The 40590-nt window shown below is 41.5% G+C and carries 34 protein-coding genes, 1 other RNA gene and 1 pseudogene; 27 read left to right on the top strand and 9 right to left on the bottom strand.

Translation table 11 applies throughout. The features are described 5' to 3' along the window. On the top strand, window positions 1–854 hold an 854-nt coding region (locus tag H5187_RS16750), incomplete at its 5' end, for a hypothetical protein (protein WP_182798070.1). Between the two features lie 381 nt (window positions 855–1235). On the opposite strand, the gene map is transcribed toward H5187_RS16750, so the two are convergent. Next, window positions 1236–2024, bottom strand: a complete 789-nt coding sequence (gene map / locus H5187_RS16755) for a type I methionyl aminopeptidase (RefSeq protein WP_182740508.1) — start codon at window positions 2022–2024, stop codon at window positions 1236–1238. Between the two features lie 271 nt (window positions 2025–2295). On the opposite strand from map, the gene rpsB reads away from it, so the two are divergent. The 14 genes from rpsB (at window position 2296) to H5187_RS16825 (ending at window position 15656) form a co-directional block, all read left to right on the top strand. Then, window positions 2296–3024: a 30S ribosomal protein S2 gene (rpsB, locus tag H5187_RS16760; protein WP_145240470.1), complete on the top strand. Its 729-nt coding sequence runs from the start codon at window positions 2296–2298 to the stop codon at window positions 3022–3024. A 105-nt stretch (window positions 3025–3129) separates the two neighbouring features. Beyond that, window positions 3130–3981, top strand: a complete 852-nt coding sequence (gene tsf, locus H5187_RS16765; protein ID WP_145240472.1) for a translation elongation factor Ts — start codon at window positions 3130–3132, stop codon at window positions 3979–3981. Between the two features lie 159 nt (window positions 3982–4140). Further along, on the top strand, window positions 4141–4890 hold the full coding sequence (pyrH, locus tag H5187_RS16770; RefSeq protein WP_145240474.1) for a UMP kinase: 750 nt from the start codon (window positions 4141–4143) through the stop codon (window positions 4888–4890). 50 nt (window positions 4891–4940) lie between these two features. After that, window positions 4941–5462 carry a ribosome recycling factor gene (gene frr, locus H5187_RS16775; RefSeq protein WP_215909106.1) on the top strand — a complete coding sequence of 174 codons (522 nt, stop codon included), beginning with the start codon at window positions 4941–4943 and terminating at the stop codon, window positions 5460–5462. A gap of 58 nt (window positions 5463–5520) precedes the next feature. Beyond that, the gene (locus H5187_RS16780) at window positions 5521–6300 is read left to right on the top strand and encodes an isoprenyl transferase (RefSeq protein WP_149982995.1); all 780 of its coding nucleotides are present in this window, start codon (window positions 5521–5523) and stop codon (window positions 6298–6300) included. A 17-nt stretch (window positions 6301–6317) separates the two neighbouring features. Next, entirely contained in the window at window positions 6318–7184 is an 867-nt protein-coding gene (locus H5187_RS16785; RefSeq protein WP_145240480.1) for a phosphatidate cytidylyltransferase, read from the top strand. Further along, a complete protein-coding gene (ispC, locus tag H5187_RS16790; protein WP_145240482.1) occupies window positions 7181–8386 on the top strand; it encodes a 1-deoxy-D-xylulose-5-phosphate reductoisomerase in 1206 nt (401 codons plus the stop codon). The genes H5187_RS16785 and ispC overlap by 4 nt, the downstream gene beginning before the upstream one ends. Window position 8387: 1 nt before the next feature. Next, entirely contained in the window at window positions 8388–9740 is a 1353-nt protein-coding gene (gene rseP, locus H5187_RS16795) for a sigma E protease regulator RseP (RefSeq protein WP_182718687.1), read from the top strand. Window positions 9741–9844: 104 nt separating this feature from the next. After that, on the top strand, window positions 9845–12316 hold the full coding sequence (bamA, locus tag H5187_RS16800) for an outer membrane protein assembly factor BamA (RefSeq protein ID WP_182718686.1): 2472 nt from the start codon (window positions 9845–9847) through the stop codon (window positions 12314–12316). A gap of 11 nt (window positions 12317–12327) precedes the next feature. After that, window positions 12328–12846 (top strand): OmpH family outer membrane protein, encoded by a 519-nt coding sequence (locus tag H5187_RS16805; protein WP_149982990.1) that lies wholly within the window; start codon window positions 12328–12330, stop codon window positions 12844–12846. 9 nt (window positions 12847–12855) lie between these two features. Continuing rightward, complete coding sequence (gene lpxD / locus H5187_RS16810; RefSeq protein WP_182740510.1) at window positions 12856–13893, top strand: UDP-3-O-(3-hydroxymyristoyl)glucosamine N-acyltransferase; 1038 nt, start codon at window positions 12856–12858, stop codon at window positions 13891–13893. Between the two features lie 13 nt (window positions 13894–13906). After that, entirely contained in the window at window positions 13907–14359 is a 453-nt protein-coding gene (gene fabZ, locus H5187_RS16815) for a 3-hydroxyacyl-ACP dehydratase FabZ (RefSeq protein ID WP_145240491.1), read from the top strand. Between the two features lie 2 nt (window positions 14360–14361). Continuing rightward, a complete protein-coding gene (gene lpxA, locus H5187_RS16820; RefSeq protein WP_149982988.1) occupies window positions 14362–15132 on the top strand; it encodes an acyl-ACP--UDP-N-acetylglucosamine O-acyltransferase in 771 nt (256 codons plus the stop codon). 140 nt (window positions 15133–15272) lie between these two features. Continuing rightward, a complete protein-coding gene (locus H5187_RS16825; protein WP_310737469.1) occupies window positions 15273–15656 on the top strand; it encodes a septal ring lytic transglycosylase RlpA family protein in 384 nt (127 codons plus the stop codon). Here the strand turns inward: H5187_RS16825 and cydC are convergent. The 5 genes from cydC to H5187_RS16850 are packed head-to-tail and all read right to left on the bottom strand — an operon-like array spanning window position 15653 to window position 22056. Continuing rightward, window positions 15653–17386, bottom strand: a complete 1734-nt coding sequence (cydC, locus tag H5187_RS16830; protein ID WP_182798072.1) for a thiol reductant ABC exporter subunit CydC — start codon at window positions 17384–17386, stop codon at window positions 15653–15655. The two genes, H5187_RS16825 and cydC, sit on opposite strands and share 4 nt — an antisense overlap. Beyond that, complete coding sequence (gene cydD / locus H5187_RS16835) at window positions 17379–19163, bottom strand: thiol reductant ABC exporter subunit CydD (RefSeq protein ID WP_182767942.1); 1785 nt, start codon at window positions 19161–19163, stop codon at window positions 17379–17381. The genes cydC and cydD overlap by 8 nt, the downstream gene beginning before the upstream one ends. Continuing rightward, the gene (gene cydX / locus H5187_RS16840) at window positions 19153–19305 is read right to left on the bottom strand and encodes a cytochrome bd-I oxidase subunit CydX (protein ID WP_064667585.1); all 153 of its coding nucleotides are present in this window, start codon (window positions 19303–19305) and stop codon (window positions 19153–19155) included. Before cydX ends, cydD begins: the two co-directional genes overlap by 11 nt. A 13-nt stretch (window positions 19306–19318) precedes the next feature. Continuing rightward, window positions 19319–20458 (bottom strand): cytochrome d ubiquinol oxidase subunit II, encoded by a 1140-nt coding sequence (gene cydB / locus H5187_RS16845; protein ID WP_145240499.1) that lies wholly within the window; start codon window positions 20456–20458, stop codon window positions 19319–19321. Then, window positions 20455–22056: a cytochrome ubiquinol oxidase subunit I gene (locus H5187_RS16850; protein ID WP_182718679.1), complete on the bottom strand. Its 1602-nt coding sequence runs from the start codon at window positions 22054–22056 to the stop codon at window positions 20455–20457. Before H5187_RS16850 ends, cydB begins: the two co-directional genes overlap by 4 nt. Window positions 22057–22434: 378 nt before the next feature. On the opposite strand from H5187_RS16850, the gene lpxB reads away from it, so the two are divergent. The 6 genes from lpxB (at window position 22435) to H5187_RS16880 (ending at window position 30422) form a co-directional block, all read left to right on the top strand. After that, a complete protein-coding gene (lpxB, locus tag H5187_RS16855; protein ID WP_145240502.1) occupies window positions 22435–23592 on the top strand; it encodes a lipid-A-disaccharide synthase in 1158 nt (385 codons plus the stop codon). Further along, entirely contained in the window at window positions 23582–24178 is a 597-nt protein-coding gene (rnhB, locus tag H5187_RS16860) for a ribonuclease HII (RefSeq protein WP_182798073.1), read from the top strand. The genes lpxB and rnhB overlap by 11 nt, the downstream gene beginning before the upstream one ends. Continuing rightward, window positions 24178–27669, top strand: a complete 3492-nt coding sequence (gene dnaE, locus H5187_RS16865; protein WP_182718677.1) for a DNA polymerase III subunit alpha — start codon at window positions 24178–24180, stop codon at window positions 27667–27669. The genes rnhB and dnaE overlap by 1 nt, the downstream gene beginning before the upstream one ends. A gap of 16 nt (window positions 27670–27685) precedes the next feature. Further along, window positions 27686–28642, top strand: a complete 957-nt coding sequence (gene accA, locus H5187_RS16870; protein WP_145240508.1) for an acetyl-CoA carboxylase carboxyl transferase subunit alpha — start codon at window positions 27686–27688, stop codon at window positions 28640–28642. 128 nt (window positions 28643–28770) lie between these two features. After that, window positions 28771–30078, top strand: coding sequence for a tRNA lysidine(34) synthetase TilS (tilS, locus tag H5187_RS16875; protein WP_182798074.1), 1308 nt, complete (start codon window positions 28771–28773; stop codon window positions 30076–30078). After that, complete coding sequence (locus H5187_RS16880) at window positions 30075–30422, top strand: hypothetical protein (RefSeq protein WP_182761951.1); 348 nt, start codon at window positions 30075–30077, stop codon at window positions 30420–30422. The genes tilS and H5187_RS16880 overlap by 4 nt, the downstream gene beginning before the upstream one ends. A 48-nt stretch (window positions 30423–30470) precedes the next feature. Here H5187_RS16880 and H5187_RS16885 read toward each other — a convergent pair whose 3' ends face one another. Then, window positions 30471–31367 (bottom strand): diguanylate cyclase, encoded by an 897-nt coding sequence (locus H5187_RS16885; protein ID WP_149982978.1) that lies wholly within the window; start codon window positions 31365–31367, stop codon window positions 30471–30473. Between the two features lie 150 nt (window positions 31368–31517). Here H5187_RS16885 and H5187_RS16890 point away from each other — a divergent pair, with 150 nt between their 5' ends. Beyond that, the gene (locus H5187_RS16890; RefSeq protein ID WP_182798075.1) at window positions 31518–33494 is read left to right on the top strand and encodes a cation:proton antiporter; all 1977 of its coding nucleotides are present in this window, start codon (window positions 31518–31520) and stop codon (window positions 33492–33494) included. Between the two features lie 14 nt (window positions 33495–33508). On the opposite strand, the gene H5187_RS16895 is transcribed toward H5187_RS16890, so the two are convergent. Then, window positions 33509–34654: a patatin-like phospholipase family protein gene (locus H5187_RS16895; RefSeq protein ID WP_149982976.1), complete on the bottom strand. Its 1146-nt coding sequence runs from the start codon at window positions 34652–34654 to the stop codon at window positions 33509–33511. A 184-nt stretch (window positions 34655–34838) separates the two neighbouring features. Here H5187_RS16895 and H5187_RS16900 point away from each other — a divergent pair, with 184 nt between their 5' ends. From H5187_RS16900 to H5187_RS16920, 5 genes are all read left to right on the top strand, one after another. After that, window positions 34839–35714 carry a DUF3014 domain-containing protein gene (locus H5187_RS16900; RefSeq protein ID WP_182761945.1) on the top strand — a complete coding sequence of 292 codons (876 nt, stop codon included), beginning with the start codon at window positions 34839–34841 and terminating at the stop codon, window positions 35712–35714. Between the two features lie 140 nt (window positions 35715–35854). Further along, an RNA gene (gene ffs, locus H5187_RS16905) (signal recognition particle sRNA small type) lies at window positions 35855–35951 on the top strand. Window positions 35952–36084: 133 nt separating this feature from the next. Then, entirely contained in the window at window positions 36085–36714 is a 630-nt protein-coding gene (locus H5187_RS16910; RefSeq protein ID WP_182798076.1) for a TnsA endonuclease N-terminal domain-containing protein, read from the top strand. Continuing rightward, entirely contained in the window at window positions 36707–38527 is a 1821-nt protein-coding gene (locus tag H5187_RS16915) for a Mu transposase C-terminal domain-containing protein (protein ID WP_182798077.1), read from the top strand. The genes H5187_RS16910 and H5187_RS16915 overlap by 8 nt, the downstream gene beginning before the upstream one ends. Window positions 38528–38529: 2 nt before the next feature. Beyond that, window positions 38530–39138: a TniB family NTP-binding protein gene (locus H5187_RS16920; RefSeq protein ID WP_259399272.1), complete on the top strand. Its 609-nt coding sequence runs from the start codon at window positions 38530–38532 to the stop codon at window positions 39136–39138. Between the two features lie 3 nt (window positions 39139–39141). Here H5187_RS16920 and H5187_RS16925 read toward each other — a convergent pair. Then, window positions 39142–40345 (bottom strand): annotated as a pseudogene (locus H5187_RS16925) (IS256 family transposase). Between the last annotated feature and the right edge of the window lie 245 nt (window positions 40346–40590).

The following is a 40590-nucleotide window of genomic DNA, read 5'->3' on the forward strand; positions in this document are numbered from 1 at the left end:
AAGCATGGGCTATTCTAGTTAAGGAAAGTGAACTGCAAGCATTTGGAGTCAATGAACAAAATAGTCAATATGTTTATAAAATTAATAGAAACCTTACGCATGAGGCAGTATATTTTTGTAAGGAAGACTCAGCAAGTTGTATAGATAAAATTAATGGAGAGCGTTATTTATTTAACTTGCAAAAAAATCAGATTAAAAAAATTCAAAATGCTGAGCTTATAGGCTTAAGTAAAGATGAGGAGGCATTATTTAGAGTATTCACTCTTTTATTTCGAGAGGAATATGAAAGAATTGAATCACTTCATGATCAAGAAATCTTTCAACGTTCTTTTCGCACAGAAACATCAGGGAGCTGCGGCACTCCAACACATTGGTCTGATCCATTGATCCCTGATTTTCATTATGGCCAAGCTTGCGCTATTCATGATCAATGTTACGGTACTTATACTAGTAAATCTCAATGTGACTTTAGGTTTTTGGAAAAAATGGAAAGGGCGAATTTTACTTTATTAGCTGAAATAAGAACTGACATATTAATAGATAGTCCTGTTACAGTAGCTGTTTATAAAGCTCTTTTAGATCAATTAGCCGATGGTTATTATGCAGCAGTTAAGAATAGTCAGAGTGCATTAATTGCCTATTGCCAAGGGAAACCCGCTGATTGTATTAATTTAAAAGGAGACTATAGTCAATTTATTAATAATGGCATAGATCCTTCAGTATGTGACTCTGGACAAAGTAGTTGTATCGGAGGAGGTGATGGCAACGGACCTGGTACCTTTCCATCTTGCTTAGTGCAAATGATGGTATGCACAGGTGGTGGTTGTAATTACTATACACAACCTTGTTTATAGTGTCGTTTGATAAGGAGTAATAAATGTTTTATGTCGCACTTATGATTATGTTGGTAGTGCTTGCTGGTGTTAGTTACAAACAAAGGGAAGCTAATTTTTTAAAGTTTAATATAATTATAATATTAATTTCTTTTTCTATATTTTACTTATTCGATCTTATTTATAATAACGTTTTTTACCAACCAAAATATGGTGAGGGAGCTCCCATGTCTATTGTAGCAGTTATAATATTAACCTTAATTGCTTGGTTGTGGTCTGCGTTGATAAAACTATTTTCGAGTAAGTTATGCCATAAATAATGTTGAATAAATAGTTTTGTTTATATAAAAAATACCAGCTCAACTTGAGCTGGTATTTTTTATATGCTTATTTTTAGTTATTTTATAAGTGCTTATGAACACGGTCAATCGTATCATCTGATCTAAGCGTTAAAATTTCAACACCATTTTCAGTTACTAATAAGGTGTGTTCCCACTGCGCAGACAAGCTACGGTCTTTAGTAACCACAGTCCAGTCATCTTTTAGTAGTTTACACTGGCGTTTACCCGCGTTAACCATTGGCTCAATAGTCAAACACATACCTGCTTTTAGGGCTTCGCCAGTACCAGCGCGGCCATAATGCATTATTTGTGGTTCTTCATGAAACTCTGCACCAATACCATGGCCGCAATATTCACGAACAATTGAGTAGTTAAAGCTCTCTGCATATTTTTGAATCGCTTCGCCGATATCACCTAAACGCACGCCTGGTTTAACCATTTTTATTGCTAAATAAAGGCTTTCTTGCGTTACTTCAGCAAGACGCTTGCCTTGGATGTTTGGTGTGCCAACATGAAACATTTTTGATGTGTCGCCGTGGTAGCCATCTTTGATAACCGTGATATCGATATTGACACTGTCGCCATCTTTTAATGCTTTGTCGTTAGGAATACCATGGCAAATTACATGGTTTACTGAGGTGCAAATTGATTTAGGAAAACCATGGTAATTTAGTGGGGCAGGAATTGCCTTTTGCACATCGACAATATAATTATGACAAATTGTATTTAGTTCATCAGTGGTTACACCGGGAACTACATGTGACTCTATCATTTCCAGGACATCTGCCGCTAAGCGCCCGGCTACACGCATTTTCTCTATTTCTTCAGGGGTCTTGATCACAGCACTCATGGAGGCTCCATTGTCGAGTTTTACACATTTATCGTCGCACAAATTTTGCACGCGACGTTGAATATTTGTTTTTAATATGGTATAAAGCGCGCCGTCTTTTTACAAATAAATTCTTAAATGATTTTTTGTATTTAAGGCAAACACAATTTTATTTTAACACACACACGTATCGTCACATACACTTGGGTGCATTTCAGTTTCATTTAACTGCGGTGTTGGTGCTATGGGGTATGTGGAGGCCTAACCCTAAACTAAACAGAGGAAATACAAAATGGCAAACGTTTCAATGCGCGACATGCTTCAAGCTGGTGTTCACTTCGGTCACCAAGCACGTTACTGGAATCCTAAGATGAAGCCTTTCATCTTCGGCGCACGTAACCGTGTTCATATCATCAACCTTGAGCAAACTGTTCCAATGTTCAACAACGCACTTAAGTTTTTAACTGGTGCTGCGTCAAACAAAGGTAAAGTTCTTTTCGTTGGTACTAAGCGCGCAGCAAGCGAGTCGGTTAAAGAAGCCGCTATCGCTAGTGATCAGTATTACGTAAATCACCGTTGGTTAGGTGGTATGTTGACTAACTGGAAAACAGTTCGTCAATCAATCAAGCGTCTTAAAGACCTTGAGATCCAAAGCCAAGACGGTACTTTCGAGAAGTTAACTAAGAAAGAAACGTTAATGCTTAACCGCGAAATGGAAAAGCTTGAAAAGAGCCTTGGCGGTATCAAAAACATGGGTGGTCTTCCTGACGCACTTTTCGTTATCGATGCAGACCACGAGCACATCGCTATCCGTGAAGCTAACAACCTAGGTATTCCAGTTGTTGCGATCGTTGATACTAACTCTAACCCAGACGGTGTTGATTTCATCGTACCTGGTAATGATGATGCTATCCGTGCAATCAACCTTTACACAGGCGCAGTTGCAGCAGCAATCACTGAAGGTCGTGAGAGCAATATCGTTGCTCAAGCTGAGAAAGACGACTTCGTAGAAGCTGAGTAATTAGCTGTCATCAAGTCTTCATCTAATTTTAGATGAAGACTTGCTATTCTTGTAGAGCGGGTAACCCGCTTATCTAAACCTGAATTCAGATTTGAGGATTTACTAATGGCTGTAACTACTGCCCTAGTTAAAGAATTACGCGAGCGTACCGGCGCTGGCATGATGGATTGTAAAAAAGCGTTAACTGAAACTGATGGCGACATCGAGTTAGCGATTGAAAATATGCGTAAAAGTGGCGCTGCAAAAGCTGCTAAAAAAGCAGGTAACATTGCTGCTGAAGGTACTATCATCATCAAGCAAAACGCAGGTGTTGCAGTACTAGTTGAAGTTAACTGTCAAACTGACTTCGTAGCAAAAGACGTAAGTTTCTTAGCATTTGCTAACAAAGTTGCTGATGCTGCTATTGCAGAAACGATTTCTATCGAAGACTTACAAGCTAAGTTCGAAGAAGATCGTGTTGAACTAGTTACTAAAATTGGCGAAAACATCAACGTACGTCGTTTACAGTACATTGCTGGTGAGCAACTAGTTGAGTACCGTCACGGTGAGCGTATTGGTGTTGTTGTTGCGGGTGTTGCTGATGAAGAAACACTTAAGCACGTTGCAATGCACGTTGCTGCTTCAAACCCAGAGTACCTAGCACCTGAAGATGTACCTGCTGACGTTGTTGAAAAAGAAAAGCAAGTACAAATCGAAATCGCGATGAACGAAGGCAAGCCTGCTGAAATCGCTGAGAAGATGGTTGTTGGTCGCATGAAAAAATTCACTGGTGAGGTTTCTCTTACTGGTCAAGCTTTCATCATGGAACCTAAAAAATCTGTTGGCGAAATTCTTAAAGAGAAAAACGCAACAGTTACTGGCTTCGTACGTGTAGAAGTTGGTGAAGGTATCGAGAAGAAAACTGAAGATTTTGCTGCTGAAGTTGCTGCACAGATTGCTGCTGCTAAAGGTCAATAAAATCGATTTCCTTTGACGAAAAAGTGAGTTAGATGAAATTATTCTGTTATTTGCTTTTGCGTCATCGCTGAAAATTCTTTAAAATAACCGCGCTCTTTATGTGAAAATCATAAGCGCGGTTATTTTTTATCCTTTTTTTATAAAGTTGGCCCAAATACTATGACAATCAATCGTAAACCTATTTTTAGACGCGTTCTTCTCAAATTAAGCGGTGAAGCACTGATGGGAGACGAAGGCTTCGGCATCGACCCAAAAGTATTAGATCGTATGGCGCAAGAAATCAAAGAGCTTGTAGAACTCGACGTAGAAGTGGGTTTAGTTATCGGTGGCGGTAACTTTTTACGTGGCGGCTCACTTGCTGAAGCAGGCATGAATCGCGTAGTTGGCGATCATATGGGGATGCTAGCAACTGTCATGAATGGTCTTGCAATGCGTGATGCGTTGCACCGTGCATTTGTAAATTGTCGTTTAATGTCAGCTATCCCACTTAACGGTGTGTGTGATGCATACAATTGGGCTGAGGCAATTAGCTTATTAAAAACGGGCCGTGTAGTTATTTTTGCAGCCGGTACTGGTAATCCATTCTTTACAACGGATTCGGCCGCGTGTTTACGTGGTATTGAAATTGAAGCCGATACCGTGATTAAAGCCACCAAGGTTGACGGTGTTTACAGTGATGATCCGGTAAAAAATCCAGAGGCGACACTTTACCGTCACTTGAGCTACAATGAAATCATTGAAAAAGAATTAAAAGTAATGGATCTTGCGGCATTCACTCTTGCGCGTGATCACAAGATGCCGTTGAGCGTATTTAATATGAATAAATCAGGCGCTTTAAAGCGTGTAATTATGGGCGAAGAAGAAGGCACTCTTATCTCTTCACAAGCCTCAGATGAAGTTATTAACTAGATTAGGATTGAACCGTGATAAACGATATTCAAAAAGATGCTGCAGAACGTATGCAGAAAAGTGTAACGGCACTTAGCAGTCAACTATCTAAAATCCGTACTGGCCGTGCTCATCCGGCAATATTAGATGGCATTATGGTGCCATACTACGGCGCACCAACGCCATTGAACCAAGTTGCCAATGTAACAATTGAAGATTCACGTACACTTGCGTTAAGTGTATTTGATAAATCGCTTGCACAAGCGGTAGAGAAAGCAATCATGGCATCTGACTTAGGTTTAAACCCAATGTCAGCAGGTTCTGTGATCCGTGTACCACTTCCTCCGCTAACTGAGGAACGTCGTAAAAACTTAATTAAAATCGTTCGTGGTGAAGTTGAAAGCGGCCGTGTTGCAATCCGTAATATTCGTCGTGATGCTAACGGTGACGTTAAAAACTTATTGAAAGATAAAGATATTTCTGAAGATGAAGCGCGTCAATCTGATGATGCAATTCAAAAGCTTACGGACAAATTCATTAAAGAGATGGACACTCAATTAGCGGCGAAAGAAGCCGAGTTGATGGAAATCTAAGCTAGTAAATTTATTAGTTTTGAAACGCCGTCTGGGGTATACTAGGCGGCGTTTTTTTATGGAATACTCGATATTTATGGTTCTTAACGCTGATAAAATTTCCCAGCAATGTTTACCCAAGCATGTCGCTATAATCATGGATGGCAATGGTCGTTGGGCACAAGCCAAGAATAGGCCACGTGTGTACGGTCATAAAAAAGGCGTGGATGCGGTTCGTCAGTCTGTGCAGTTTTGTACTAAATTAGGAATAGAGTCATTGACTCTATTCGCTTTTAGTAGTGAAAACTGGCATCGCCCCGAAGATGAAGTCAGTACCTTGATGGAGCTGTTTTTGTTTGTGCTGAGTAAGGAAGTTAAAAAGCTACACAAAAATAATGTTAAGTTAACCATTATTGGTGACTTATCTCGTTTTTCAGATACTTTGCGCAGCAAGGTTGATGCAGCACATGAATTAACGGCTAATAATACTGGTTTGCAACTGAATGTAGCGGCAAATTATGGTGGTCGATGGGATATAACAAATGCTGCAAAGCAATTAGGTAAGCTGATTGCTGCAGGGACGTTAAACCCTGATGATATTACAGAGCACGATTTAGCCGCCCATATGAGTATGCAAGATCAGGCTGAACCTGACTTGTTGATCCGTACTGGTGGCGATTTACGCATAAGCAACTTTTTATTATGGCAAGCTGCTTATGCTGAACTTTACTTTACCGATACGCTTTGGCCTGACTTCAATGAAGCAGCTTTTGCTGATGCTATCGCTTGTTACGTTGCCAGAGAGCGACGGTTTGGTTGTACTGGCGAACAAATAAAACAATTACTCGCTGAAACCTAATTAAAAAGGGTAACACTTTGCTAAAACAACGAATTTTAACCTCTTTAGTGCTAGCGCCTTTGGCACTGGTGTTGGTTTTTTATACACCTCTTACATTGTTTAGTTACATCGCTGGCGCGATTGTTTTATTAGGCGCGTGGGAATGGTCGGCATTTATGGGGTTATGCGATAAAGTTAAACGTTTTTCGTTTGTGACGTTTATTGGCTTGTTACTGGTACTGCTTAATTGGCATTGGCCAATTGATGGACTGTGGGTCGACGGCCAGCTCGTAGGAGACGCAAATTATATATTCACACTGTCATTTTCGTGGTGGATTGTAGCCACCTACCTAGTGTGGCGCTACCCAGCAATGGCGAAAGCATGGAACGAAGGAGTGGTTATGCGCGCTATTGCCGGTATTCTCACCTTAGTACCGCTGTGGCTTGCGCTTAATACACTGCGCAGTGCTAACTATGAGCAATCAACGCACTTTGGTTCGATGCTTATTTTAGTGGTACTGGGGATCGTATGGAGTGCTGACATTGGTGCATACTTTACGGGTAAAAACTTTGGCAAGCATAAGTTAATGCCAAAAGTGAGCCCTAATAAAACCATTGAAGGTTTAGCTGGTGGCTTAGTTGCTGCGGTAATTTTTGTTTTAGCGTTTTGTCATTTTACCAATGTAGATATGTCTGTTTGGCCAATTTACGCGATTATGACTGTATTCATCGCGTTATTCTCAGCTATTGGCGACTTACTCGAAAGTATGTTTAAACGCGAAGCTGGTCTTAAAGATAGTGGCTCATGTTTGCCTGGCCATGGGGGGATTTTAGATCGCCTTGACAGCCTAACTGCTGCAGCCCCCATTTTTGTGTTGTGCTATGCATGGACACTTAGTTTATGAGTTGTAGACAACAACTCGTCATTCTCGGCGCGACAGGTTCCATTGGTTTAAGTACCTTAGATGTTGTTGCGCGTAATCAAGAACAGTTTGCTGTATTTGCACTTGCGGCAGGTAATAATAGTGAATTGATGGCGCAATTGTGTATTGCTCATCAACCACGCTTTGCAGTGATGGCAGATGACAGCGCTGCAGCTAAGTTAAGCCAACACTTATCGGGCAGTGGCTGCAAAACAGTGATCCGCAGTGGCATTGCCGCCATGAGTGAACTGGCCGCTCACCCAGACGTTGACGCGGTAATGTCGGCGATTGTTGGTGCAGCGGGGCTCATACCTACACTCAGTGCGGTAGAAGCAGGTAAAAAAGTATTACTGGCGAATAAAGAATCTTTAGTCATGTCAGGTCAGTTGTTTATTGATAAAGTAAAACAACATAAAGCCACTTTACTACCGATTGACAGTGAACATAATGCCATATTCCAGTGCCTGCCAAGTGCACTGCAAGGCTCTAAAACTAATGCACAGTTACATGAACATGGGGTAAGTAAAATTTTACTTACCGGTTCTGGTGGGCCTTTTTTAACGTGTGATATTGCCTCTTTAAAAGACGTTACTGTGGCACAAGCTGTGGCGCATCCAAATTGGTCGATGGGACAAAAGATATCTGTTGATTCAGCCACTATGATGAATAAAGGCCTTGAGTTTATTGAGGCTAAATGGCTATTTAACTGCCAGGCAAACGATATTGAAGTGGTCATTCACCCGCAAAGTATTATTCATTCAATGGTGCAATACCAAGATGGCTCGGTGCTAGCGCAAATGGGGAATCCAGATATGCGTACACCGATTGCTCATGCTTTAGCATACCCACAGCGTATTGATGCTGGAGTAACACCACTGGATTTTTCACAGCTTGCTGATTTTACTTTTACGAAACCAGATTTTGCCCGCTATCCCAATTTACAATTAGCTATTGCTGCGTGTAATGCTGGACAAGGTGCTACAACGACAGTTAATGCTGCCAATGAAATTGCTGTGCAGGCATTTTTACAAGGGCAGATAGGCTTTACTGATATATACCGCATTAATGCACAAACATTAGACACAACGGTTGATGTAAACGTACACACGCTCGATGAAATTCTTGAATGTGACCGTTTAGCTCGACTTCAAGCGACGCAACTCATTGCAAAGGTAGTACGCTAATATGTTCGATTTTCTGTGGAATTTAGGTTCTTTTATTCTAGCGCTGGGAATTTTAGTAACAGTGCATGAATATGGCCATTTTTGGGTTGCCCGCAAAGCGGGTGTGAAGGTGTTAAGGTTTTCTATTGGCTTTGGTAAACCGCTAATAAAATGGCACGATAAACACGACACTGAATATGTTATTGCAGCAATTCCTTTAGGCGGCTACGTGAAAATGCTTGATGAACGTGTTGATGAGGTGCCCGCTGACCAACGCCACTTATCATTTAATGCCAAGTCAGTACAAGCGCGTATCGCGATTGTAGCGGCAGGGCCGCTGGCTAACTTTATATTTGCTATCTTTGCTTTAGCTGCGATGTACATGGTTGGGGTTCAATCGGTGAAGCCGGTGGTAGGCTCAGTAAATGAGGGTAGCCGCGCTGAGCAGGCCGGTATTATGCCTAGTCAACAAATTGTAAAAATTGGCGATGCTAATATTGCGACTTGGCAAGATGCTACGTTTGCATTAATGGCCAGCCTAGGTGATAAAAGTGTTGCTGTTACCGTGCGTGACGAGCAATTTCAAGAACAGGTTAAAATGCTTGATATTGATGGTTGGAAACTTGATCAACAAGATGTGCCACCATTAGCTTCATTAGGTATTGTGCCGTTTCGTCCGCAGGCTACTTTAACCGTTGCTACAATTTCGCCAAACTCTGCTGCAGCAGACGCTAATTTACAAGCAGGCGATGAAATTATCGCCGTAAATGGTGAAACAATAACCAGTTGGACGCAGTTAGTTAATGTTATTCAGCAATCCGCTAACAAATCATTACAATTTAGTGTAAAAAGACAAGATAGTATAGAACTGCTAAATGTTACCCCGAAAGGACAACGTAATAGTGATGGCTTGCTACAAGGCTTTTTAGGTGTAGCACCGGTGGTTGAAAAATGGCCAGATGGTTACATTGAAACTAGACATTATGGCCCACTCGATAGTATGGTGCTGGGCGTAACTGAAACATGGCGCTTGATCAGCCTAAGTTTTGATATGATTGGTAACTTAATTACTGGTCAAGTATCAGTGAAGAATTTAAGTGGTCCAGTTGGTATTGCTGTAGGGGCGGGAACTAGCGTAAGCTATGGCTTAGTGGCGTTTTTAGGCTTCTTAGCATTGATAAGTGTAAACTTGGGCGTATTTAATTTATTGCCCTTACCAGTGCTTGATGGTGGGCACTTAATGTATTACATAATTGAACTTTTTCGTAAAAAGCCGGTCTCTGAAAAGACACAAGAATTTGGTTTTAAAGTGGGTGCCTTGCTACTCATTTTTCTTACATGTTTCGCTTTGTTCAATGATGTATCGCGATTGTAAGCAATTGCGACAGTCTCGAATTAAAACACGATTGTAAAACACCGCTAAAGTATAATTTTAAGGTGTTGAGCGGTAATACCGTTGTAAAGGATAAAGATAATAAAATGGCTATAAAAAAACATTTGGCAGTAACAAGTTTATTAGGTGCTAGCTTTGCAGCCCTAGGCCAAAACTCCTTTATTGTTGACGATTTAAAAGTTGAAGGTTTGCAGCGCGTAGCGTTGGGAGCAGCATTAACACATATTCCTATTAACGTGGGTGATAGTGTTGATGACTATACAATTTCAAAAACGATTAAGTCTTTGTATAACTCAGGTCACTTCGACAATATCAAGGCACTACGTGATGGCAATAATGTTATTTTTAGAGTAACAGAGCGCCCAACAATTAGTGTTATTGAGTTTGAAGGTAATAAAGACATTAAAGACGAGCAGCTTAATCAGTCGCTTGATCAGCAAGATATTCGCCAAGGTGAACCACTGGATAAAACTGTGGTTGATAACATCGAGAAAGGCTTAATAGAGTTTTTCCACAGTATTGGTAAATACAACGCTAAAATTGATGTCAGTATCACTAAGTTACCGCGTAACCGCGTTAAGCTAAAACTTAAGTTTGATGAAGGTGATGCCGCATCTATCCGTCAGATCAACTTAGTTGGTAACGAATTGTTTAGTGATGAAGACTTGTTAGCACTTGCTGAGTCACAACAAGATTTACCTTGGTGGCAGTTTATGGGCAGCGATCGCTACCAGAAACAAACCATTGAAGGCGATCTCGAGAAAATTCGTAGTTATTATTTAGACCGTGGTTACTTACGTTTTAATATTGACTCAACACAAGTATCAGTAAGTCCTGAACGTGAATCTGTGTATGTAACAGCTAACATCACCGAAGGCGTTAAATACAAAGTGAAAGGCTTTGACTTCATTGGTGATCTACTTGGCCGTGAAGAACTGATCAAAAGTGTTATTCCACTGCGTGCCGGTGAACTTTATAATGGCTCAGTGGTTACCTCATCTGAAGAATTTATCAAAAGTTATTTAGCGCGTTTCGGTTATGCGAATGCGGAAGTTCGCACCATTCCTGAAATTGATGACGAAACCAAAGAAGTTCAGTTAACACTCTCAGTTAATCCTGGTCAGCGTGTTTATGTGCGTCGTATTATTGTTGGTGGTAACCAAAATACCGCAGATGAAGTATTACGTCGTGAAATGACCCAGCTGGAAGGCGCATGGTTATCGAATCAGAACCTTGAGCGTTCAAAGCTACAAATTCAACGTCTTCCTTACATGGAAAGTGTTGATTTTAATGTTGTGCCAGTCCCTGGTATAGATGACCAAGTTGATGTCGATTTTACCGTTAAAGAGCAATCAGCTGGTAGCTTTAACGCAGGTCTTGCTTATGGTTCTTACTTAGGTCTGCAATTTAATATCGGTGTGACTGAATCTAACTTCTTAGGTACGGGTAACCAGATTGGCTTTAACATCAATACTTCGCGTGGTTCAGAACGTGTTAGTTTATCGTATACCGACCCTTACTTCACCCCAGATGGTGTGTCGCAAGGCAGTAGTATTTTCTACAGTAATTACGATGCAAGTAAGTTTAGCCTCATCGATTACAAATCAAAAAGCTACGGCATTGGTACAAATATAGGCTTCCCAATTGATGCGGTAAACCGTATCAACTTTGGTGTACGTTGGATCCAAGAAGAGTTATCTGAGATTGCTGAATATGAGCAAACGCTTGTTATGCGCGAGACCTTCCTAGACGTGAATAACCCGGATAAAGGATTTGATTTTACTAAGTACGAACTCAGCGTTGGTTGGTCTCGTGTGACAGTAAACCGTGGTTTATTCCCAACGGCAGGTTCGCGTCAAACATTAAACTTAACCGGTACTACGCCAAACTCTGATTTAACTTACTTTAAGGTAAATTACGACTCGCGTTTTTATTGGCCACTTACTAATAACCACCGTTGGGTATTCTCAACGCGTGCTGCATTTGGCTATGGTAACGGTTATGGCACAACCAATGGTTACGATCAAACATTACCATTCCAAGAATATTTCCGTATAACCGAAATGGAATTACGTGGTTTTGACCGTAATACTATTTTGCCGCGTGCAATATCGCGTACACCACAAGTAATTCCAGGCAATTCATTGGCAGATGGTAGTCTAACTGGCAATATAGGCGGCTCGCCAGAGTTTGATGTGTTAACACCGGGAGGACGTATTGGTGGTAATGCCAAAGCGGTTGCAGGCATGGAGTTAATTGTGCCAACCCCATTTTTGGATGAAGATAATACCAGTTCTGTACGTACTAGTTTCTTTGTTGATGCTGCAAACGTATGGGATACTGAATTTAACGTTGACCGTTATAAAAATTTAGGGCCGAATGAACGCGCTAAGCTTGAGGATTATTCAGATCCGCTGCGCTTTAGGGTATCAACCGGTTTATCATTACAGTGGATCTCACCTATGGGTCCAATGTTGATTAGTTTTGCGTATCCATTGCAACAAGAAGAAGATGACGATACGAAGACCATCAGCTTTAACATTAGTAATACATTCTAAAGGAGTTTTTTGTGAAAAAATCATTTAAATCATCGGCAATTGCCATTTTAGCAACACTTATGATGGGTACTTCTGCAAGTGCTTTTGCACATAAAGTTGGTATTGTAGATATGCAAGAAATCTATAAGCAAATCCCACAAATGGCAAAAGTTGAGCAAACACTGCAAGCTGAATTTGCTGAGCGTCGTCAAGAACTTGAAAAGCTACAGGGCGATATCCGCTTTGAAGCAGAAAAATTCAAGCGTGAAAGCACTACAATGAGCCAAGCGCAAAAAGATGCGTTGCGTGAAAAAGTGGAAGGCATGCAAAAAAATCTTGCTGAAAAAGGTCGTCCTTTAGAGCAAGAAATTAAAACTCGTCAAAACCAAGAACTAGCTAAAGTTCAAGGTATTATTATCAAAGCAATCGAAGATATTGCTAAAGATGGTAAGTACGATGAAGTTAAAGTTAAAGATACTACTATCTACTTTAACCCTAAAACGGTCGTTGATTTATCAAGTAAAGTTGTTGATAAAGTAAGTAAGCAATAGAACTGATATATGCATAATTATACGCTTTCGCAGATTGCGGAACTTCTAGGCGCCACGCTTGACGGTGATGGCGCTTGGGAAATCTCAAAAATTGCTACACTTGCAAATGCCCAGTCTGGGCATATTGCATTTTTAGCGAATAAGAAATATCGCTCACAACTTAGTGATACTAAGGCGGGGGCAGTGATCCTATCTGCCGCAGACGCAGAGTATTATCAAGGTAATAAGCTCATAGTGGTTAACCCCTATGTTTGCTACGCGAAATTAGCCCAGTTACTCGATACAACGCCACGCTCAGCGTCACCAGGTATTCACCCAAGTGCGGTGGTCCATCCTGATGCTACAGTTGCAAGCACAGCCGCTATTGCAGCTAATGCGGTGATTGAAGCCGGAGCGGTAATTGGTGATAACGCGCAAATAGGCGCTAATTGCTTTATTGGTGAAAACACAAAAATTGGCAATGGCACAAAACTGTGGGCAAATGTCAGTGTTTATCACGATGTAGAAATTGGTAGTGATTGCTTATTTCAATCAAGTAGCGTAATCGGCAGTGATGGCTTTGGTTATGCAAATGATAAAGGCCAATGGATAAAAATTCCTCAGCTTGGTCGCGTTATTATAGGTGACAAGGTTGAAATTGGCGCTGGTGCTACGGTTGACCGTGGTGCAATTGATGACACGATTATTCACAGCAATGTGATTATTGATAACCAATGTCAAATTGCCCATAATGTTGAAATTGGTTCAGGCACAGCAATTGCTGGCTGTACCGTGATAGCAGGTAGTACAACTATTGGTAAAAATTGCCAGATTGCCGGGCTTGTCGGCATAAATGGTCACATAGATATCTGTGATGGTGTTATACTTACGGGTATGAGCATGGTGACTAAAGCGATTACGAAACCTGGTATTTATTCCTCAGGACTTCCACACTCTTCAAATAAAGAGTGGCGCCGAAACATTGCCCATTTCCGTAATTTGCCAGAGATGAAAGTTCGCCTTAAAGCGCTAGAGACTCTGACTAAGTCATTAAACGTTGATAATTAATAAGGATGCTATTTTGGCAAACGAATTAAATAGCCTTGATATACAAGAAATTTTAAGCTTACTTCCGCATCGTTACCCGATGCTACTAGTTGACCGTGTACTTGATTACACCCCAGGTGAATCATTACATGCAATTAAGAACGTAACTTTTAATGAACCGATTTTTACCGGCCATTTCCCTAACCAGCCAATTTTTCCTGGTGTATTAATTTTAGAAGCCATGGCACAGGCAACCGGTTTATTGGGGTTTAAAACTGTCGAGAATCGCAGTGAAAATGAACTATATTTATTTGCAGCGATAGATAATGCGCGCTTTAAACAACCTGTAACGCCTGGTGACACCATGCATTTACACGTTCAATTTTTAAAAGAGCGTCGTAATATTTGGAAGTTTGCAGCAGAAGCAAAAGTTGATGGCAAAATAGTATGTAGTGCCGAAATCATGTGTGCGAGAAGAGAGCTTTAATTGTGATCCATCCTACAGCGATAATCGAACCAGGTGCAAAGTTAGGTAATAATGTATCGGTTGGCCCGTATAGCTACATTGGCAACGATGTGGTTATTGGTGACAATTGCATTATCGAATCTCATGTTGTGGTCAAAGGTCCGTCAACAATAGGTTCAGGCAATCATATATTTCAATTTGCGTCTGTAGGTGAAGCCTGCCAAGACAAAAAATATAATAATGAGCCAACCACACTTATCATTGGCGATAACAATGTTATTCGTGAATGCGCTACCATCCACCGAGGTACAATTCAAGACCAAGGTGTGACTAAGATTGGCAGCAATAACTTATTTATGGCTTACACTCACGTAGCCCATGATGCGGTGATTGGCGATAACGTTATTTTTGCTAATAATGCATCTGTTGCAGGCCATGTACATATTGGTGACTGGGTTATCTTAGCGGGCAATTCAGGTATTCATCAGTTTTGTAAAGTGGGGGCACATGCCTTTGTTGGTATGTACTCTGGCGTGAACAAAGATGTGCCGCCGTTTGTAACAACTATAGGTACGCCAGCAGGTCCTGTTGCAATTAATACTGAAGGCATGAAGCGCCGTGGCTTTGAAAGCGATGAAGTAATGGCAACACGTCGTGCTTATAAAACACTATACCGCAAGAGTTTAGGTGTTGAAGAGGCAATTGCAGCGCTTGCTGATGATGCCGCTAAGTACCCAGCAGTACAGTTAATGGTTGATTTTGTGAAAAATTCTGAACGCGGTATTATTCGTTAATTCGTTTATGCAGTGTATAAAAGCCACCAGTTATTAAGTTAACTTGGTGGCTTTTTTGTATTCACTGTTTTGTATTTACTTTAATTCAGTTGCAGCTCAGTTGATACCTGCTACCTTCATGCATTCTAAGGGAGCGTTGAATTTTGATTAAAGCACTTTTAATTAGCTTATCACTGGCTATTTTAGCTGGCTGTAGTAGCTCGCAGACAAACTATTCAGCAACAAGCACAGGTATTCGTGAGCAGGGAAATGCTAGCTTTTATGCCGATAAATATCATGGTCGGCTGACCGCTAGTGGTGAAAAGTTTGACCAACAAGCCATGACTGCGGCGCACAAACAGCTCCCTTTTAACAGCAAAGTTAAAGTCACAAACACAGCAAATAACCGTTCAGTGGTCGTTAGAGTGAATGATCGCGGTCCTTTTATTCCCGGCCGTATCATCGATTTAACAAAGCATGCGTATGAGCAACTCGCAGAGCCAAGCTCGGGCGTTATTAACGTAACCGTTGAAGTAATTGACTAAAAGCGTGTGATCAAGTTCATGTAATCAGGTTGCTCTGCTAATAGTTGCTGATGCGTTGCAATCGCTTTTATTTGCCCTTGCTCTAACCAAATTACGTTATCCATATTGGCAAGTAAGGCAGGGTCGTGAGTTATGCTGATCACAGTACAGTGCCCCATGCTGGTTAATATCGCATCCATAACTTGATGCTTCGATTGATTGTCGAGGCCTTCGGTTGGCTCATCAAGCACTAAAATAGCCGGTGCTCTGAGTAAGGCTTGCGCTAACGCTAAACGCCGCGATTGCCCACGCGACAAACTTCTGCCACCTGTGCCTAAGCGGGTGTCTAATCCTAGTTTTAACTCGCTAAGCCAATCACCTAACTGTGCTTGTTGACAGGCTGTGCGCATTTGTTGTTTAGTTGCTGAGGGCGCCGCATAGCGTAAGTTTTCAGCAATGGTGCCATCAAAAATATGATGTTGTTGTGCGACTATGTTAATCAGTTCGCAGCGATTTTGTTGACTGATCGTGTTAATTGCTATGGTTTTGTCTGCTGAGTTCAGGTTTATTTCACCATTTTGCTGTGGCCATAAACCACTGAGTAAATTAACCAGCGTACTTTTCCCACTGCCGCTTTGCCCCACAATCGCGACTTTTTGCAGTGGCTCAATCGCAAAACTTAAGTTGTTAAGCGCAAAAGTATCACTGTGGTAACAATAACTAAGATCTTTAAATTCAAGCCCTAAAGGTTGCACTGATAACGACTCCTGAACGCTTGTAGTTTCAGGGCGCAGTTTATCTTCTAAATCAAAAATACGCTTTGCAGCGCTTAGCGCTACGGGCAATTGAATAAACGCATTTGGTAGCGTTAGCACCGTTTCAAAACTAGCAAGCACAAATAAACTAAGCATTGCCAGTTCAACATTGGCCATAGCTCCGCTGTAAACTAGCGGTGCAATTATCACAATGGCACCGAGCATACTCAGTTGTACTATTAATAGTGATATGCCATTACTATGTGCTTCGGCGCTATGGCGAACAAATAGTTGCCGATTATAGCGTTCACTGGCTGCCCGACATTGCTCAATTTGTTGCTCGGTGGCTTGATAGATAGCCAACTCTCGTAAGCCACTTAGGGTATCTGATAATTCAGCACGTAAAGTCGCCGAATAGTGAGTTTCGAGGTCGGCAGTTTGCTGAAGTTGTTTACTCAGTATGATCGGCAGGGCAACGCCTACTATTAAGAGTGCAGTAAAGCATAGTAACGCTACATTACTGTTGTAGGCTGCCATAATTGCAACCACAATTGGCACGCTGATTAGCGCAACAATCATCGGTAATAATACGTTTAAGTAAAATTTATCGAGCGCTTCAACGTCATTTTGCATGCGGTTAAATAGATCGGCGCTGCGGCTCATGGCTAAATCAACATTGCTTAGCTGGCTTAGCGTGTTAAAAACACTGACACGAATTTCACTTAATAATAAAAAGGTGGCGTTGTGGGTTACCAATCGCTCGCCGTAACGAGAGGCGGTTCTTACGATTGCCAAAAATCTAATTGTGCCGGCTGGTGTGAAGTAATTCATTTGCGTGCCAGCCAAGCCAGCTGCAGCCATGGCGGCTAAAAACCAACCAGAAATAGCCAATAAGCCAACGTTTGCCAGTCCTGTTAAGGTTGCTAAAAATGCCCCTAACAGCATTGCACCTAGGTGCGGTCTACACAGTTTTAATAAACGTAAAAAATTAGTCATGCTGTTTACTCCTTGCATGCACTAAATCAAACAGCGCGCCTTGGTTATCGATGAGGGTTTTAAAGCTACCTTGCTCAATAACAGCACCATCTTTCATTACAATAACTTGTTTAGCTTGTGCAATGGTATTTAAGCGATGGGCTATCACCACAACGAGATGTTGCTGTGCATAATGATTGATAGCCGCTTGCACCTGTTGCTCAGTTTGGCTATCGAGGTGTGCGGTTGGCTCATCAAGGATCAAAATTGGCGCTTGTTTTAAAAATGCCCGAGCTAAAGCGATCCGCTGCTTTTGCCCGCCTGAGAGTCCTTCGCCTTGTTCACCAATTTGAGTGTCAAAGCCCTCTGGTAATTGATTGATAAACTCAAGTGCACCAGCTTGCTCTGCTGCAGTTTCTAGCTGCGTGAGTGTGGCATCCGGTTTGGCCAATAGTAAGTTAGCTTTGATACTGTTAAACAATAAAGTAGGTTGTTGTGGGATCCAGGCAATATGTTGCTGCCATTGCTTAATGTGTGATGCGGCTAATTGTTGTTGATTTACCGTAACAGCACCGATCACCTGAGGATGAAACCCTAATAAACAATCGAGTAAGGTGCTTTTACCAGCACCACTTTGACCAACGATGGCATACAGGCCTGTGCCTGCAAATGTTAGGTTTATATTGTTAACGCCTTCATTACTTTGTGGGTAATGAAAATTTAAATTATCAATATTGAGTTGTTCGATACTTGGTAAGTTTAAGCTATTTTGAGTATTTGGTTGTATGTTCTCAAGATCCTTAGCAGGGAGTGGCTCATTCAATATTTTTAGCATATCAGCGGCGGCACTAATCCCTTCTAATCGGGCATGGTAATGGCTGCCGAGTTGGCGCAGCGGTAAATAAAACTCCGGAGCAAGTAACAGTACAACAAAGCCGGTCGAAAAATCTAAGGTACCAAAAAACAACCGAAAACCGATTATCACCGCTACTAACGCGACACTAATGGTCGCTAAAAATTCGAGTGCGAAAGATGATAAAAATGCGATTTTTAATACGTTTAAAGTCGCATGGCGAAAGTCATCGGAAATTTTGGCAATTTGCTTTAGTTCGCGCGTAGTCGCATTAAATAACTTTAGTTGGGTTAAGCCTTGTAAGCGGTCAAAAAAGTAATTACCTAACACAGCTAGTTGTTGCCAACGTTGTTGATTCAGTTGTTCTGCTTTGTGGCCAACCAAAATCATAAAAAACGGAATTAGAGGGGCGGTGAATAAAAAAATCAACCCAGCTTTCCAATCGGTAGGAAAAATCACCATCAGGATAGCCAAAGGAATAAGCGCACTGTAAGCCACGCTCGGTAAATAATTAGCATAATAATCGTGCAGTGCTTCAACACCATTATGTAGGGTGTTTAAAGTCGCGCCATGACCTTGTTGTTCAATATAACTTGGCCCAAGTAAGGTGAGTTTCTCGAGTAAAGTATGGCGCATAGCAGTTTTAATTTTAAGTGCGGCTTGGGCACTTATGCGCTGCGAAAATCCAAGCAATATTCCGCGCCCTAAAATCAATGCTGCTAATGGCCAAAGTAAAGGGGTAATAGTGGCTAAATTGGCGTGTTCAAACATCACTAAATGAATTGATCGTGCCACTAAATAAGCACTGGCAATCATCAATAATGCGTTAAATGTTCCTAGCGCAATACTGATTTTTAAAAGACTGCCAGCGTGATTGGAATGCGTTTTTAAAAACGCGCGCAGCGTAGTTTGCTGCGCGCGATTTGGTCGGGGGTTAGTCGTCATTTTGGCGATTAAGCCTATCGTGTAATTCTTGTTCGTCGTCAGCGATACTGTCTTTGTTCTGGCCAAATTCGTACCACATAACGTTGATCACACCTAACGTACAGGCTAATAAAACACCGAGTATCCAAGCAAAATACCACATAGATCAAATCTCCTTAGTAACTGCCATGGCTGTTATTTTCAATTTCTTCTACGGTTACTTTGCGCCACATTTTCACATAACACCATGTGGTGTAAAGTAAAATAAGTGGCACAAAAATACTTACTGCAATAAACATTACATTCAATGTTCTATGGCTAGAAACCGCATCCCATATTGTTAAACTAATATCAGGGTGATTACTTGATGGCATAATAAATGGGAATAAAGACATTCCAGCCGTCATGATCACACCGCCAAGCATTAAGCTTGTTGCTATTAATGCCAGCCCCGGTCTATTAATTTTTGAACATATCCACGCTAATGCAGCCATTAAAAAAGCGACCGCAGGGAACAGCATAGTTAAAGGCATTTGTTGATAATTGTTTAACCAAGCACCTGCAGAGGTGGTTACTGTTTTATCTAGTGGGTTTGCAAAGCCTTGCGTATCACCCATCGAGATTATTTGGTAACCATCAAGATTAGCAATCCAAATACCTGCAACAGCAAATAACACGATGAATGCTAACAGTGCATAACGACCATATTGCGCTGAGCGACGAGCAACATCACTGTCTGTACGCAGCTGTAACCACATACCGCCATGGGCAAGTAACATAGTTACGCTGATCAAGCCGGCTAATAAGGCAAATGGATTTAATAATGCAAAGAAAGATCCTTGGTAGCTGGTTCTAAGGTATTCATCAATACTAAATGGCACACCTAAAAACAGATTGCCAAAGGCCACGCCAAATACCAGAGCAGGAATGGCACTGCCAGCAAATAAGCCCCAATCCCAATTGTTACGCCAGCGTGGAGAGTCAATTTTGCTGCGATAGTCAAAACCCAAAGGTCTAAAAAATAAGGCAAACAATACCAACATCATAGCAAAGTAAAAGCCCGAAAATGCAGCCGCATAAACCATCGGCCACGCTGCAAATAAGGCACCACCTGCGGTGATAAACCATACTTGGTTACCATCCCAGTGTGGACCTACCGTATTGATCACCACACGGCGTTCACTGTCGGTTTTACCAACTAACTTGATAAGCATAGCCACGCCCATGTCCATACCATCGGTGATTGCAAAACCAATTAACAATACGCCGATGATAACCCACCAAAGTAACTTTAACGTTTCATAATCGAAAATCATGATTTTGCTCCTTGCTCGTCAGTTATTTGGTCGCCATTAGTATGGTCATCTAAATGTTCAAAGTGATATTTACCAGTGTGCAATGAACTTGGTCCTATTTTTACAAATCGCAGCATCAGCCAGCCCTCGACAATAGCAAGGCCGGTGTAGAATACGATAAAGCCGGTTAAGCTTATTAAAATATCATTGACAGTCAGTGACGAGGTCGCTAAAAAGGTTGGCAGTATTTCAGAGATTGCCCACGGCTGACGGCCATACTCTGCAACTATCCAGCCAAATTCAATTGCTATCCAAGGTAGAGGGATACTCCACACCGCAGCCCACAATAACCAACGTTTTTGTTCAATCACACGATGTGCATTGTAATAAAAAGACAATACAAATACGCCCAGCATAATCACACCACAGCCAACCATGATCCTAAATGACCAAAACATCGGGCCTACTTGAGGGAACGAATCTTTAACGGCTTGCTGAATTTGTGCTTCAGTTGCATCCACTACATTTGGTGTATAACGCTTTAACAATAAGCCGTAGCCTAAATCAGCTTTGAGGGTGTCAAACTTAGCAATATTCTCAGCTGAGTCATCACCACTGCGCAGTTTTTCAAGGTATTTATAAGCGATCATACCGTTACGAATACGCACTTCGTGTTGTTTTTCTAAATCATTAATGCCGATGACTTGCTCATCTAGCGAGCGGGTCGCTATTAAGCCTAGTGCATACGGGATTTTAACGGCAGCATGGGTCACTTGTTTATCGGAATCAGGGATCCCAACTAACGTAAACGCAGCGGGTGCTTCCTCGGTGTGCCATTCAGCTTCAATGGTTGCCAGTTTTACTTTTTGTACTTCACCGACTTCATAGCCTGATTCATCGCCAAGTAAAATAACACACAATACTGAGGCTAAACCAAAGCCGCTAGCGACTGAAAAAGAGCGTTTTGCAAAAGCGAGATCACGGCCCTTAAGGATATACCAACTACTGATCCCCAATACGAACATGGATGCGGCAACATAGCCCGCAGACACAGTATGAATAAACTTAACTTGTGCGACAGGGTTAAACACAAGCTCGGCAAAACTCGTCATTTCCATGCGCATAGTTTGATAGTTAAATTCAGCACCGACAGGATTTTGCATCCAACCATTAGCGACTAATATCCACAGCGCAGACATATTAGTACCAATAGCCATTAAAAAGGTTGCACCTAAATGCTGGCGTTTACTGAGCCGCTCCCAGCCTAAAAAGAACATACCCACAAAGGTCGATTCTAAAAAGAATGCCATTAACCCTTCTATAGCAAGGGGAGCGCCAAATACATCGCCCACATAATGAGAGTAATAAGACCAGTTAGTACCAAATTCAAACTCCATGGTAAGGCCTGTGGCTACACCAATGGCGAAGTTAATGCCAAATAGTTTACCCCAAAACTTGGTCATATCACGGTAGATTTCTCGGCCGGTCATTACATAAACCGACTCCATGATCACTAAAATCCAGGTCATACCTAGAGTCAGTGGTACAAATAAAAAGTGAAACAGGGCGGTGACAGCAAACTGTAATCGCGATAGATCCACAAAGGTTTCATCTATCATTTTTTATAGCTCCTTGTATGTGCGGGCGAGTCACAAAACAAATAAAGTAAGCAAAAGTTAGTTAATTAAGTTTCAGTAATTATTGAAACTTTATGCATTATTCTCTTTTGGTTAATTATTGTCAATCACAACATGGATAAATATTACCCCATTATGATTAATGCGACGCTTTTTAATCGGCTTTAGTTAGTGAAACACAGAGCTTAACTATTTACCAATATATGTTTGAAAAACAGGCAAATAGTTCTGATTGTATCAGTAAAGGTACGTTGCTGAAGGTTTCTCTAATTTATTCAGGGTGTGTCATTTAATCGCGCAGTAAAACAAGCTAGACTACTGCCTATGACCGTCTTGTTGACTTGTGAATAAAAAACAGCCATGAATAAAGATAAACAGCCACTACGTATAGCGATTGTAGTTGGAGAGCTCTCTGGTGATATTTTAGGTGAAGGCCTAATTAAAGCATTGAAACAGCGCTACCCTGATGCCATTTTTGAAGGTATTGCAGGGCCGAAAATGCAGGCGCAAGGCTGTAGTAGCTTATTTGATATGGAAGAGTTAGCTGTAATGGGCTTAGTGGAAGTGCTAGGCCGATTACCGCGGTTATTAAAAATTCGCAAGCAACTAGTCCAACACTTTATTGATAACCCGCCAGACGTTTATATAGGTATTGATGCACCTGACTTTAATTTACGGGTTGAAAAGCCGTTAAAAGATGCTGGTATTAAAACGATTCAATATGTAAGTCCATCAGTGTGGGCATGGCGAGAAAAACGTATTCACAAAATCAGCGCTGCAACCAATATGGTGCTGGCTTTATTACCGTTTGAAAAAGCATTTTACGATAAACATAATGTGCCATGTACTTTTGTTGGCCATACACTGGCTGATGATATTGCCCTTGAGCATGACGACAGCGCAGCGCGTCAACAATTAGGTTTAAGCCTTGATGATAAAGTACTGGCATTATTGCCAGGTAGTCGAGGCTCAGAAGTAGGGTTGCTTAGTGAAACTTACCTTAAAACAGCGGCCGGGCTACAAGCTAAAAATCCTGATTTAAAAATAGTGGTGCCATTAGTAAATGAGCAACGCAAAGCACAATTTAGTGCTATTTTGGCAGCTACAGCGCCACAACTAAATATTCAGTTGTTGGATGGACAATCGAACCTTGCTATGCAAGCGGCAGATGTGATTTTAATTGCATCAGGTACCGCGACCCTGGAAGGGATGCTTTATAAAAAACCTATGGTGGTTGGCTATAAAATAAAAGCCCTAAGTTATTGGATTTTTAAAAGTTTATTCACTTTTAATATTAAATACTTTTCGTTACCAAACTTATTAGCTGACGAAGAGCTAGTGCCTGAATTTATGCAGCATGATTGCAGCGTTGAAAACCTAACGAACGCCCTTGAACCAATGCTAAATAGTGATAATCGCGAGTTGAAAGCGCGTTTTTTAGCCATTCACCAGCAAATACGCTTAAATGCTAGTGAGCAAGCAGCCACTGCTGTTGCGGAGATTATAGATGCAAATTGAACGACCTAACCTCAGCTTTATCGCTGGCGTTGACGAAGTCGGCCGTGGGCCATTAGTTGGCGATGTAGTGACCGCTGCGGTGATCCTCGATCCAGCTAAACCGATAGCTGGTCTTGCGGATTCAAAAAAGTTAACCGATAAAAAACGCCAAGCACTGGCAATTGAGATCAAAGAAAAAGCGCTGTGTTGGTCCATTGGCCGATGTAGCCCCACAGAAATCGACGAGTTAAATATTCTCCATGCCACTATGCTGGCAATGACTCGTGCGGTTGAAGGCTTAAGTACCACCCCTGAGTTTGTATTTGTCGATGGCAATCGCCTACCTGCGCTCAGTATGCCGGCACAAGCCGTAATAAAAGGCGACAGTCTAGTGGCAGAGATCTCAGCAGCATCCATTATTGCTAAAGTTGCCCGTGATGATGAAATGATTGAGCTTGATAAACGCTATCCAGAATATGGTTTTGCAGGTCATAAAGGCTACCCAACCAAGGCACATTTTGCTGCTCTTGAGCAGCACGGCGCCATTAGTGAACATCGTAAAAGCTTTAAACCAGTACAACGTGTACTGGCGATGCTGGAGAAGTAATGGCAGCTCCAGATTTTGTGCATTTACGGGTACATTCAGACTTTTCAATGGTCGATGGTTTAGCGAAAACTAAACCGATTGTCGCCAAAGCGCAGGAATTACAATTACCGGCATTGGCCATTACCGACCAAATGAACTTATGTGGTTTAGTGCGCTTTTATGACACCGCTCATAATGCGGGTATTAAACCAATTGTTGGTGCTGATTTTTGGTTACACAGCCCAGAGTTTCCAGAAGGGCCTTGTCGGTTAGTTATTTTAGCTAAAGATAATGTCGGTTATAAAAATCTTACCCTTTTAATCTCTAAAGCGTATCAACGTGGGCATTTATTTCATCGCCCTGTTATTGAACGAGATTGGTTAGTTGAGCACAAAGAAGGGCTTATTTTACTCTCTGGTGCCAAAGATGGCGATTTAGGTAAAGCGCTATTAAAAGGCAACCCAGCCACAGTTGAGTCGGTGGTTAGTTTTTATAAACAGCATTTTAGTGATAACTACTATATTGAGTTGATACGTACTAAGCGTACACAAGAAGAAGATTATTTACACTTAGCGGTTGAGCTTGCAACCGTTGAGCAGTTGCCAGTAGTGGCTACCAACGAAGTGGTATTTTTGAAGCCTGAAAACTTCGAGGCCCACGAAATACGCGTAGCAATATTTGACGGCTATACGCTTGATGATAAACGCCGACCAAAGCGCTTCTCTGAAGAGCAGTACTTAAAAACCCCAGCACAAATGGCTGAGCTGTTTAGTGATATCCCTGAAGCGCTGCAAAACAGTGTGGAAATCGCCAAACGCTGTAATGTGACGGTGCAGCTTGGTACGTATTTCTTACCAGATTACCCAACCGGCTCATTAAAAATTGAAGACTTCTTGGTGAAAGTATCCCGAGACGGTCTTGAAGAGCGCCTACAGTTTTTATTCCCTGATGCAGCGGACCGAGCAGAAAAACGTGTTGAATACGACGAGCGTTTACAAATCGAGCTCGATGTAATTAACCAAATGGGTTTCCCTGGTTACTTCTTGATCGTAATGGAGTTCATCCAGTGGAGTAAAGATAACAATATTCCAGTTGGGCCAGGGCGTGGTTCAGGTGCGGGTTCGTTAGTGGCGTACGCGCTGAAAATTACCGATCTTGATCCGCTTGAATTTGATTTACTTTTCGAGCGCTTCTTGAACCCTGAACGTGTATCAATGCCGGATTTCGACGTCGATTTCTGTATGGATAGACGCGATGAAGTAATCGATCACGTATCGGCTCTGTATGGACGAGATGCGGTATCACAGATCATTACTTTTGGTACTATGGCAGCAAAAGCGGTAATACGTGATGTTGGCCGAGTACTTGGCCACCCGTACGGATTTGTTGACCGTATATCAAAACTGATCCCAGGCGATCCCGGCATGACGTTGGCAAAAGCGTTTGATGTTGAGCCACGCCTGCAAGAAGCTTACGATGGCGATACAGAAGTAAAAGACTTAATCGATATGTGTCGCATCCTTGAAGGCTGTACACGTAACGCTGGTAAACATGCCGGTGGTGTGGTTATTTCACCGACTACAATTACTGATTTTGCCGCCCTGTATTGTGACGATGAAGGTAAGTTTCCGGTTACTCAGTTTGACAAAAATGACGTAGAGACCGCCGGATTAGTAAAGTTTGACTTCTTAGGTCTACGAACCCTGACCATTTTGCAATGGGCAGTTGATATGACTAATGAGCGCTTAACCCGAGAGGGCAAAGAGTCAATAGATATCAACACCATTCCACTGAATGATAAAAAGAGTATAGAGCTGCTATTAAGAGCAGAAACTACCGCGGTATTCCAACTTGAATCCCGGGGTATGAAAGACTTAGTAAGGCGCTTAAAGCCCGATTGCTTTGAAGATATGATCGCCTTGGTAGCCTTGTTTCGTCCCGGGCCATTACAGTCAGGCATGGTAGATAACTTCATCGACCGAAAACTTGGTCGCGAAGAAATTTCTTATCCAGATGCACAATATCAACACGAAAGCTTAAAGCCTATTTTGGAGCCGACTTACGGCATTATCTTGTATCAAGAACAAGTAATGCAAATTGCTCAGGTACTGGCAGGTTACACCTTAGGTGGCGCCGATATGTTACGTCGTGCAATGGGTAAGAAAAAGCCAGAAGAGATGGCAAAACAGCGTTCAACATTTGAAGATGGTGCGCGAAATAACGGCATTGACGGCGAACTGGCGATTAAGATCTTCGACTTGGTAGAGAAGTTCGCAGGCTACGGTTTCAATAAATCACACTCCGCAGCCTATGCGTTAGTATCGTACCAAACGCTGTGGATGAAAACCCATTATCCTGCTGAATTTATGGCGGCGGTGATGTCGGCTGATATGGATAACACTGAAAAAATCGTCACCTTGGTTGATGAATGTGAGAACATGAAGCTCACTTTATTACCGCCTGATGTAAATGCTGGTGCCTATAAGTTTACAGTAAACCTCAAGGGTGAAATTGTTTATGGTATTGGTGCTATCAAAGGCGTGGGTGAAGCGCCTGTAGATGCAATTTTAGAAGCGCGAAGTAACGGTGGGCCATTTAAAGACCTATTCGATTTTTGTGCGCGGGTAGATTTAAAACGTATCAATAAACGCGTAACCGAAAAACTTATTTACGCCGGTGCGCTTGATCAACTCGGTCCCGAGAAAACGCAACCAGCGCGTGCTACGTTATTGGCAAGCTTAAAAGACGCGATGAAAGCGGCTGATCAGCATCATAAAGCAGAGTCGTTAGGGCAAACTGATTTATTTGGTTTATTAGCGACAGAGCCGGATGAAGTCGAGCAAGCATTTATAAAAGCCACGCCACTGACTGATAACCAATGGCTTGATGGGGAAAAAGAAACCTTAGGCTTATATTTAACCGGGCACCCAATAAATCAGTATCGTAAAGAGCTGAAATATTACACCAGTGGTAAATTAGTGGATTTACAGCCAACTAATCGTGATGTGCAATCAACCGCTGCAGGCCTTGTTATAGCTGCACGTACACTAGTAAATAAAAAGGGAAATCGTTGGGGGCTTGTAACTTTAGATGACAAGAGTGCCCGTATTGATGTACGCTTATTCCCAGAACAGTTTGAAATGTACCAAGATATGCTGCAAATCAACAATATCTTGGTAATATCTGGACAGGTCAGCTTTGATAACTTCTCCGGTGGTATTACAATGACCGCCAGAGACATATGCACCATCGCGCAAGCGCGCGAAAAACGTATTAAAGCGATTAAAATGACGCTAAATATGGTGCAAATCGAAGCCAACTTCTTCGATAAATTACAAAAAGTACTCGAACCTTATAAGTTTGGTACTTGTCCGATTAAGGTTTACTATCAGCGTCCAGATGCGTTGGCACAGTTAACCCTCGGGACAGAATGGTGTGTTACGCCTAGTGATGACTTAATTCATAAGTTATCGTTAATGGCGGCGCAAGATGTAGAACTAGAATTTAACTAATTAGGTAGTTTAGAGCATGAGCCTCAATTATCTTGATTTTGAGCTTCCAATCGCAGAGTTAGAAGCAAAAATTGAAGAGTTACAAAATATAAGCCGCGCTGGCGATTTAGACCTTGAGTTAGAAGAGGAAGTCAGTCGATTAAAAGAGAAAAGCGCTAAAATGAAAGAGGAAATATTCTCTAAATTAGGTGCTTGGCAGGTTTCTCAGTTAGCCCGTCATCCGTTGCGTCCTTATACTCGAGATTATATCGAGCGTATTTTCACGGAATTTGACGAGTTTGCTGGCGATCGTACTTTTGCGAATGATCCGGCAATTTTAGGCGGTGTTGCACGCTTTGAAGGTCAACCAGTGATGGTTATTGGCCAACAAAAAGGCCGTGACACAGCTGAAAAAATTAAACGTAACTTTGGTATGCCAAAGCCTGAAGGTTACCGTAAAGCATTACGCTTAATGGAAATGGCAGAGCGTTTTAAAATGCCAATTATGACCTTTATCGACACCCCAGGTGCATACCCAGGTGTTGGCGCTGAAGAGCGAGGCCAATCTGAAGCAATCGCACGTAACCTTAAAGTGATGGCAGCATTAAAAGTGCCAACAATTTGTACGGTTATTGGTGAAGGTGGCTCAGGTGGTGCTCTAGCCATTGGTGTAGGTGATCGCGTTAACATGTTGCAGTACAGTACTTACTCGGTGATTTCACCAGAAGGTTGTGCATCAATTTTGTGGAAGAGCGCTGATAAAGCCCCTCTTGCTGCAGAAGCGATGGGTGTAACCGCTGAGCGTGTTAAAGAGCTTGATTTGATCAACAGCTTAGTTGAAGAGCCATTAGGTGGCGCACACCGTAACTACGAAGGTATGGCGCGTAACCTGAAAAATCAACTTAAGCGCGATTTAGCTGATTTACAAGCTCTGTCACTGGATGAGATGCTTGATCAACGCTATAAACGTTTAATGTCGTTTGGTTATTGTTAAGATAAACAAAACAACCAAATTGATGAAAAAAAGCCGCTATTGCGGCTTTTTTGTTTTAGAATGCTTTGGAGCTAGGAGCTAGGAGCTAGGAGCTAGGAGCACTACTAAATTTAAGTTGATGGTTACTCATGCAAACTACATCGTTATACCAACAAGTAAAAAATGCCATTACGCCTTATACCGATGAGCACAAAACCGCATTTACGGTAGCGCTCTCTGGTGGTGTGGATTCGGTGGTATTACTGCATATAATGAATGCGCTAAAAGCTGAAATACCGCAACTGCAATTAAGCGCAGTTTATGTTAATCATGGTTTAAGTCAGTATGGCGACGATTGGCAGCATTTTTGCGAAAAACTATGTGCAATAGTAAAAGTTCCTTTTTACTCGGCTCAGGTAAAAATCACCAATAAATCACGCACGAGTCTAGAAGAGCTCGCCCGCGATGCTCGGTATCAGGCACTTGATCAGCATAGCCCAAGCGGCAGTATTATTTTGCTAGGGCAGCACTTAAATGATCAACTAGAAACGTTTTTACTGCGGCTAAAACGCGGCTCAGGATTACAAGGCTTAGCATCTATGCGGCAAACTCGCACCTTGAGTTCTGGGCGAGAATGTTTACGGCCACTGCTGAACAGCACACGATACAGTATTGAACAATTTGCTACCGAGTTTAAGCTTGAGCATATTACCGATGATTCAAATACAGATGAGCGCTTTGATCGCAACTTTATTCGTCAGCAAATAGTACCTCTATTAAGTGAACGATTTAGCGGCTTTGAGAAAAGCGCAGCACGCAGTGTTAACCTTCTTCAACAGCAGCAAGATGTACTTGATGAATACACTCAGTTAGATTTAAGCCAATGCCAAAACACCCAGCAAGGGTTAAGTTGTTTACAGCTAGCAAATTTTAGCGCTGCGCGCCAAGCAAGTGTTTTGCGTTGTTGGCTTGGGCAGTTTACGACGCTTATGCCATCACAACAACAAACTCAGCAAATACTTACACAAGGTTTAACAGCAAAAGCTGATGCGCAGCTACTTATTCAGTTAACCGAAGGGCAAGTTCGCCGGCATCAAAACTTTTTATATTTTGTACGTGAAACAACCGTTCCTGACAGCCAATCACTAACAGCTCAAAAACAGTTACTTTCAGATGGTCGCACCCTAATACAATTATCAGGTATAGGAGTTAGAAAGCCATTGTCTGATGAACACGTTTCTGTTCAGTTTAATTGCCCACAGGCGCGTATTAAACCGCTTAAAAAACCGGGTCACAACAGTATTAAACATTGGTTTAAAGATGCCAAAGTAGCGCCATGGTTACGTGCTAATGTGCCACTAATTTTTTATAATGAGCAATTGGTTTATGTCGTAGGGCATTTTATAAGTGCAGAACACGCCGATGAAAAAGGTATATTTTGGGAGATAAAAATATGACAACGTCACAGCCACACGTTGGTTTATCACTAGTCAATAAAGCGCCGTTAGGGCTTATAGTTACAGCCGTTGTAGCGGGCATTGCCACGGTAATGTTTGAGCTGGCGCTATTAACGTTAGCGTATTCGGTTGCAGGTGGTTTGGTGTGTGCGATTATTTTAATTGCGTACTGGTTAGGTAAAGGCGGACTATTTTTTATTGTTGGGGTGAGTATTCCATTATTAATGGTCATTGTTGTACCACTGACCAGCATGGCTGCTTTGTTATACCTAATTAGTGGTTTCTTTTTTGGTTTTTGCTTAGCACTATTAGGCTATAAGTTATTGGTCAAGTCAAAAAGTTAGTATAAATATCAAAGTAAGGCCTAGCGGGGGAACTAGGCTTACCTTTAATTAATACGCTTTCGCGCAATTACGCCCTGATGCTTTGGCCTTGTATAAACCTTTATCGGCGCGGGCAAAAATCTCATTCTCACAATCTTTGCTGTTTGCCAAGGTAAATCCAATGCTGGTGGTGACTTCATATTGTTTCATTAAACTTGACTGCGCCACTAACTGCATCACTCGCTGAGCAATCACTTTATTTGTGGTAAATTCAGGATCATCAATTAATACCGCAAACTCATCGCCACCAAAGCGAAATACAGAATCTGTGCCGCGAATACTACTGCATAAAACGTTGGCAAACTCTTGTAATACGTCATCGCCAATTTTATGACCGTAGCTATCATTAACTTGTTTAAAGTTATCTAAATCTAACAACATTAAACTAAATGGACGATGATGGCGGCGAAAGCGCTCTAATTTTTGCGTCAAAATAGCATCAAACTGACTACGATTATTAAGCCCTGTTAAGGTGTCTTTAGTCGCTAGTTTTAGTACGCGGCTATACATTAATGCATTGCGTAATGGGTAAACCAATGCGCAGTGTAAGCCAACTAACTTTTGTTCAATATTGCCCGAAAGCGGATATTGGCAAAAATAGATAAGCTGTCCTAAATGTTCATTATTTATGTCTAAATTAAATGAATATGGCGGTTTGCTGTTATCACTATTAGCAATTTGTGCCACCCCAAGAGATGACTGAAACTGCAAGCCTGAAAAATTAATAAGCTGCTTTGCGTGTTCAGCATAAATCGTTAGTAGCTCTTCTATGTTCAACGTTGTTTGCAGTTTCTCGAGCAAACTATGGATAGCTGCGGGCTCATTATTACGGTAATGCTCTGCCGAAAACGGCAGGAACTCGCCACGTGCTGAGATGCGCTGCGTCAAAATATGGACATTTTCCATGGTTTTCTCCCCCTAGGAGTTTGTTATTACTTTTCTAAGCGATTTTTGTGCCACTATTCCAAACTGGCTGAAAAACAGATAGTTGCTATAGTTAACTCTTAAGCAGCTAAAATTTTGACGGTATGGCAATAATATAAATAGGAGGTTTATTTGCAAAGTGTATTGGCTCAAATATTTGGCTTATTACTGGCTGCTGTGGTGCTGGTATGGTTATTTAAGCGCATTGGCTTACCGCCGATCCTCGCTTACCTTGCTACTGGCTTATTAGCGGGTAGTCATGGCATTGGCTGGATGGCGCAAAGTCATGAAATACATTTTGTAGCTGAGCTTGGTATTGTATTTTTATTATTTAGTTTAGGGCTGGAGTTTTCTGTTGGCCGCTTAATGGCAATGCGCAATATTGTATTTGGCTTGGGCACGTTGCAAGTAATTGTCACAAGTATTGTGTTTATGCTGATTTTATTGCTGATGGATTTGTCTGTGCTGAGTAGTTTTACTATCGCGACATTAATGGCGCTGTCATCAACAGCGGTGGTGGTTAAATTACTTAAAGAAACCGGCGAACTTAAACAGCGGCGAGGGCAGCTCGCTATCGGAATGTTATTATTTCAAGATATTGCGGTGGTGCCGTTACTGATTACTTTACCCTTATTAGCCCAAAGTAGTGGTACTGAGGGCATTGCCTGGGCGCTGACTTTCGCTTTAACTAAAGGCGCGTTTGTATGTTTGTTGTTATGGATGATAGGCAAGTGGGTATTGCCAAAAGTCTTTAGCGAAGTTGCATTAATGCGCACCGATGAATTGTTTGTTTTGACTACTTTAGTGGTTGCCTTATTTGCCGCAGGCTTAACGTATTTATTTGGCTTATCGATGGCGCTGGGCGCATTTTTAGCAGGAATGATGCTCGGCGAAAGCCAGTACCGACATCAGTTAGAAGCCGATATTCGACCATTTCGCGATATTTTAATGGGCCTATTTTTTGTCACTGTCGGCATGCAGCTCGATATTTTATACGTGTTTGGCGTATGGTATTGGATAGTGGCTGCATTAGCGCTAATGCTAGTATTAAAAATTGGTGTTATTACTTTTTTAGCGCAACTGATGGGCGAGCGAAAACAAGATGCAATTGCAGCAGGCATCATGCTGTGGCAAATGGGCGAGTTTGGTTTTGTATTAATTGCACTTGCTACTAAACACCAATTATTAGCTTTAGATCACGCCTCATTTTTAATCGCTATTGCAGTCATGTCGATGGGCTTAACACCTTATTTAATAGAATCGACGCCTTGGTTATTAAAACAACTTGGGGTATTAAAAAATCCCAACGGTGAGTGGCAGCAACAGCCTAACAGTAGCACTTTGTATCAAAACCATGTAGTTATCTGTGGGTTCTCTCGGGTGGGGCAAACTATTGCGCGGTTTTTAAAGCCAGAAGCAATAGAGTACGTTGCTGTTGAAAGTAACCCAATACTAGTTCAAGAGGCCAAAGCAGCTGGAGAGCCCGTTATTTTTGGTCATGTAAAACAAAAAGATATTTTAAAATCAGCAGGAGTCGAACGAGCTCGACTAGTGATCATTACTTTCACCGATTTTGAACATGCGCAAATCGTGATCGATGCGATAAAGCAAATAGCTCCTGACGTGAAAATACTGGTACGCATGCGCGATGATAGTCATCTCGAAGCACTCAAAGAGCTTGGCGTGACTGAGGTGGTGCCCGAAACGCTGGAAGCGAGCTTAATGTTAGTGTCGCACGTGTTATCTATGTCGGGCGTACCAATGTCGCGTATTGTTAGGCGGGTTAGTAAAGAGCGGCGGAATCGCTATCAATTTTTACATGGTTTTTTTGCCGGAGATAAATTTGATAGTGAAGAAAACAATGCCGAGCGGCTTGAGTATTTACACGTAATAGCACTGCCTGAACATGCTTTTGCGGTTGCTAAAAATATTAATGAATTAAATCTCGAAAAACGTAAAGTATCAGTGCGAGCATTACGGCGCAAAGACCGTGAAATTGAGAGTCCATCGCTGCACACTATTTTACTCGCCGGAGATATTCTTGTACTACAAGGTAAACCTCGACGAGTAGAGCGGGTAGAGTGCTATTTACTCGATGGTACGGATTAGTGAATCGTTAACTGTTAATCGAGCTCTAAAAATTCGCGTATCTGTGGCAGTTTCTCTAAACCATCTTTATAACCAATTTCAATCAAATGCTGGGTATAGCGTTTTTCAAACAATAAGTAACTGGTTAAACTCGATTGAGAACGTTTTTTAACCCCGATCATGCGCAGTAATATTTTAATGGCTAAAGGCATATCACCGTAATAGTTTGCAGCAATGGCGTTAAAGTTTTCTGATGGATTGATCACAAAACTTTGTATTTGCTTTAATTCTTGGTGTTTATCACGCCCAGGTAACAAACCTAAAGTTCGGTTAATTCGTTCAAGGCGCTCAAGATCTGACTGTAAGGTGTCGGTAAACACACTGTCGAGCAAATGGCCCGCAATTGAGGATAACCCTGGGAAGTGAGGGAGATAACCCGGCGGATGAGCTTCTTTGGGCTGATCAACACCAATAATAAATATTTTTTCAGCGCCTAAATGGACACATGGACTCAGTGGCGACAATTGGTGAATAGAGCCATCACCAAAGTAGTGGTTGTATACATTTACGCTCGGAAACACCATAGGAATTGCACTGGACGCCATTAAATGTTCAACGTTAATACGGGTCGCTTGGCCTTCGCGTTTAGCGCGCCGCCAAGGTGATTGTGTATTAGATTGAAAAAACGCCACAGAATCACCCGTGGTATAGCTTGATGCGGTGATTGACAGCGCATCTAAATAATTACGGTGTAAATTACGCTCAATGCGAGTTAAATCTAAAATTTCATTAAGTAAATTACGTAAAGGCTGATTATTCAACAAGCTCGCTGGTGGATGATTAATATGTTCAGATTGAAAACTGGTCAGCATGTTACGCATTAAATGGCCAAACACGCTGATAAAATCACTTTTATATACCATTGACGTAGAAAAGTTTTTCCAAACAGATTCCAGTTTACGTACCGCCAAATGGGTGCATGAAGCATAGCTTGCTAGCGCGGCTGAATTGATCGCTCCGGCAGATGTACCATTAATAATAGTAAATGGTAGCGGGGCGGTACGCGGCATACTTTGCGCGAGCGCTTTAAGAACCCCAACTTGGTAAGCGGCACGTGCACCACCACCGGTCAGTAACAGAGCAACTTTAGGTTTGTTTTTATCGATTTGCTTGATTTTCATAGTTGAGTTTCGTCGTTGCAATTAAGCGGTTAAGCGTCTTTACTTTATTTATTAACTGTAAGTCTTTAAGCTAGAAGAATCAAAGGATACCTTAGCTACGTTAATAATTATTAGTGTAGGCTATGAATTAAATCCATTTAGGGTACTCTTACTGTTATCGCATTTTAATATTTATGGAGTTCGTATGTCAGATCAACCATCAGCGTCAGATGTTCAAAAACGTCCACCGAATAATAACCTTTTATTTGCAGGCATCATTTTAATTATTATCATTATTGCTGCAGCGTTTGTGTTATTAAACTCAAGTGATGAGTCACAATCAGCAACCGAAGTTGAGCAACACGTAGCAGAGCGCCCCATGATGGAGCTAAAACCAGAGAACGATCCGGTTGTTAATGCCCCATCTGTTAATCCTGAAAAGCCTGCTGATTTAGCCGTGCCAACGCCACGCCCAGTAGAGCCTGAGCCGCAAGTAGAGCCACTACCTACTCTTGATGAAAGCGATCCTGTCGTTGTTGCTAAGTTAGACGAATACCTAAGTGATGCCGCTATGAGTTTGGTTATAAACGACGATGTTATTCGCCGTGGTGTGGTATTTATAGATAATCTTGCCAAAGGTAAAATTGCGCAAAAACACACTCCCGTTATTAAGTTAGAAGAAGGCTTTAGTGTGGTAGAGGGTGATATTCTTACCATTGATCCAAACAGCTATGAGCGTTATACCCCTTATGTAAAAATCTTTACTAGCATGAGCGCAGCGCAAATCGTACGTTTATACGATGAGTACAAACCACTTATCAATGATGCGTATACAGAAATTGGCTATCAAGGTGATGCATTTAATCAAACACTTGAAGAAGCGATAGACCTATTATTGGATACCCCAGAGCCAAAAGGGGATATGCCACTGTTACGTGATTCAGTAACTTATCAATATGCTTACTCAGAATGGGAACGCCTACCAGCGGCACAAAAACAACTGCTACGCATGGGCCCTGAAAATATGAAAAAAATAAAAGCTGTACTACGTAACGTAAAAAAAGAGTTAGATAATCAATAATCTTACTTAAATCGTTTAAAAAATAGTGCGATTGTATGTTTAACATGCAGTCGCACTTTCTTTTTATGTTTCCCCTTGAATAACACAGCAAAAGTAGAGATAATCCCTCCCGCGCCAACCAAGGCCCTCAATGGTAGTCTTATTGGTCCTCTCGCAACACTAGCAGGCGAACCTGGTCAGGCCCGGAAGGGAGCAGCCACAGTTTGTGACGTGTGTGCCGAGATGTGGCTGGTAAGACTGCCACCCAAATTCCTCATTTGGGTGTTGTTTGAAGTATAAGTTGACATATTTGTACTAAAAGATGACATAAATTGGAAGTATAAGGTGGCATAGTCTAGTATTTAACCAAATGGTTAGATGGTTGACTCACATGTACAGAAGAAAACTAAAACACTCCCGTGTAAAAAACCTCCATAAATTTGCTAGTCAAAAAAATAAATCTACCTGTTTAGTCGAATCCTCTTTAGAGTTTGATGCCTGTTTCCATTTTGAATTTTCACCATTAATAGCCGCATTTGAGGCACAACCACTAGGTTACGAATATGAGTTCGATAACCGTACTTGCCGTTACACACCTGACTTTTTACTTACCCACACAGACGGCACGCAAAAATTTATCGAAGTAAAACCACAAAGCAAAATTGCCGACGAAGACTTTCGTACACGTTTTATTGAAAAGCATGCCATAGCAAAGCAAGATGGACGTGATTTAATACTGGTTACAGATAAACAAATCCGTGTATACCCAACACTCAATAACTTAAAGCTTTTACATCGCTACTCTGGTTTTCAGTGTTTAACAGAGCTGCAAGCATCGGTGCTAGAACTTGTTAAGCAATACGGCTCTATTAAAGTGGGCCAGTTAGTTAACTTTTTAAAAGTAACTGCCGGTGAGCTACTTGCTACGGTGCTACGCTTATTATCACTAGGGCAGTTATTTGCCGACTTAACTACAAATGAAATATCAATAGAAACAGCAATTTGGTCTAACAATGTTTAATGACGGTTTGTTTGAAGATGAATTTAACCAGCCATTACCAAAAGTAGCAGCCAAACTACCTCAAAATTACGCTAAAGACTTACAAGCCCTTCCTGAAAAAATAAAAACAACAACATTCGCTAAGCTTAAATATATTCAATGGCTTGAGGCTAAAATTCAAGGCGGTTGGACACAAAAAAATCTTGAGCCTTTATTAAAAGAAATGCCCGAAGTTGAGGGAGAAAAAAAGCCCAGCTGGAGAACAGCAGCACGATGGTATAGCGCTTATACAAATGCAGATAAAAATATTATGGCGCTAATACCAAGCCATCAAAAAAAGGGTAACAGGGAGCGCGATACAGCCACCGATAAGTTTTTTGAAAAAGCACTTGAGCGTTACTTAGTAAAAGAAAAACCATCAGTGGCTTCGGCTTACAAGTTCTATAAAGACTTAGTGACTATTGAAAACGACAGCGTTGTTGGTAGCGCCCTAAAGCCTTTAACATACAAAGCGTTTAAAAACAGAATAGATAACTTACCACAATACGAAGTAATGGTTGCTCGTTATGGTAAGCGCCTTGCTGATATTGCTTTTAATAAAGTGGAAGGGCATACACGGCCTACCCGAGTACTTGAAAAAGTTGAAATTGACCATACACCCCTTGATCTTATTTTATTGGATGATGAGCTACATATCCCACTTGGTCGGCCAACACTCACTATGTTAGTAGATGTGTATAGCCATTGTATTGTTGGCTATTACTTTAGCTTCAGTGAGCCTAGCTATGATGCAGTAAGGCGAGCGATGATGAATGCCATGAAACCTAAAAGTGAAGTGGCAAAGCTATACCCTGATACAGTAAATGAGTGGAAGTGTGCTGGTAAAATTGAAACACTCGTTACTGATAATGGAAGAGAGTTTTGGGGTAACAATCTTGAGCTTGCTGTTTGTGAAACTGGAGTAAACATTCAATATAATCCAACGAAAAAGCCTTGGCTTAAACCTTTTGTAGAGCGTATGTTTGGCACTATTAACACCGAGTTATTAGATCCGATTCCAGGTAAAACCTTTTCTAACATTTTGCAAAAACATGAATATAACCCCAAAAAAGATGCAATCATGCGCTTTACGACCTTTATGCAGCTATTTCATAAATGGGTAGTAGACGTTTACCATCAAGATGCTGACAGCCGATTTAAGTACATACCAAGCCAATTATGGGATCAAGGCTTTAATACGTTACCACCAACAGTACTGAGTAATGATGATCTTCAACAGCTAGATGTTGTGCTCAGTATTTCAAATCATCGGGTGCTCCGTAAAGGTGGAATAAGGCTAGAAAACTTAAGCTACGACAGTACTGAGCTGGCCAATTATAGAAAGCAATTTAGCCATAAAGTATCTCAAGACGTTTTAATTAAATTAAACCCCGATGATATTTCTTATATATACGTTTACCTTGATAAACTAGAGCACTACATCAAAGTGCCATGTAAAGATCAAGACTATACCCAAGGTTTGAGTTTGAATCAGCATAAAATAAATATGCGCATTCATCGCGACTTTATTTCGAGCTCTATCGATAATGTAGGCTTAGCAAAAGCGCGTATGTTTATTCATAATAAAATTCAAAACGAGTTTGAAGAGTTAAAAAATGCGCCAAAACACTCAAAAGTAAAAGGCGGTAAAGCATTAGCTAAGCATCAAAATGTTAGTAGCGACTCGCAGAAATCAATAGCTCAGAGCGAGCCAGTAGAACACAAAAAGGTTACACCTAAAGAGCAACCAACAGATAGCTGGGATGACTTTATTTCAGACTTAGATGGATTTTAATTATGCTGACCGACAAACAAAAAGAAAAGCTTAATGAATTTCGCGATGTATTTATTGAATACCCAATAATAAGCACGGTATTTAATGACTTTGACAGATTAAGACTTGGTAAAGGGCTAACAGGTGAAAAGCCTTGCATGCTGTTAAATGGCGATACAGGCACAGGTAAAACAGCACTAATAAAACAGTATAAAGAACGTCACTTACCGCAATTTATTAATGGAGTGATGAATCACCCTGTATTAGTCAGCCGCATACCTAGCAATCCGACACTAGAATCTACTTTAGCCGAGCTTCTTAAAGACTTAGGGCAAGTAGGTAGTACAGAGCGGAAACTGCGAGTAAATGGTACTCGGTTAACGACATCATTAATAAAGTGCCTAAAAACGTGTGGCACAGAGCTGATAATTATTGATGAGTTTCAAGAGCTAATTGAGCATAACCAAGGTAAAAAACGCCGCGAGATTGCTAACAGATTAAAGTATATTAATGATGAAGCGGGCGTATCGATAGTATTAGTTGGTATGCCGTGGGCAGAAAAAATAGCAGACGAACCTCAATGGTCATCGCGTTTATTGGTAGAGGGCGTTCAAGATTCTGTGTCAGCTTAAAATTTAAAGATCGAGCACGTTATCTAAACGCCCTTTAAAATAAATTGCCAACTGAGATAAACAAAGGCTCCAATTGTGTATGGGCATTGTCCATTTCTCGGTAGCATTTAATATGCCAGCATAAAGCAACTTCAACAAGCTATTTTCATTTGGAAAAGCGCCTTTTGTTTTCGTTAATTTCCTAAACTGACGATGGACTGCTTCCACCGCATTCGTTGTGTATATGACCCTACGTATAGGCTCAGGGTACTTGAAATAGGCTGATAAATTATGCCATTTATTACGCCATGAGTTGATCACTAGCGGATAAGCGTCCCCCCATTTAGCCTCCAGCTCATCAAGTGCTATCTCTGCTGCTTCTTTTGTTGATGCGCGATAAACGGGCTTTAAGTCGGCCATAAATGCTTTTTGATTCTTTGACGCGACATACTTCATTGAATTTCGTATTTGATGAACAATACATAATTGAACTTCTGTCTCGGGAAATATAGCTGCAATGGCTTCTGGAAAGCCTGTTAGCCCATCAACGCATGCAATTAGTATGTCTTTAACGCCTCGATTATTTAAGTCGGTAAGTACCGACAACCAGTAATTAGCGCCTTCATTTTCGGATAAATGCAAGCCAAGTATTTCTTTTTTGCCATGAATATCTAGCCCTAATAACGTATAAACGGCTTTACTAATATAACGGCCATCTTCTTTGACTTTGTAATGAATAGCATCAAGCCACACAATCGGGTAGTGACTATCGAGAGGGCGCTGTTGCCATGCTTTAAGCTCTGGAAATAAGTTTATCGGTCACAGCACTGATGGTGCCAGTGGCGACGTTCATGCCGTACATATCTTCAATGTGTTTATTAATATCACGATAGCTCATCCCCATACTGAACATGGAGAGTATTTTTGAGTCTATTTCGTCACTCAATGTCGTTTGGTTCTTCTTGATGAGCTGAGGCTCAAAGCTACCACTGCGGTCTCTAGGCGTCTCTAGCTCAAAATTGCCAGCAGGTGACTTAATCGTCTTCGTGCTAAAGCCATTTTTACGGTTAGGCGCCTGCTCATTAGCGAGGTGATGTTCAAGCTCAGCCTGGAGCGCTGACTCGGTTAATTGTTTGATAAGTGATGTAAGTACACCATCTTTACCGTTTAGCTTTTTACCTGATTGAAGCGCTTTAACGGCATCTTCGAAGTTGAATTGATTTGTCATGTGTCATTCCTGTTTTTTATCAGTTTAATCAAATGACACAGATTTTTGAACACTCCCGTGTCAACATCAGTAACGTTGAAGCGATTGGATTATTAATCATCCAGACTGAAAGGGGAGTAGCTTTCCCCCTGTGTCAGGATAGTTGTCGCCTCTAACTTTTAATAGAGGCAGATAAAAATGAGACGTCGATTTACACAAGAATTTAAAGTTCAAGCGGTTGAAAAAGCATTATCTCAATGTGATGA

This window comes from Pseudoalteromonas sp. SG44-1, from assembly GCF_014164315.1.
Classification (GTDB): domain Bacteria; phylum Pseudomonadota; class Gammaproteobacteria; order Enterobacterales; family Alteromonadaceae; genus Pseudoalteromonas; species Pseudoalteromonas rhizosphaerae.

What these genes read in the sequence shown, in the direction of transcription:
- H5187_RS16900 (WP_182761945.1), top strand. Translation starts at nt 34,839, where the DNA reads ATGTCAGATCAACCATCAGCGTCAGATGTTCAAAAACGTCCACCGAAT.
- H5187_RS16880 (WP_182761951.1), top strand. Translation starts at nt 30,075, where the DNA reads ATGACAACGTCACAGCCACACGTTGGTTTATCACTAGTCAATAAAGCG.
- rseP (WP_182718687.1), top strand. Translation starts at nt 8,388, where the DNA reads ATGTTCGATTTTCTGTGGAATTTAGGTTCTTTTATTCTAGCGCTGGGA.
- tilS (WP_182798074.1), top strand. Translation starts at nt 28,771, where the DNA reads ATGCAAACTACATCGTTATACCAACAAGTAAAAAATGCCATTACGCCT.
- cydD (WP_182767942.1), bottom strand. Translation starts at nt 19,163, where the DNA reads ATGACGACTAACCCCCGACCAAATCGCGCGCAGCAAACTACGCTGCGC.
- rpsB (WP_145240470.1), top strand. Translation starts at nt 2,296, where the DNA reads ATGGCAAACGTTTCAATGCGCGACATGCTTCAAGCTGGTGTTCACTTC.
- rnhB (WP_182798073.1), top strand. Translation starts at nt 23,582, where the DNA reads ATGCAAATTGAACGACCTAACCTCAGCTTTATCGCTGGCGTTGACGAA.
- ispC (WP_145240482.1), top strand. Translation starts at nt 7,181, where the DNA reads ATGAGTTGTAGACAACAACTCGTCATTCTCGGCGCGACAGGTTCCATT.
- H5187_RS16780 (WP_149982995.1), top strand. Translation starts at nt 5,521, where the DNA reads ATGGAATACTCGATATTTATGGTTCTTAACGCTGATAAAATTTCCCAG.
- frr (WP_215909106.1), top strand. Translation starts at nt 4,941, where the DNA reads ATGCAGAAAAGTGTAACGGCACTTAGCAGTCAACTATCTAAAATCCGT.
- pyrH (WP_145240474.1), top strand. Translation starts at nt 4,141, where the DNA reads ATGACAATCAATCGTAAACCTATTTTTAGACGCGTTCTTCTCAAATTA.
- map (WP_182740508.1), bottom strand. Translation starts at nt 2,024, where the DNA reads ATGAGTGCTGTGATCAAGACCCCTGAAGAAATAGAGAAAATGCGTGTA.
- H5187_RS16885 (WP_149982978.1), bottom strand. Translation starts at nt 31,367, where the DNA reads ATGGAAAATGTCCATATTTTGACGCAGCGCATCTCAGCACGTGGCGAG.
- H5187_RS16895 (WP_149982976.1), bottom strand. Translation starts at nt 34,654, where the DNA reads ATGAAAATCAAGCAAATCGATAAAAACAAACCTAAAGTTGCTCTGTTA.
- accA (WP_145240508.1), top strand. Translation starts at nt 27,686, where the DNA reads ATGAGCCTCAATTATCTTGATTTTGAGCTTCCAATCGCAGAGTTAGAA.
- lpxD (WP_182740510.1), top strand. Translation starts at nt 12,856, where the DNA reads ATGCATAATTATACGCTTTCGCAGATTGCGGAACTTCTAGGCGCCACG.
- cydB (WP_145240499.1), bottom strand. Translation starts at nt 20,458, where the DNA reads ATGATTTTCGATTATGAAACGTTAAAGTTACTTTGGTGGGTTATCATC.
- cydC (WP_182798072.1), bottom strand. Translation starts at nt 17,386, where the DNA reads ATGACTAATTTTTTACGTTTATTAAAACTGTGTAGACCGCACCTAGGT.
- lpxB (WP_145240502.1), top strand. Translation starts at nt 22,435, where the DNA reads ATGAATAAAGATAAACAGCCACTACGTATAGCGATTGTAGTTGGAGAG.
- H5187_RS16915 (WP_182798077.1), top strand. Translation starts at nt 36,707, where the DNA reads ATGTTTAATGACGGTTTGTTTGAAGATGAATTTAACCAGCCATTACCA.
- H5187_RS16920 (WP_259399272.1), top strand. Translation starts at nt 38,530, where the DNA reads ATGCTGACCGACAAACAAAAAGAAAAGCTTAATGAATTTCGCGATGTA.
- dnaE (WP_182718677.1), top strand. Translation starts at nt 24,178, where the DNA reads ATGGCAGCTCCAGATTTTGTGCATTTACGGGTACATTCAGACTTTTCA.
- bamA (WP_182718686.1), top strand. Translation starts at nt 9,845, where the DNA reads ATGGCTATAAAAAAACATTTGGCAGTAACAAGTTTATTAGGTGCTAGC.
- H5187_RS16850 (WP_182718679.1), bottom strand. Translation starts at nt 22,056, where the DNA reads ATGATAGATGAAACCTTTGTGGATCTATCGCGATTACAGTTTGCTGTC.
- cydX (WP_064667585.1), bottom strand. Translation starts at nt 19,305, where the DNA reads ATGTGGTATTTTGCTTGGATACTCGGTGTTTTATTAGCCTGTACGTTA.
- tsf (WP_145240472.1), top strand. Translation starts at nt 3,130, where the DNA reads ATGGCTGTAACTACTGCCCTAGTTAAAGAATTACGCGAGCGTACCGGC.
- H5187_RS16910 (WP_182798076.1), top strand. Translation starts at nt 36,085, where the DNA reads ATGTACAGAAGAAAACTAAAACACTCCCGTGTAAAAAACCTCCATAAA.